Here is a 57196-nt window from a genome sequence, read left to right as displayed (position 1 = left end):
TCCTCTGCATTCAACCCTTTGCCCAGTGCAGCCTGCCTTACAGCCTGGTTATAAGAATCATTACTGAGTTTTTTTCGTTCTTCGAGGTTTTGCTTTTCTATGTTGTGTGCTGCTTCAAGGGCTTTTAGGCGTTCCTGTTCGCTTTTGGTTTGATCCTTAGCCACCTTCATTAGTTCGTCTATATCCTGCTTTGCCTTGGCGTTACGCTCTTCCTGTACGCTCATGGCAGCATTTAGTGCTTCCTCGCTTTGCTTCAGGGCTTCCTTGTCTTTAGCCAGTTGCTGTGCGGCTCGCCCGGCCTCGGTAGACGAACCAATAAAATCGGCAAAGGCTTCTATAACCGATGCTATACCCTCTATAAGTATTTGCAGCGGCATGGACACTATTTCTATAATGGGGCCCAAAGCTGCCATGGCTTTTTCTACCGCCTTTGTTATGGGCGGAAAGCTCATCAGCTTTTGTATGAGAGGCCCTAATATGGCAAGCAGCACACCAATGGGATTTGATGCTATTGCAGTACCCATGCCTTTAATGCCTGTAGTCATTCCTGAAAGCGAAGTAGAGAAAAGCTTACCCACGCCGCCGGCTTCCTGTGCGCGGCTTACAAAGCCGCTAATACCCCCGTTAAAAACATTAATAGCATCAAACGACTCCGTTACCTGGTCTTTGTAGTCGCTCATGGTAGTCATCAGCTTTGCATTGGCGCTGCCGTTTTCTTCCAGCCAGGTGTTGTTTTCGGCTATTTTAGCATTGATTTTACCAAGCCGTTTTTCGTAATCGTCGTCATCTATGCGCAGTTGTTTTTTTAGCTCAATAAGCTGTTTATTGTTTTGTATATAGGCATTTTCGCTGTTGTTTTGCTGGTCTACGGCTTGCTTTATGTTTTTCTTTATGTTTACCAGTTTTTCTTCCTCTGCTATTTGTGCAGATAATGCCGTTTGCTGGGTTTTATAACTTGCTTCAAGGCTTTTAAGGGCGGCGGCATTTGCCACAAATTGTTTCGAAGCTTCTTTCCCTTTTTCCTGTAGTTCGGCCTGCTTGTCTTTCAGGTCTTTAATTTTCTCGGCCGTTTTTTGGGCGTTGTCCAGCAGGTCTTTTACGTCTACATCCAGCTTTCCTATGTTTATTTTTTTTGCCATTACTCACTAAAATTTATACTTAAAATATTGCTGTACAGTGTTTGCCCGTTTGGTGCCGTAAAGGTGAGCTGTATGCTGCTGTTTGTGTTTTCGTCGTATTCGTCAAACGTCAGGCGATACTCGTACGGACTTACAACTTCTATGTTAGCACCCGGTGCGGTAAGTACAGGGTTGTAAAGTGCGGGGTGGTATAGGGTGTTTTGCCATACGGTTATGTATGGTAAACTATCGAATATGCTAAAATTTAAAACCGTAGTGCCAAACCCAAAATCTATTATGGGCGGCGTGTTTGTAAGGTTTGCTATCATGAGAACTCGATTAATATAAATCCTATAATCTCAACATTGCTCAAAACATTGTAAAACGCATCTACTATCCTGATTTCGCACACCAGTCCGTTAAATTCTGCAATCGGAAGGTAAAAGCTGAATGGAGAGGTAAATTGCGTGATTTGCTCTACCGGAAGAGTGTTCCATTCTTCGGTGTTTATTTCGCGCCATTGCAGGCCCAGTGCAGCAGGGTTATAGCTGGTGGTATATGTTAGGCTTACGTTGTAGCGGTGTGTAGTATTGTTAGTGGTACTGCTAACTTGGGTTATGCTTATTTCGCGGGTTAACTGCTGGGTTTCTCCAAAAATTACTTTAACCAGCTCGCAGGTGGTGGGCTTGCCCGGGGTGTAATTGTTTATTTTGTTCAGTAAATAGTAGCTGCCCAACTGCTCTATGTAATACAGCTTCAGGAAATCAAGCTGGGCTATGTCGCCTTCGTTCAACCATAACTCGGCGGTTATTATACAGGCCTTGTCCAGTATGCGGTTCAGGTCGCTGTAGTAGTCCTGAAGTATATCGGTAAAAGGCAGCTTCCAGTAGCTTTCTGCATACGAATATGCCGTAGGTATAGAGCCGCCTATGGTTAAGTCCCTAATGGTTACACTCTCAGTATACTGTTCTGCCCGGAGGAAATAATAGCGTTTGTCCAGCGCTTTGTACTTTACAGTACTTACGCCGTCACTGTCTTCGCTAACCTCTTTTTCCCAAAGTTTGTATACCCCCGATGTACGGTTAAGATACGGTGTGCGGTTAAGTTCAGGACTGTATATTTTGCTTTTTATGGCATCGCGGCTTTCGGCAAGGTTTACATTTTCTACAGGTATGCATGCATCGTTATGGCTGCTTTCCTTGTCGTTGTAGGCGTACCGGAACCAGTTTTGCTGGGCATAGCTGCCGTACACGTAGTTTTCCTGTTTTTTGCTGATGAATTTACTGCTCCAGTTTTCTACATCGGGGTTTTGCATTATCTCTGCAAGGTTATAAAAGGTGTAGCTATTACTGTACTTGTCCTTTTGCATGGTAAGCCCGAAACGGTGTACCACCTCACTAAGAAAGTCGCGTATGGAGAAATCAGTAAAGGCATTGCTAAAGTTTATTTCGCCTTGTTGCAGCTGGCGTACCGTAACTTCCAGGTTTTCCCATTTATCAGCAGTAGAAAAACCAAGTCCCTGGTTAACGCCGTTTACATGCCGGAAGATAACGCTGATGCTGTCGCCTGCCGAAAGCAATACCGATGACGAGGTGTAATCAAAATCGGTATCCTTTACCTGGTTGGTTTTAATGGTGGCAATGGGCGACAGGGCATTTAACGTAGTAGCCGAAGTGTTGCTTACGTTTTTTACCACATACATGCTAAAGTTTGATGTGCTTTTTACATTGCCGGCAATGCGCAGGTTGTAATAGCCGGTTTTCTTTACCTTAATGCGGTATTTGGCACTGCTAAGGTATTCTATGTATTCGGTGTTAACCGATTCCGATTCGTTAAACTTAAGTAGTAGCGTACTCCATGTACTGCCGCTGGTGGCGCTGTTTTCGTTTGTAATGGCACTGCTGCCAAAAACGTCGCCCGAGCTGCTTTCGCCGTCTATGCCTTTCGGGAAGGTCATCCACAGGTTTTTAAAATACTGGGTGTTAAATACCGAACCGCTGTATGAAAAACCATAATAGCTGAATACCTTATCCCAAAGCCACGCTACATTTACAGAGGGTACAAGGTAATCTATAGCTACCGATGTGCCGGCACTGTTGCTGCCGGTTTTACCGTTATAGTCGGCCAGTATGTAGCGGTAGGGCAGTTCAGGGTCGGTCCATGAATCGCGCACGGCCTGCATGGTCTTGGTATGGTTAAGGTCTGAAAGATCCAGCACCGAGAGGTTTTGGTTTTCTATGGCCTTGTACAGGTCGATGATACCGTCGTAAATAACCACATCAAAGCTGTCGCCGCCATCGGTTATCATGGCCCAGCCGTTGTACACAAAACATTCGCCCGAAGCGCTGTACAGGCTGCATTCGTTTTTTTGGTACGGCACGTTGCTGTTGTTACCCACCAGGCTAAGGTACTGCACTATACGCTGGTTAGCGGCGGTTTTCGGCAGGCTGAATTTATTGGTATAGCTGGCCTGGCGGTTGTCCAGGCTGTTCAGGTCGTTTACCTGCCGGGTCTGGGCTATGGTGGTGCCGGGATCCAGGTCGGCTACCTGCCCGTTTATGTAGAGTATAAGCGACAAGAGTCATTTTTTATGGGAAATATTTTTAGGGTTGCTGGTTGTTGGTTGTTGGTTGTTGGTTGATGGGAGCTTCACTCGGATATAAAATCAAATGAGATATCTCTACTCCGCTGCGCTTAGGCCGATATGGAAGGAACTGAAAACCGTTTTGGGTACTTATTCACATTCCGAAGGAATGCTTTGTGCACTTACTCAGTTAAAAAACTTTGAGAAACTTTGCGCTTCCTTTGCGAAACTTTGGGTAATAGTCCTCTCTCTGTGTATCTCTGCGCCCGCTCCGTGAAACTCTGTGTTATCGTCTCTCGCGAAGACGCCAAGGCGCTAAGCTGAGAACTGGGACGGTAAACTCTGTGCACTTCTCACATTCCGCAGGAATGCTCTGTGTGCTTCACGAAACAACAAAAGAACTTTGAGAAACTTTGGGTAATAGTCCTCTCGGTGTATCTCTGCGCTCACTCTGGGAGACTCTGTGTTACCAAAGCAGAACTAATTTTTTACAAGCGGAAGCTTCCATCAACCAACGACCGACAACCAACAACGATTTATAAACTCACCGTATACCGTACCGGAAGCTCGATATCAAAAGCAAAATTAGTAAGGCTTTCGCGCGGGTTTTTAATGCGTGCCGATGTGGTTTTTACCGAAACCTCTATCCAGCTGCGGTAATCACTACGGCTATAGGGCTTGCCTGTAAACAGGTATACCTTGGGGCTTTCCAGCAGGTTTTGCACTATATCGCGCTGGGGCGGGGTAAGCAGTTCGGCTACAATTTTCAGGGTATCCTGCACCTCGCGGCCCACCTGTGTGGTATTGCCAAAACTGTTTTCCGGGTTTTCGAAATCCCGGTTCAGTTCGCCCAATGATTTGGCATTGCGGTCTACGGCATAGGTGTTTTCAAACAGCCAGTAGCTGTAGCCGCCCTGGGCATTGCGCCATTTTAAGTACACCCCTTCGCAGGGGGCTGCTTTTTCCAGCTGTATGAATTTTGCATCCTCAGGGCTGTCGTTTTCGCGCAGCAGCTTTAGGGTGTTGTAGCCTTTAGCTAATGGCAGAAAATCTTCCAGGGTTTCATCGGTGCGCCCGTCCGATAAAAACACACGGTCGCCATAGCCTACAACATTAAGGCTTGCCGAAACAAGGTTAGTGGTATTGGTTACTTCCATCCCGGTTACGTTACTGAAAACAGAAAAGTCAAACGGGTAACCCTCCCAGTACTTCAGGTACCAGGTATTGGCGGCATCGGGCATGGCGGGGGAAAGTACCAGCAGGTTGTTTATATTATACTCGGTATAGCTGCCTATCTGTTGCGCGGCAGCCAGCCACGTAAGGGTATACGAAGCGGTATCAGTACCGGCATCGCCCATGTTTATGGCAAAGGTAACATTGCGTTGGGTAGCCACATTGTTCATGGCGCTGTACACAAAGCTGTCGGGGTCTTCTGCGGTAAGGTTGGTTTCGGTGGTATCTTCAAAGTTGGCCGTGTTGATAAACGTACTTATATACGGCCTGAAGTTAAAATAAAAACGCCCGTTCGGGTCGGGGTACAGGCGCACCGTTACCCCGGGGTATATGGTAACATCACTATAGGCAGGTGTACCGCCCAGGGTGCTGTAAAAACGTACCACATCATTGTTGTATGCCATGCGCAGGCGGTTTGGCACTAAGGGTTTTACAAACTGTATCATGCAAAGGTTTTATCAAAAAGCGCAGAAATATCTCGGGCAAAGTTTTCAGCATACACCGGGGCTACGGCATCCATTATTTGTTGTATGCGCTGTGGGGTGGCTACCTGTTCTACGATGTTTTCGTTCTCTTTTTTGGGTTGCCAACCTTTTTGCGCAATTTTACGGGCAATGAGGTACGCCAGGCTGCTCACCGATATTTCGCCCTTAATGCGTGCGGCAATGCCCTTTTGGGTAATCCATTTTTCTATAGCCTCACTGGGAGGCGCCTTGCCGGGGCTGCGTCCGTTCAGGTAATCATCGGCTACTAAGGTAAAGCCGTTTGGCAGTTCCTGTACCTGTACTGATTTTGCCCAGTTGCCGCTTGCTTTCATGCCGCTTTGTTCGTAGCGGGCTATTACTTCCTGCCGCAGTTTTTCAAACTCGGCCCAGAGCAACGCTCTTACATTAGCCTCCATAGTTTGCCGGTGTTTTTATTTTGTAACTGCACAAAATACCGTCCATATTGGCATCCAGTGCATCGGTAACATCGATGTTATCCCATTGTATTACCTGGTGACCCATGCAGGCGAGGCTGTTGCCCAATGTGGTAAAAACAGTTAGCAGGGGTTCTATGCCGGTGGCGTATTTACCTGTTTCGGTATCGCCGGCCTCGGCATAAAAATGCAGGTTGTAGTCGGCGTGCTTTACCAAAAAGAATTTGCCCTCATACTCGGTAGCTTCTATTTTGGTGCCGGTTTGGTTATAGCTGCTTTTGCGGTTTGTAAACTCATGCAGCAGGAACATCCTGTCGGGTTCGGGCGAACCGTCGAGCAGGTTCAGGGCGGCTTTCTTGCCGTAGTGGTATTCCAGCCCGTGCGCATCGGCAAGGGAGTGGAGGGTGCGTACTATGTCCATTTTTTGTGGATTTGGTTATTCGTGGATTTGTGTATTTGGTTGTCGGTTACTGGTTGCTGGTTGTCAGTTGTTGGTTGTTGGTTGTTTGTTTTTGGTTGTGTCAAATTAATAAGTGAGAAACCACCCCGCCCGCCCTGCGAACACCCCTCCGGAGGAGGGGAATTGTGGTATTCAAAGAGCAGAGTGGCATTCCCCTCCTCCGGAGGGGTGGCGGAACGCCGGGGTGGTTTATTCAGTCACAGTTTTCAGTCGCGATATGTAAGGTATGAGTAAGCATCTGAATACTGCGACTGCGACTTTAAACTAAAACTACTTCGCTAGTTTGCTGTACTCTGCTTCCACCTCATTCTGAGTTTTAATCTGTGCCAAGAGGCTAAAGATTTCGCCGTAGGGTTTTCGACCCAAATCGTACGGGTACTGCCCGAACATTTTGCCCAACTGTACCAGCGGCAGGGTATCGCCAAAGGGTTTCAGCCTGTCGGCTCCGGCCATGTGCCACAGGTGGCTGTCGGTGCTTAGGGTATGCAGCAGGCGGGTTTCGGTTTGTATAATGCGGGTGAACTCGTTAATCAAAAAGCGCCGTGCCCCAAAGTACTCAACAACGCGCACCTTCCAGAACTGTTTTTCGGTGCAGCCGTAGCAGGTTGTAAACAGTTTTACCACATCGGGCCAGGAGCTGGTTTTGCCCAACAGCCTTATGCAGTACTTTACATTGGCATAAGGCATCTGCTGAATGTCCATCTTTTTTCCGGCAAAGGTGTTGGCGGGGTTCAGGGCTTCGAGTATGCCGTCGTACAGGGTGGTGTCGGGCAGGCGGGCGTATTGCTGTATGGTGAGGTTTTTCATTTTGTTGTGGATGCGTGGATTTGATAATACAGGGATGCGTTAATTTGTTTATTCGTTTTAGAGCACGAGTGAAGCTGTTCCCCTCTGGGAGAGGGGTTAGGAGTGTGTTAACTTCATTGTAAATTAGTAACACAGAGCTTCACGGAGGAGGCACAGAGCTTCACGGAGTTTTTTGAGAAGCTATAACCCAAAGTTTCCCGAAGGTTTTTGTGTAATTCTTGTCGCTCACAGAGCATTCCTTCGGAATGAGAGAAGAAAGCAGAGCGGTACGTAGGAGTGAGCAACAATAAACCACAAAACCGCCCTGTCATGGTGAGCGGAGGAACGGAGCGTGACAAATAAAGGGCTGAAAAGTGTTAAAATAAATTGTCTTCTATGTCATTGTCATTTGAAGATAGAGCATTAAAGATTTTTAATTTTAGTTCTTCGGAGTAGTCGTCTTGATGTATAACGGAATCTATAATTTCAAATAATAATTCTTTAGAAACTTTATTGTCAGCTACATGAACTGCGATGTTTTCCATCTCTTTAATAAAATGATCTACTTTAAAACCCAAAGCATTGATTTCCATAAAATATGATGATAGTGCTATAGACGAGCGCTTGTTTCCATCATTGAAAGCATGATTTTTGTTTATAGAATAAAATAAATGGCAAACCTTATCCTCAATACTGGGATAGTAAAGATCATTTTTTATATGCTCTAATACACTTTCAATTAGTCCGATGTTAAGTATGCCTTTCCGCCCACCACTATTTTCAATTATAAAATCTTGAACTTGTATAGCATGTTTTATGTCAAAATATATAAAAGCCATTATCTATCCTTTAAGCGTTTGAAGACGTCCATGTTTTCATTAAGTCTATCCTCTAAGGATTTGCTTTGCTCACCTAAAAATCTGTCGAAGTCCTCGATGCTTACTGTACTAATGTATTCTTCCAGTTTTTCATGTAAAGAATCTCTAAAGGCCATATCTCTACTGGCCATTAATCCCCTAGCTTTTTCTCTTAAAGGTTCATACAGCTTGTCAGTCAACTTTTCAAAATCTCTGAATATTTCATGTGCTTCAGAAAGTGTAAATTTATTTCCGTTATTAGATTCAAATCGATTTTTCAGAAATGAAGCAAATCCATTTTCGTAGCTGCTTATTAAATCTAAAATCTCAGAATACATGGTTGAGCGAACATTTTCTTTAGAATTCAAATCCAGTACTTTACGATATTCTTTTGCATTTTCTTTGAAAATACTTTTGTAAATTTTATCGGTTAGCTGGCCGTATTTAAATTTGTTTTCTGTTATATAAAAGTCGATCGAGTTTGTAAATTCTTTTCTGTAATTGAACTCCCGTAATGCGGATGGCAAAAAATCCTCTTCACGTTGGTTGATGTATTTTGTTGAACCTCCAAGTTTTTTGTTTAGGACATCAATTACAATATTTAGTATAAAGCTCCTAACTTCTTTAGCTCTCTCCGAAGTTTGAAGTAACATACCTAGATTTAACAGTGCTTTAAATGTAAATACTGCTAAACTGGCAGCTCTTTTTCCAATTAACTCTGTATCATCGTCTTGCATCAACTGACCGACATTGATGTCGGTCAGTTGATTTACGGTTTCTTTAAATGACTTTAATTTTAAACCTTTAAAAATTTCAAAGCCAGATTGACTTAGCTCATCTGCATGTTCTACTAATAATCTCTCAATGGTTCTGTTATCAACGTCGTAGAATCTTACTATTTGATTTAATGTATATCTAAATTTGCCTTCAAAGAAAATACCTTCAAAACCTAATTGATTGTATATTTCCTTAATAGCAGAATTGTTATTGAGGACATTCGTTCTATCAATTTTTGAATTTGTAAGATCTTTTTGCATATTCATAAAGTATTAGAACAAAGTTAAATAAAATTATTATAATTGGGTTCAATATAAAAACTACCCCACCCGCACCCTTGCCGAATAATCTTTCCTGAGCGCGAACCAGTACCGCATCATTATACTATCCCATTCGTCTGGGGAGCGGCCGATGAGTTCCTTAACGCGGTCTTTGGGGATAATGCCCTGCTTGCCGTCGCGGTCGATGTCCTTTAGTTTTACCTGTTCCATTTCTTCGGTAACGGTTTGCACAAGCGTAGGGTCGTGGCACAGTTCGCCTGCCTGGCGGTTGGTTATCATCTCCGCCATTTTAATGCTGCACTGGCTTTTCAGGTTGTCGAAGTTGGGTTTTACGTAAGTATCGCCCTGGCGCATTTCCAGGGGTGCCGAGTTGTTTACAAAGCCCTTGCACCGCAAAAAATCGATCACCCCGCCGCCCACCCCGTCTTCGTCGGCTACAATGTTGCTCAGCGCCACCCCGTATTTGGATTGCAAAATCTTAGCCCTGCCCACCACTTCGTCCAATCCCGAACGGGCTATGGCATAGCGGGCAATGCACACCCAGCCGTGCCATACGCGAAACACGGTTTTATCCCTGCCCTTGCGCGCCACGTCTATGGTCATGTACTTAACGCCCTGAGGGGTAAGGTGGGCGGGGTTAAAATAATCGGTTATGGCATCGTGGTCCATAAGCGTGGCGGGGTCGTCGTCGTACTCCCAGTTGCCGTAATACAGGCGTTCCCTGCTGTTTTTATCGAGCCGTAAAAGCGACTGTAAGTAGCTGGGGTGCAGGTGCGGGTTATCTGCCGGGAGGCTTTGTATAAACCTGCGGTAGGCGGGGAGTGAGCCCTCGCGCCAGTGCTTGTAAAACTCCTTGTACGCCCAGTTTTTTACGGGGTTGCAACTGCCCAAAAGTTTTGGTATCAGACCAAATTCGGTGAGTTTGTAGCGTATGCGGCTCTTTACCATTTGCCATGCCTGGTAGGCCACCTGGCTGCATTCGTCTATAAAAGCACCGGTAATTTCGAGCGAACCCAGGCTGTCAAAATTTGGGTCGGATGGGTAGTGGAACAGGTCTTTCAGCAATATCTGGCTGCCGTTTTTCCAGTAAATAATGTTTTCGGTGGGTTTGTAATGAAATTGCGGACTCAGCTTGAGCATGGTAGCCAGCTCGAAGAAGGTGTTCAGTGTGGTTTCCTTCAGGGTTTTGAGCTTGCTGCGCCCCATAAGCCAGCGCGAACCGGGGTATTTTTGGCACATTTCCATAAGCCAAAGGCAGCCCAGGGCGCTTTTGCCGCCGCCTGCCGCCCCGCCGTACAGGAGTTCTTCGGTAACAGAATCTTTAAGGAACCAAATGGCGTGTTGTTGTTTAGGCAGTAGCTTCATCATCCTGCAACGGATTGTGGCCCTCGCCCAAATTTAGCGTTACCCCGCGTGGGGTGTCGTCTGTGTCGTCGCATTTTTCATTCCACTGCTTGGGGTTGCGGTTGCGCAGCCAAAACTGCTGGCTCCTAAAATCGGCCGGAATGTGTTTTTCTACCTCCACTATTTCCACGCGTTCTTTTTCTACGCGTTTGCCGTTTTCGTCGTAATACACCTCCTTGCATTTTATGGCCTGCTTTAGGGTAATAATCCTGTCGAGGGTAGACTGGTACAGCGCGTCTTCCACGGCCCAATCGGCTGCTGTTTTCGCCGGAACTAACGCATTTTTAAACTCGGGATAGCGTTTTTTCCACTTTGAAATGGTGCCGCGGCTTACGCCAAATGCCACCGCAAGGCTGCTGACTGTAGCGCCTTGTAGACTCAGTTCACGGGCCTGCTCGGCATATTGTGGTTTGTATAAGGATGTTGTTTTTTTGGGCGGGGCGGAAGCAGGTGGTACTGCTTTCATGGTGTGGTGGTTAGGGGAATATTATTTTGTTAATTTTTTAAAAATAAATATATTTGGTAGGTTAACCAACCTTCTTATTTATGAAAATTACCCGTATAAAAATTGAGAATTTTAGGTCTATTGAAAAAAGTGAGTTTTCTACAAAAGACTTCAATATTTTTGTAGGCCAAAATAATTGTGGAAAAACAAATTTCTTTGAAGCCGTACAATTCTTTTTTAATGGTGTAAGTAGAGGAGGAAGTCTTGATCAGCTAAGATTTAAACGCGATCCCCAGAAAGAAATATTAGTTGAATTGGAGTTTTCTGGAGCATTAAATGGAGCCGATAAAATGCGAAATGAAGCAAACAAAACTAAAATTTTAGCAGCATTAGATGGAAATGATATTGTGGTTGTTCAAAGATCAAGTACAAATGTTGCCAAAAGAAAAGTATTCGTTAACGGAAATCCAGTAAATCCGGGAACAGGTTTTGATGCTGCGTTCAATGATTTTCTTCCCAAGTTTGAGTATATTCACACGAAGCAATATTATGATTCGGTTTCAAAATGGTCTAAGACAACTCCTATAGGTATTATGTTATCTGGGGTATTAAATGCCATTTTGGAGGAAGACCCTAAATACAAAGAGTTTCAAGAAAAATTCAGAGAGCTCTTTGAGGATGAAAATTCTGAAATCAGGGCTAAGTTTGAGGCTATGGGGGATACTGTTAAGGTACACTTAGAAAAACAGTTTCCGGATACTTCAAAAGTAAAATTTGAGGTGACAGCACCTGCTTTCGATGATTTATTAAAAAGTTTCGAAACTTCTATTGATGACGGCGTTGAAACGTCCGCAGAGGAAAAGGGTGATGGTATGCAACGTGCATTAATGTTGGCAATCATACAAGCCTATGCTGATTTTAGAAAGAAGAATGACGACATAGGGAAATCATTTTTATTTTTTATTGACGAGGCAGAATTACATCTTCATCCTTCAGCACAAAGGAATTTAAAAGAAGTCCTTTATGAATTGTCTCAGGATACTGACCAGGTTTTTATAAATACACACTCATCTGTATTTGTTGCCGATGACTTTCCAAACCAAACAATATGTAAAGTTCAAAAATATGAAGGCGCAACCGAAATAATTGTTACAACCCCAATAGATAAACCCTACGTTGTATTTGAACTACTTGGTGGTAGTCCTGCTGATCTGCTTCTTCCGCGTAATTTTTTAATTGTTGAAGGCTTAAGCGAGTTTGAATTACTCACGCGTGTCATCAAGAGATTTTATTCTGAAAAACCTCAAATTCAGATTATTCAAGCAAATGGTGATTTAGATCAGGCTGAACGTACAATAAACGCCATTGAGAAATCATTTACTCCTTTAAATTCAAGTATATATAAGGATAGACTTATCTTATTGCTTGACCAGCCTCATCCCGATAAGCTTGGAGGGGTAAATGACTTTAGAAAGCGATTTAGATCTTTAGATGCGAATAGACAACTTTTTCTTTTAGGTTTACGCGACATTGAGCAACACTATCCAAATCAAGTATGTCAAACATATGGGAATTGGAAAAAGAGTCAAGATGATTGTGATGCTATGAACGGTAAGAAAAAAAGGCAATTAGCAAAGTACGTTGGTGATAATATTTCTAAAGAGCAATTTGAAGCTGACTTAGTACTATGTTACGAAGCATTGGAGAGGTGCTGGGAGTTAGCTTATCAAAATTAATTAATTATTTCAAATTCTCCTTCAAGACATCTGACAGGTATTTCTTGTTGTTCCGAATGAACCCAAATACAATTTTTGAATTGTGCTTTGTGTTCTTCGGGGCATTCGCAGCATTCATGTATCGAGTCTACTTTCAGTCCGAAAGTTGCTTCAAGGGTTTTACTAAGTATTTTGATTTTCATAAGTTGTATTATTATATTATTTATAGTAGTTGTTTTTCAGAGCTAATAATACCTCCTCCCCACTTTTAACCAAAAGCGGGGAGGAGCTACCATATTAAATTTTCCATTATGTCAAAGAACTACATCAGTCAAAAGTCGTAAAGTCGAAAGTTGAAGGTCAAAAAGCCAACAGCCAACAACCAGTTACACCCTTACCAGGTTATCTATAATTACGTTGTTATACGTGCCTTTGCTGCCGCTTATGTGGAATTCCAGCTCGGCTACATCGCCGGGTAGTAGTTCCTGCAGTAGGTCTATTTTGGTGCCCAGTGCGCTGGGGTAAAACATACGTCCGTTTTCCTGCTCAAAGTGCAGTTGTTGCACCGCAGTGCCCAGTTTGGTGGTTTTTACATCGCCTATGGCGGTTATAATGCCTTTTATTTTGTAATTCATTTTTTTAAAGGTTATTTGGTTATGTGGTAATTCGGTTATACGGTTATACGGTATGAGTAAGCCAACTTTAAACCTGAAACTAAAAAACTAAAACTTACACCGCCCTTACCGCAAAGGCAACGAGGTTGTTGTACTGTATGCCGCTATTCTTGCTTATTTTTCCTTCCAGCGACACGTCTACCGATATTTCGTCGTGTTCTTTGTAGGGTTCGAGTTCCTCCATGCGGCGGCCCCTAAACTCTACAAACGCACGCTGACGGTGGTCGGGTACCAGGGTTACTACTTTCTTTTCGTGGCCGGCGGTGTTGCGGTATTCTATGCTTTCTATGGTTCCTGTAATAGTCATTTTTTTACTGTTGATTTGTTAATATGTGTATTCGTGTATTTGGTTGTAGCAGATGGGGCGGGTTTGTTTTCTGAATTAACGAATAAACAAATCCACGCATCCACCTACTCAGTAATGGTAAACCGCCTGTCGGCGTTAAAGAGCATAATCGCTTCCATTTGTATGGCAGCCGCCCGTGCCTGGGCACTTTGGTTGGTGTTGGTGTTGCCGCTCTGTGGGTTGGTTTGCGGTGTGCTTTCGTTTTGCGTCATTATTTCATGGTATGCAAATCTTTACTGTTGGTGCAAATCTTGATTTTAATTGGTTTTGTGTGGTATATTACACTTTGTAGGCGAATGTTCAACACTTTATGGCGGGTTGGTTAAAGCTGTTGTTGTGGATAAATTCACTATTTAGCTAATTATATGTTGTTTATTTCGCTTTATGTTGTACCTTTGTTCCAACTACAATGCAAAATTAAGTGGAATATTCCACATTACAAAATAAATTAGATGAAAATTTTCTACAATTGATTTAAAATTTTCTTTCTAAATATATAAAGTGTTCATTATGGAAGGATTGGAAATAAAACAGCGCCGTGAGGCATTAGGAATCACCCAAAAAGAGTTGGGCGACCTTATTGGTGCCAGCCGCGAAACGATTATAAATTACGAAAAAGGAAAACCTATTCCTAAAAGTAAAAGTGAAATATTAAACAAAGTGCTTTCGGGTGATGCGGTGGCAGATAAGAGGGTAGTGGATGCCGAGGAAGTTCGGTTTGCCCATCCGTTTGAGAATAAAAACGGCAACCGCTTTATGACCTTAGGTAACGGCAAATTGTTTATGCTTATGCCGCTGCTGGAGTTTAACGTACAGGCAGGTTTTCTGGACAATTACCAGGACACGGATTTTCTTATGGACCTTAGTCAGCATGGCATTATGGTAGAAAAACAGGCCTACGGGCGTTATGTGGCCTTTAGGGTTAACGGCGACAGTATGGACGACGGCAGCAGCCACGCTATAAGCCGAAACAGCATAGTAAGCACCCGCGAGCTGCAACGCCAGCACTGGGTAAACAAGCTGCGTTACCGCGATTTTCCGTACTGGGTTATTTATACCACCCAGAGCAAGTTGCCCCTGCTTAAGGAAATTATAGAACATAATACCGAGGAGGGGTACATTACCTGCCATTCGCTTAACGACAGCCCGGAGTTTACTGATTTCAGATTGTATATGAACGATATACAGGCGCTCTTTTATGTAATAGATGTGAATAAGAGCGTGAGTAAAAAGGTGGTGTATTAGTTACAGTCGCAGTTTACGGTTTACAGTTTACAGCACCTTCGCGGCTTTGCGAGAAATTTGTAACACAGAGTTTCACGGGGCAGGCGCAGAGATACACAGAGCATCTATTACCCAAAGTATCTCAAAGGAAGCCCGAAGTTTCGCAAAGTTCTTTTGTTGTTGTGTAAAGCACACAGAGCATTCCTGCGGAATGTGAGGAGATAGCAGAGTTTTTAGTCGCAAGTTTTAGTTTACGCCTTTACGTGAAATTTAAATGGAAAGTAACTTTACTCCGCCTTAGCCAGGTTATCAGTGAGTTTTTCTGCTTTAAACCGGTTACCGCTAAAAATAATACGGGTGGTATCGACCCGGTCGGGTTGGTCGTGCTCATTATACAGTATACCTTCTACAATGCCCATTGTATTGGGTATACCCGCCGAATCTTCCGGGAAAAATTCCTTGTAATAGCGGGTAGCATAAAAATCGCCGCCCCAGCCGCCCCAACACTCTTTTAAGAAGCTCACGCTGTTATCGGGGTGTATTACATAGTAGCGCGAAAACTGGGTATAATCGCAGGCTTCGGTTCCATAATTCAGGGTAAAAACCAGCCTGTTTCCGTTAAGGTTATGAACGCCTTTTATGTTGATATAAGGTTCGTCATATCCCTCAAAACTGTTTTTATATAAAACTTTTCCGTCCTTTTTCACTTCAATATAACCGGGGTTTGAATGTCCGTATTTGTCCTCATTATATGCAGTGTACCCGTACCTAAAAGTATATCCTTCCAGATCCTCCTCATGCGGTATAAGAAAAGAGCTGTAATCAGCCGCATCATCTGCTGCGGTTTTCTTGGTCGGTTTTGGCTTATCTTTCGGTGGGTGCGGATGGAGGTATGCGTCTGAGGCAGGTTCTTTATGGCAACCAATACAAGCCAAAAGTAAAAGTATGATTAAGAGGCGTATTGTCATTTTAGATTAATTATTCTAAAGGTATTTCTATCCGCGTTTTTTTATTTTCCGGTAACCTGAAAGCTTTTTTAAAGAGATAAAAATCTTCTTCTATTTTCTCCTGCTCAGTATGTACATATATATCGAGGGTTGAATCATTGTTGTGCAGCCAATATGTGCAACCAGCATTTGAACCATTGTGTTCCGATATTTTTGCCTGCATTAAATTCATAAAGAAAGCCGAAACAACTTTTTTGTGCATACTGCCTAATACAAATGTCCTGGAATACTCTAAAGGTTTTTCATACAATTGGCGGTACTTCGCTATAGAATCGCAATTAAACCGGTAACGCCTGCATTCCATTAGGTATTGATTCTCCGAATCAACATAAATTTTGAAGTTATCTTTCGGGCCGCCCCATTCTCCGCAGTTGTCTATTTGTACATCAAGGTAAAGAGTATCAGTTTTTTTGTAGCTATGTTCGTATTCAGGAAAAAAAGCGTTTTTTGAATCACTAAAATCTGTTTGTGATTGCTCTAAACGATTAGCCTTTTCGCAAGATAATGTGAGAACCATTAAAATAAACATCATTAATGATTTCATGGGGTAAACAGTATTGGTTGGTTAAAAATATTACTCCGCCTTAGCCAAGTTGTCGGTGTTTTTTTCTACCCTAAAGGTATTGCCGCTAAAAATAATGCGGGTGGTATCGGCCTGGTCGGGTTTATCACCTTCGTGGAATACTAATGATTCTATCATTACCATGGTATTTGGTTCACCGGTAGTGTCGCCGGGCAGTATTTCCCTGAACGAACGCGTGCTGTAGCCATCGCCGCTGTTAGCCGACCAGCTTTCGGTTATAAACGATACGCTGCCATCGGCATTCACCACATAGTAGCGCGATATTTGCGCGTAGTCGCAGGCGGGAGTACCGTAGTTTAGCTTAAACACCAGCTTATTGCCACCCAACTCGTGGTAGCCCATAGAAGTAACAAAGGGTTCGCCCTCGCCTTTAAAGCTGTCTTTAAACAGCATCTTGCCGTCTTTTTTTACCTCCAGGAAACCCGGGTTTTCAAAACCGTATTTGTCCTCATCGTACTTAGTGTATCCGTAGCGAAATGTAAGTCCCTCCAGGGTTTTTTCGTGCGGAATAAGGCGCTGCTGGTTTTTCAGGGCTTCTTCGTCAAGTGGGGTTTCTTTTGCCGGTTTGGGTGCAGATTTTGGTTTTGGGCGGTACACCTGGGCTGTTTTACCGGAATTTTGTTGTGCGCCGTCTTCCTTCCTGTTGCCATTACAGGCTGCCAGGACAAAAAATAAGGAAAACAGGGTGTACACAATCCGCTTCATAGTACCTACGTGGTGTTTAAGGGTATAAACTTACGAAAAACCTTTTAACGTAAAAGCGGTTTGTGATATTATTGCTTCGGTGTTATTTTTAGTTTACAACAGCTTAGCGCCTTTGCGAGGGTTTGTAACACAGAGTTACACGCAAAGGCACAGAGATTCACAGAGCATCTATTACCCGAAGTTTCGCAAAGTTCTTTTGTTGTTGTATGAAGCTCTCAGGGCATTCCTGCGGAATGTAAGAGATAGGAGGGTTTTCAGTCGCGCTGTCCCAGTTCTCAGCTTAGCGCCTTAGCGTCTTTGCGAGAAATTTGTAACACAGAGATTAGCTGAGCAAGCACAGAGATACACAGAGGTTTTTTTCAGGTGTAAAGCACACAGAGCATTCCTACGGAATGTGGGAAGGACGCAGCATTTTTCAGGCTCTTCCATGTCGACCGAAGAGCAGCGTAGTGGAGACATCTCTAACTTCGCGCCTTTGCGAGAAATTTGTAACACAGAGTCCAGGGAGCAGGCGCAGAGATACACAGAGAAGGCTATTACCCAAAGTTTCGCAAAGGAAGCCCGAAGTTTCGCAAAGTTCTTTTGTTGTTGTGTGAAGCTCTCAGAGCATTCCTGCGGAATGTAAGAGATAGCAGAGTACTATGTATGAGTAAGCAACTGAAAACTGAAAAACTTTTCACCTCGTCCCAACCTTTTCCATAAAATGATGCTCTTTATAAAAAAAGACCTCATTTACATGAAAAAGATTTTAATGATATGCCTGCTGCTTGTAAGCGGCAGCCTTTTTGCCCAAAAGCCGGTGTTTGCTAATGCAAAAACTACTCAGGCTACCGTATACTTTAACGGTGCAGAACTAAGCCAGACTACCACTGTGGCACTGCCTGCCGGAACCAGCGAAATTGTAGTAAAAAACGTAGCCAACTATATTTACGAAAACACCGTGCAGGTGGGTACGCCCGCTGCCGTTACGGTGCTGTCGGTGCAATTTACCCAAAACTATATGAGCGAATACCCCGTGCCCGAAACGGGTTCGCCGGCACTGAAAAAGGTGCGCGACAGCATAGCGGTTATCCATACCGAGCTGGATAAGCTGGCCACCCAAAAAAGTAACGACCAGAAAACCCTGGAACTGATGGACAGGAACCAGCAGGTATCGGGGCAAAACAATGGCCTTAGCGTAGCCGAACTGATGAAGCTGGTAGACTACTACCGTGCTAAGCGCAACGAAATTACGGCCAACCAGCTTACCATTACAGCCCGCGAAAAAAAGCTGAACGAAAGGCTGGATGTGCTGAACAAAAAACTGAACGCCGACAACACCCCAAAAGATGATGAGGAGAGCAAAGGCAAGTTGGTATTACAGGTAATGTGCGATGCCGCCGGAAGCTACCCGTTGGATATTACTTACCTTACCCAGGGTGCCGCATGGGCGCCGTACTACGACTTGCGTGCCGATAACAGCAGCGGCCCCATAAGCATGATGTACAAGGCGCAGGTAACCCAAAACACGGGCATAGACTGGAAACAGGTAAAGCTAACCCTGAGCAGCGGCGTACCCAACCAAAGCAGCCAGATGCCTTTGCTTTCGGCATGGTTTTTAAGGTTTGGCAGTGTGGAATTCAAAACCATAAACGGCAGGCCAAATGCTAGTTTTGTAAACACCCTGCAAGGGCAGGTACCGGGAGTTCAGATACAAAGTGGTTATGGGCAGCCTACTGGTGATACTGATGTAGAAGTGATAGGTTACGGCACAAGAAAGAAGGACAAAAAAGACCTTGCAGACTACACCACCGTAAACGATAACCAGATGAATGTGTCGTTTAGCATAGATATTCCGTATGATATAGCCAGCAACGGCAAGGCACACAGCGTGCGCATGAAGGAAATAAAACTGCCTGCCACTTACCGCCACTACGCGGTGCCAAAGCTGGAGCAGGACGCCTTTCTTATGGCCGATGTTACCGATTACAGCAAGTACAACCTGCTGCCTGGTGAGGCAAATATTATATTTGACGGTATGTATATAGGCAAAACCACCATAAACCCTAACCAAACGTCAGACACGCTAAACCTGAGTATGGGCCGTGATAAGCGCATATCGGTAAAGCGCGAAAAGGTAGCCGATAAAAGTGGTACCAAGTTCCTAAGCGGGTACAAGGAGCAAACCTTTACCTACGAAACCACTATAAGAAATAATAAAAAAGAAGCGGTAACGCTGCTGCTGAAAGACCAGTACCCCGTAAGTACCGATAAGGAAATAGAGGTGACCCTGCTTAAAGACGACGGCGCTAAGGTAAATACCGAAAGCGGTGTGCTTACCTGGGAACTAAAACTAAGCCCCGGCGAAACCAAAAAGGTGCGTATAAGCTACAAGGTGCGGCACCCGAAAGACCAGGTGATAGCTAATTTATAGAAGCCAACCACTCAATATACTTAACTAACTCAAATGTGTGGCAGCCCTTACAGGTGGTAGTGTAAAGGGCTGCTTTTTTATGGTTTTTAGTGTGTAGTTACAGTTTTCAGTTTCAGTCACAGTTTTCAGGGCTTACTGATGTGTTAAGTAACACAGAGTTTCTCAGAGCAGGCGCGGAGCTACACAGAGAAATTATTACGCAAAGTACCTCAAAGGAAGCCCAAAGTTTCGCAAAGATTTACTTATAGTTTTGAAGAACACAAAGCATTCCTGCGGAATGTAAGAGATAGCAGAGTTCTCAGCCGCAGCTTTGCGCCTTGGCGGCTTTGCGAGAAATTTATAACACAGAGATTAGCGGAGAAGGCGCAGAGATACACAGAGAAGCTATTACCCAAAGTACCTCAAAGAAAGCCGAAGTTTCGCAAAGTTTTTTTGTTGTTGTGTAAAGCACACAGAGCATTCCTGCGGAATGTAAAGAGATAGCAGATTAATAAGCAGGAGTGAGCATTCCCCTCCCTCGGAGGGGTGCCCGCAGGGCGGGGTGGATTTTTCAATCGCAGCTTTGCGCCTTTGCGAGGAATTATAACACAGAGTTTCTCAGAGCAGGCACAGAGACACACAGAGAGGCTATTACCAAAGTACCTCAAAGAAAGCCCAGAGTTTTCAGTCGCAGTTCTCAGTTTAGCGCATTTGTGGCTTTGCGAGGAATTTGTAACACAGAGTCCAGGGAGCAGGCGCAGAGATACACAGAAATTTTTTCAAGGGTTAAGCACACAGAGCATTCCTGCGGAATGTGACGGTGTATGGGTATATGTTGTTGCATAACTTTATTTATCTTTACGGTAAGCCATTAGCCAAATAAATCATGATTGTAATTTGCATCCTCCTTATATTAATATTAGTGCGTTTTGTGATTTCGCCACCCGAAAAGAAACAGGTGAAATTTGCCAATAACAGCACAGAATCCGGTGAGTATATCCCGTTTTATATAGAAGATGATTACCTTCAGATAGAATTAGTGCCGAAGCAAAATACAGACTTCATCAAAAACCAAATGGATGAAATAAAAACGTTTAGCCAGAATCATTTTGACGGTGTAGGGTATACCGATATTCATGTGCGGGAAAATATACACGTGGAAACCAAATCACTGGAACTGCGTACCGATTATGTAACTGCTGTGCTGGAACGGCATGGTTTTAAAAGAGCTGTAAAGATAAATTATCAGGGCAGCATACATCCGGTAACAAGTTCACTGCCATTTGGGTTTCCTAATTTCACCATTTTTGTAGATACTTGCGACGATGAAGAACTTGTAAAAGTAATATGGCTGTGTGTATACGGCCTTATTATGCACGTATGGCAAAGGGAGGCCATTACAAATGCATTGTATGATTTAGGCACATCTACAGATTTAGTATTGGCCGACTGGAACAGCCTTGAGCTTTACGACCTGTCTGATAAAAAAGATATTGACCGCTTTTTGCAGGACTATTGGAAATAGCCTGAAAACTACTTCCTCCTAAACCCACTACCTACAACCACCAGCGCCAGTACGCACCATAGTATCAACTGCCAGGTAACAAGGCTCCAGCCACCAAGGTCCCAACACTGCAAACCCGTAAAACTGCCCAGTGCGCCACCTATAAAATAGCTGGTCATGTAGGCGGTGTTTATACGGCTGTGTGCCGTAGCATCGAGCGTGTATATGGTAGCCACGTTAGTAACCTGGGTGGCCTGTACGCCTACATCGAGTAGCAGTACCGCTACCACAAACGCCGGTACTGAGTGCGGAAACACCGCTATAAGCACCAGGCTCACCAGTACCGTAATACCCGAAATGAGTTGGCTCTTGGCAGGGTTGCCCTTATCGGCAAGTTTACCAAATACCGGGGCAAGCAGGGCTCCGGCTATGGCCAGGAACCCAAACAGCCCTATAACTTCGGGGCCGTAATTAAACGGTGCACCGCTAAGGTGAAAGGTAAGCGTAGTCCAAAACGAGCAGAACAACCCAAACATAAGCGCGCCCAGCAGTGCCGTACGCCTTAGCAGCGGGAAACGCTTTAGCTGCTCTACAGACGAGCCCAACAGCTTGCCGTAACTACCACTGAATCCGGCGGAAACATTGGGTAGGGTAAACTGTACCATGGCCATACACGCTATAACCATAACTGCCGAAATACCGTATACGTAGCGCCAGCCCAGCCACCCGGCTATGAGTCCGCTAAACACCCGTGCCGAGAGGATGCCTACCAGTATTCCGGTAAAAATAATGCCCACGGTACGCCCGCGGTTTATAGTGTCCATACTGGCAGCCATGGGCAGTATTACCTGCGCTGCCACGCTCATAAGCCCGGTAAGCAGGCTAAACACGCACAGCATGGTAAAGTTGTTTATAAAAGTGGTTCCGGCAAGCACCAGTACCAGTATACCCATAAGCGACAGGATGAGTTTTTTGCGGTCTATTTTATCGCCCAGTGGGGTAAGGAAAAACAAGCCCAGTCCGTACCCTGCCTGCGCCAATACCGATATAATGCCGGCCTTGCTCTCGGGTATGTCAAAATTGTGGGCTATGTCTTTCAGTATGGGTTGGTTATAATAGATATTGGCTACGCATACGCCTGCGGCTACGCTCATAACGCCAATCTGCGTTTTTGTGATGGTGTGTTGCATGGTGCAAATTTCGGGAAAAACGCGTGCCAAAAATTGTAAAAATCAAACAGAAGGTTGTATAAAAAGGGTACTTATTAAAATAAAAAGAAGGCGGTCTTATAAAGCATTAATTTCAGTGAGTATTCCATTTCGACGATAGGAGAAATCTCTTTTAGTTAATGTTCTGAGATTTCTCCTATCGTCGAAATGGAACTTTTGGAACTACCCTTATATTCTTAAAACCCCTCCCTACAAAGGATCAGCAAAAAACGCCAGCATCCTGTCTAAGGCATCCTCTTGTTGTATCATGGCCGAAAACTCCAGTGCCTCAATGGTAGTAGCCTTGCCGCGTACCAGTACGTCTTTTTCATAATGGATAAGGGCATCGTGCAGGGTGGCAAACTGTCCGTTTGTCAAAGCATCGGTAAGCACAAGGGCATCGAGCATGGCCTGGTTAACCCCCTCGCCCGACGGTGGCGTACGATGCGCAGCATCGCCCAGCAGGGTTACGTTGCTTTGGGTTTCCCAACTCTGGTCTTCCGGGAAATGGTACTGCGGACGCGGTATAAAACAGGTATCGTCGTGCTCAAAGATTTCCAGCCATTGGTCGCCCCAGCCTTCATAGCGGGACACGAACCACGCTTTCACCTGGTCTATATCATTAAAATCAATACCCGCTGTGGTTACCCAGTCCTCAGCTTCAGGAGTGGTAGTGTAGGCATTTAGCGTGCCATCGCCTTTGGCGCTCAGCCAAAGTGTTTTGCCATTGCCCAGCACAAACACCTTTCCGCCCTGGGTCAGTTTCCACAGTTTGGGTGCATTTTGTGCGGCATTGTACACATTACCCTCCACTATCGTGCAGCCTGAATAAACGGGTTGTATACTGGTTACGTATTTGCGCACTTTAGAGTTACCGCCGTCTGCCGCCACAACCAAATCAGCATACGCCGAGTTACCGTTTTCAAAGAACAGTTCCCAACCGTCTTCGCAGGGTTTCATTTCGGTGAACTTACAATCCCATATCACCGTGCCTTCGGTAAGCGAATCGATGAGCATATCGCGCAGGGGGCCACGGTCTATTTCGGGGCGCGAATACGGACTGTTAAAGTCGAGTATGGGTTTGTTGGTATGTTCGTGCTCGCTGTAAAACACCTCACCCTGCCCGTTTACAATACGAATACGGTCGGCTCCGGGGCGAAAGCTCTGCGTAAATTCCTCCTGCAGGTTTGCTGCCACCAGCGCTGCCAGGCCTGAATCATGGTGCAAATCGAGCGTTGCGCCCTGCTGGCGTATGTGCTTGTTTGCGTCGCGTTCGTATACGGTTACGGTTACGCCTTTTTGCTGTAGTAAACGTGCCAGGGTAAGTCCGCCGGGGCCACCGCCTACTATGGCTACCTTTTTATCTTTAAGTATGTTCATTTTGCGCTATGTTTAAATATTACAGGGCAAAATTCCGATACAGGGGGAGGATAAAATAGTAAAAAACGGTCGTTTTTCAGGAATCCAGGTTTTTCAGCGCGGTGATTATGGCAAAACGGTTGCCCGTGTTTTTGCTGAGTTCTTTGGGGGTTACGCCGGTGTATTTTTTAATCTCTTTTATAAAATGGTTCTGGTCGGTGTAGTCCAGCTCCGGAAACAGCCTACCTTCACTTATATGCTGAAACGAAGCACTCATGCGTACTATGTTGCAGTACGCCTTTAACGACAGCCCAAACCAGTCGTGAAAATAACGGTTAATCTGCCTGCTGCTCCACCCTGATTTATCGGATAGTTCCTGTACGGTCATGGTGCCGTTTGAGGCGTAAATGTTTTCAAAAAGCAGCCTTTTTCGCGGGTCTAATGGTTTTACCAGTGTTAGTAGTACCGATGATATTTTTTGGCAAAAGTGTTCCAAATCAGCAAGGTCATCTTCGATAATGCCCCACCAGCCGTGGGGTAGCATTTCACCGCTGTTTGCCAGGGGCGCCATGCTTTTCCCAAACAAATATTCTGAGGCGGGGAGCTTAAAGTTTACGGCAAAGTATTCGGCCTGCGCCGGTATGGTACCCTGCCCCGGTTCGGTATCCAGGCCGCGCAGTACGCACTGCACACCATTTTCGGTACGGAAACAAATCACGTCTACCCTGCCGTCGGGCACCACTATTGTATTGTAATCAGATTCGGAAACATTATGAAACTTCCAGTACCCCGATACAAAATCAGACAGTGCTGCGGGCGGGGCTTTCATTTCCCAGAGGAGTTTCATGGTGGTTATGCGGTGTTACGGTAGTACAAAGTAACGAATAAACAGGTTAACACTGCTACTCTTCTTCCTCGGCTGTGGCATACAGGGTATCGTCATTAATGTCTACAAGCTTTGCGCCGTTACCGTTAAATCCGGTATTTGTAAATTCTACTATCGACGGATTTTGGGTAACATCGGTACGTTTTTGTAAAAAGTATTTTTTTACAGAAGCGTAAGCATTGCTTATCTTATAGATTTCGGTTTTGTTGTTTTTCAGGTCGGTAAACGCGGTATAGCCAAAATTATCCTTGCCACGGTAGGTTACAGAATATGCGGCTATATTGCTCCATTGCAGCATTTCCGCTTTTTCTATATCATTAATCCCTGCATACAACGTTACCAAGCGCACGTTAGCAGCTTCAGGGTATTGTTTGTTAAGCCCCGCATGTTTAAGGAATGCTGCAAAAACATCAACAGAAGCTTCCAGTGTGGAACAAGCAGGCCATTTATCGTTGTGGTCTCGTACAAAATCCATTTTATACACGGTGTCGTTTACCTGTACAGTAGTGGTCTTGTTCGGGTATTTGCCACTTTTAATGCCGTCTTTATACAATCCGCATTTGGTGTTTACAGCGGTGTAATGATGCTCTTTTTTCTTTTGGCAGGCTATGGCAAGCACCGATATAATAAGGGTTAGTACAAGATTTTTCATTTTCCGGTGGTGGTTGTGGGTTGGGGTGCAGCCTGTAAGCTGTAAATGAGGGTTACAGTTTTTCGGCGCGTTGTATCATAAAATCCTTAGTGTATTCTCCTACAGGATTTAGTGAGTATGAGTTAAGGTATACCTTCTTTGCCTTGGCGTAGTCTCCGGTCATTTCATAGTAAAGCGCCTCGTAGTATTCGCCTATGGTGGTTTTAGGGTAACTTTTACGGGCTATTTTGGCCAGTTCTTTCAGCTCTTCGTAGGCGTTGTTTTTTAGTATGGCGGCCTCTATGGCTTTAAAATCGGTAAGGCGCACGGGCATATCGGTACCCAGGTCCTGCTTTATAATATCGTACTTATCAGTAAGGTATTTTACGTAGCCCGATGGCAGGGTAACTATTTTTTCCTGGTATTCTATAGGCGATATGGGCCTGTATGACGCAAATATGCCGTATAGTGCACCGGGTATGCCAAAAGGGATAAGCGAGTAGTGGCTGCCGTGGGTATACTCCTCGTATACGTACTTTACGTTAGGGCTGTTTATGGTTTTCAGGTTTTCGTCCAGTTCTTTTATTTTTCGTTTCAGGCGCGGTATGTCGCCATCGGCGCTGCACACATAATAAAAAATATTCTCCTTGGTATTCTTTAGCGTTTCTGCCAGCCGGTTTTCCATTTCCGGAGCCATTTCGGGGCTAAAGTTTATGTATCCCCTAAAAGGCGTGGGCTGTTTATACAGGAAAAAGTTGGCCGTACGGGCAGTAACATCGTGCCCGGCTATAATACGAAACGGTGAAACGCGATAGGTTTTGCTAAGATAAGGCAGCAGCTCATCGGCTATAAACTGAAAAAACTTATCTCCGGTACCTGTGGGCAGGCCGGTAGTTTCGTCTACTTCGGTATCGGCTGCGCGCTGTTTTGGGTCTATATTGTCTACCGCAACAATAATGGTTTCGGGTAGTTCGTCCCAGTAATAGGCGTAGGAAAGATTGCCCGAAAAAGGCTCAAGCATGTACTCGCCGTCCAGCAATAGCAGCAGCGGGTATTTTTTATTTTTGTCTGTCTCGTAATACGGTGGTGTTACCACTCGTATCGTTCGTGAGGTGCCCAGGGCTTTACTGGCCAACTCTTCTGTTTTTACCTGCGCAGATAGGGGAACCGACGCTAAAAACAGTAATAGTAGTGACACGTATTTCATGTTTCTACAGTTTTAAGGGGATAAAAATGCAGACCAAGATACGATTTATTTTTTACGATAGAATAGCGAAAGCCCTAAAAATGAGAAAGTTCCTAAAATAATTGTAAGTAAAGTCTGTGAACCCCATACAATCCACCCAAAAGCGGTGCCTGATTCAAAAGGTATGTTGTAGGCTGTCAGCACATTAGCTACCGCTAAAGGGAATGATCCTACACCGCCGTTTGTAAAGGTAATGGCAAGGCTGCCCACCACAAATGCCACAAGCACAGTACCAAAGCTTAAACCGGCAGTTTGCGGAATGGCAAAAATGGAAATGTAAAACATAAGTACGTAGGTGCACCATATGTATACCGAAAGAATAAGGAACGGCCATTTGTTCGGCATTTTAAAAACGCTTAGTGCGCCCTCTGTAATACCGCTTATTTTGCCCTTTATTTTTTGCAGCCATGTGGCTTTTCCATATATAAAATATAACAATCCGGCTATGCCTACAACCATAGCTATGCTGCCATACAGCAGCAGCTTTTCATACGGCACGGTTACCAGGTAGTCTTTCAGCTCGCCAAATTTAAGGGCTATGGTAAGGCCGGTGCATACTATAAGCAGTATAAGGTCTACCACGCGCTCGCTTATTATAGTACCCAGTGATTTATCAAAGGGCACATCGCTGTACCGGCTTATTATTCCGGCTCGGGCTACCTCGCCGCTGCGGGGTATAAGCATGTTCATTACATAAGTAATGCACACGGCAGTAAAGCGTATGTAAAAAGGAGCCGTGTAGCCCATGTGTTGCAGCGTGTATTTCCAGCGGTAGGCGCGTGCCCAGAAACCCGTAATACCTGCAAAAAGAGCCAGTGCCACATACCCGTAGTTTGCCGTACGGAAATCGTGCCCCACCCTTGTAAGTTGCGCAGGGGTAAGCTTGTTACAGGTGTATATAATTAAAAAAACTCCCACAGCCAGCGGGAGTATTATACTTAATATTTTTGTTATCTTTTGCCTCATTTCCCTTTAGGTGAGTGAGTTGTCTTTTTCGTTAGGGAATACTATGCTTGGCTTAAAGTTCTTGGCTTCCTCAAAATCGAGTATGCCGTAAGAGATGATTATAATAATGTCTCCGCGCTGCACTTTTCGTGCTGCCGGGCCATTAAGGGTAATGTCTCCGCTGTTGCGGTTTCCTTTTATAGCGTAAGTTTCAAGGCGCTCACCGTTATTGATGTTTACTATCGAAACTTTTTCACCTTCTATAATGTTAGCAGCTTCCATAAGTGCTTCGTCTATGGTAATACTGCCAATATAATTAAGATCGGCCCCAGTCACCGAAACACGGTGAATCTTGGATTTTACAACTTGAATTTGCATGGCGCAAAGGTAATCAATTTAATGAAATATTGTCTATTAACCTAACGTTGCCTAAAAAAACTGCAATGAAAGCCCTGTATTTCCTGTTTTCTTTTAACGTGGCAGGCAGCAGCGTGTCTTCGTCGGCTATTTCAAAATACTCCGGTTTAAACTCCGGGTGGCTCTCAAAGGCGTGCTGCACGTAGCTTTTTACCCCGTCTATGGTTTCGTGCTGAAAACGCTGGCGTGCTTCCTGCAGTATCTCATAAATCAGTGCGGCTCCGCTGCGTTCGTCTGTGCTAAGGCGCTCGTTACGAGAGCTCATGGCCAGTCCGCTGTCTTCACGGCTTATAGGACATCCCACAATGTTTATGCCCATGTGTTCTTTTTCTACCAGTTTTTTTACAATTTGCAGCTGCTGGAAATCTTTTTCGCCAAAATAAGCATTAGTGGGCTGCACCATTTCAAATAGTTTTTTTACTATGGTTCCCACACCGTCAAAATGGCCGGGGCGGTGTGCGCCTTCCATTTGGTTTTCCAGTCCGTCAAAGTTATAATGGCTGCTTACGGTATTGCCGTGGTACATTTCTTCTACGGTAGGCGCAAAAATGATAATACCGGGATTAAGCGCCTCTATTTTGGCGGCATCGGCCTCCAGGGTACGCGGGTATTTTTCCAGGTCCTCGGGGTTGTTAAACTGGGTAGGATTTACAAAAATACTAACCACAGTAATACTGTTTGCAGCAAGCGATTGCTGCATAAGGCTAAGGTGTCCGCTGTGCAGGGCACCCATGGTAGGTACAAAACCAACGGTTTTTGCAGAGTGCCAGTAAGGCGCTAAATGTGCCTGTAGCTGGTCTTTTTTACTGAAAATGAGCATTGATACGCTATTTAAAACCCTGCAAAATTAATATATAGTTATAAACTGCGCAAAAATGTTTAATTTTGCATGGTTTTTTTACCTGAACTAATTCAAAAAACTACGATGGAGGATAAGAGGATATTATATGTATCGTCTGAGGTGGTGCCTTACCTGGCTGAAAATGAGGTTTCGTTAATGTCTTTTGACGTGCCGAAAATGATAAACGACCAAGGAGGGCAGATACGTATATTTATGCCACGCTATGGCAATATTAACGAACGCAGGCACCAGTTGCATGAGGTAATTCGCCTTAGCGGTATGAACCTTGTGGTAAACGATATGGATATGCCGCTTATTATTAAAGTAGCCAGTATACCAAAAGAGCGTATACAGGTGTACTTTATAGATAACGACGAATATTTTAAGCGTAAGGCTACTTTTACCGACGAAGATGGTACCTTGTACCCTGATAACGACGAACGTGCCATTTTCTTTGCAAAAGGCGTGGTAGAAACCGTAAAGAAACTAAACTGGGTGCCGGATATTATTCACGTGCACGGCTGGCTGGCAAGCCTGCTGCCGGTGTACATGAAGCACTACTACAAAAACGAGGCGCTTTTTGCCGACACTAAAATAGTTACATCAATATACGGGCCGGGCTTTGAAGGTACGCTGGATGAAAACATGCTGGGCAAAGTACTGTTTGACCAGGTTCCGGAGGAATCTGTAAGCATGCTGGCTACTCCAAATTACGAAGCCATAATGAAGGCTGCCATAAGCCACAGCGATGCTACAATTATAGCTTCGCCAAACGTGCCGGAGAGCCTTATAGCCTACACCGAAGCTAACGGTAAACCTTTCCTTCCGTATGTAGGTAAAGATAATTTTGCGGCTGCGTATACTAATTTCTATAAAAATGAGGTTTTATAGCAAAACCGTATAAAAAATTGTAAATGAAAAAATTTTCGTTCCTGAAAAATCTGCTTTTTGCTTTTGCAGCCGTAGCGGCAGTTGTAGCGTGTGATGACGAGTACAGCGAGCTGGGCAGCGATATGGTAAACGGCGATATACATAATACCCTAAACCGAACGTATGCACAGGTAGTGGCTTACGACCGCCCTCTTGGAGCAGTACAGGTAAGCGGGCTTAGTGTTAACTACCTGGGCGTGCTGGATAATGATATTTTTGGTAAAACCACAGCAAGCTACATAACACAGGCACAACTGGCCAGTGTAAACCCTGCCTTTACCAGCAGTATAGAGGTAGACTCGGCATGGGTATATGTGCCTTATACCAGTACACTAACCGGAACGGAAACATATAACGATACCCTAAGGAATACTTATACACTTAGCGATGTATACGGCAGTACCGACTCTACGCTTACCTATAAGCTGGATATACGCCGAAACAACTACTACCTGCGCAGCAACGATGCCTCTACAGGTGGTAGTGATACACAATACTACTATTCAGACGATGATACTGCCCTGCTAAGCAACCAGGGGCCAAGTATTATAGCCGGTGGTGCACCGGTAGATGCTGTAATTACTTCTATACCTATTCAGCGTCGTGCCAACTTTACCAATGACGACGATGTGGTACAACACAACAAAGTGGTAGAAACCCTGGCACCGGGTATTTTCCAGTACCTGGATACTACTTTCTTCCAGACGCTTTTAAATACCGGTAAAGAAAACGGCTCATTAGTAAACAACAACGTATTTAAGGACTATTTTCGTGGTGTGTCATTCCTGGCGCAGCAGGTGGGCAGCAACAGCCGTATTATAGCGCCTAATTTTACCAGCGGTTATATAAAAGTAACCTATAACCAAAACGACCTGGATAGTGATGGTAACATACAGTATGAAGATGATGCCCACACTATTATTAAAAAGGAACACCTTACCCTTACCATAAACCTTACAGGTACGCACGTAAACATACTGCAAAACGAAAACATGGACGGTTTCCTGCAAAAGGTAAACAATTCGGACGATGTTAACGGCGACGACAGACTGTACCTAAGGGGCGGCGTGGGCAGTATGGCAGTAGTAAAATTAAACCAGGCCGAAATAGAGGCACTGGGAGATACCGCCATGGTAAACCAGGCAAGCCTTAAGTTTTATGTAGACCAGGGCAATTTAGCGCTGTCGGATTTACCGGCACGTGTGTACCTGTACGATATAGACAATAAAAGGCCGGTATACGACTACTACCTGGACCAGACAACTTCAGTAAATACAAAGGCAAGCAAATATGTATATGGCGGTATACTAAGAGATTCTTCGGGGCCATTTTACCGTATTAGCCTTACGCATCATATTAATAATCTTATCCGCAGGGACTCTACAAACATCAGGTTGGGCCTTGTGGTAACAAATGATATTACGGTGTCTTCAAACGCCATGATACGTACACCGTTTACACTTCCGGCCATATTAGGAGTTACGCCTCCGCTTCCGGAAGTTACGGTAAAAACAACACCTATGGCCAATATAAACAGCCCACAGGGTGTAGTGCTGTATGGTAGCAACATTCCGGCAGGCGACCCGGATTACGACAAGCGCCTGCGCCTGGAGATTTTTTACACTAAAAAAGACTAATTATGTGTGGAATTGTAGGATACATAGGCCACAGAGAGGCCTACCCTGTAATTATAAAAGGACTTAAAAGACTGGAATACCGCGGGTACGACAGCGCCGGTGTAGTATTGTACAACAATAACGAACTACGCCTGTGCAAAACCAAAGGTAAAGTAAGCGATCTTGAGGCTAAGGCCGACAAGGAACTGAATAAAACGGCTAACATAGGTATAGGCCACACCCGCTGGGCTACCCACGGTGTACCAAATGATGTTAACAGCCACCCGCACCTTAGCAACTCGGGTAACCTGGTTATAGTGCACAATGGTATCATAGAAAACTATGAGCCTATAAAAAAAGAACTTATAAAGCGTGGCTATGTTTTTCATAGCGATACCGATACCGAAGTGCTTGTAAACCTTATAGAAGAGGTGCAAAAACAGGAAGGTATTAAACTGGGTAAGGCAGTACAAATAGCCCTTAACCAGGTAGTGGGTGCGTATGCCATTGCCGTATTTGACAAAAACAACCCCGATGAGCTTATTGCTGCCCGCCTGGGTAGCCCGCTGGCCATTGGTGTAGGCGAGGGCGAACTTTTTATAGCATCAGACGCTTCTCCGTTTATAGAATATACACCAAACGCGGTGTACCTGGAAGACGGTGAGCTGGCCATCATTAGCCTGCATAAAGACCTTAAGGTACGCAAAATAAAAGACGACTCGCTTGTAAAACCATACATACAGGAACTACAAATGAGCCTTGAGCAGATAGAAAAAGGCGGTTTTGACCACTTTATGCTTAAGGAAATCTACGAACAGCCAAACGCCATTAAAGATACGTTTCGTGGCAGGATAAGGGTAGATGAAGGTATTGTAAAAATAAGCGGTGTAGAAGATAACCTGCACAAGTTTATAAACGCTAACCGTATTCTTATCATAGCCTGTGGTACCTCATGGCACGCCGGCCTTGTAGCCGAATATATTTTTGAAGAATTTGCCCGTATACCGGTAGAGGTAGAATACGCCAGCGAATTCCGTTACCGTAACCCGGTTATCCGCCCGGACGATGTGGTTATCGCCATTTCGCAGTCAGGTGAAACTGCTGATACGCTTGCAGCTATTAAGCTTGCCAAAGAGCATGGCGCATTTGTATTTGGTGTATGTAACGTGGTGGGTTCGTCTATATCGCGCGAAACACACAGTGGTGCTTACACGCACGCGGGTCCCGAAATTGGTGTGGCTTCTACAAAAGCATTTACCACACAAATTACCGTGCTTACCCTTATGGCACTGCGCATAGCACGTGCAAAAGGTACTATGGCACGCGCGGATTATTTCCGTTACCTGCAGGAACTGGAGCGCATACCGGAACTGGTAGAGCAAACCCTGCAGACCAACCTTGAGATACAAACCATTTCGTCTATATACAAAGATGCGCCAAACTGCCTGTACCTGGGTCGTGGTTACAACTTCCCCGTAGCGCTGGAAGGTGCACTTAAGCTAAAAGAGATTAGCTACATACACGCAGAGGGTTACCCTGCTGCCGAAATGAAGCACGGCCCTATAGCCCTTATAGACGATAAAATGCCGGTGGTTATCATTGCCCCTAAACAGGAGCACTACGATAAAATTGTGAGCAACATACAGGAGATTAAAGCCCGTAGCGGTAAAATTATAGCCGTGGTTACTAAAGGTGATACCCAGGTAAAAAGCCTTGCCGACCACGTTATAGAAATCCCTGAAACCAGCGATGCACTGAGTCCGCTTGTGGCTACCATTCCGCTACAGCTGCTTAGCTACCACATTGCGGTAATGCGTGGCTGTAACGTAGACCAGCCGCGTAACCTTGCAAAATCGGTAACGGTAGAGTAACTTTCTATTTGATATTGATTATTTTATATACAAGCCATCGGGAAACCGGTGGCTTTTTTTGTTATTTTAGCGTAAACCAATCAGACTTTTTACGTGAAAAAAATATTCCGGTTTACAGGTATTATTTTGTGTGCCCTATTATTCTCGTCCTGTAACAAGGAAGAACATTCAGGATTGCTAAGTTTTGACGTTCACCCATTGGGTAATCAAATAGTGTATACATATAAAAACGATACCGTTATAAAATTGTTTTTAAGCGATTTGAAACACGAAAACAAGCGGTTGATTCATGAAAAAGGGTATACCTTTTATAATCCCAGGTTTTCATCAAATGGTGAAAAAATTACGTTTATTGGACGAAATAATAAAACCTCTGAAAGTTCAATATGGGTTACAAATGACAATGGCAAATCAAAACATAAGCTTTATGAAGTTGAAGGTATTATTGCTGAGGCTGTATCCTCGTTAGACAATAGAAGTATATATTTTACAAAGGCTTTAGATTATAAGGCGTATTCACCTTTGGCACCTAAGGCAGCTCATAATTTTGACATTTATCAATTGTCCTTAGAAACCAATGAGGTTACCAAGATAACCGAATTAGAAGCTTACAGCCTGTATACTATTACCGATGCTGATAAAGAGCGATTGCTATTTAGCATTAAAAACCATACTTCAGGGATTTTCTTTTACAACAAAAAATTAAAAGAACTCGAGCAAATTACCGCAGTAAATGATACACTAAACAACTCAACATCGTACACCGATCCTGTGCTTTTGAATGAAAAAAGCATTGTGTGCTCTTCGTATTACCGATTGGTTAAAATTGATTTAATCAATAAAAAAGAACAGACTATTTTAGCTTCAAACGGGCACCAGTTTTCCGAAGTGCATTACTGCAAAGGGCTGCACCGAATTTATTTTAGGAGAGACAACGACATTACCAAGGTATGTTCTGTCAATGAAAATGGCAAAGACTTTGCAGAGTATTTAGTTATAGAAGATACCCCCTAACGGCACTAATTTTTAATCCATAACTTCTTTACAAAAAAGCATGACCAATTTTCATCATATTTCTATTAACGGGAGATACATATACTGCTTTTTGTGTTTGAAATCTATAATAAAAAATAAACAACTGGAGCCCTTACCCAAAAGCCTTGAAGAGATCTTAAAAACATTTTCTAACTCATCCGAGTTAGATGTATGGCAAGGTATGATAGACGAAGTGGTTCCACGCTTAATTGAAAGAACAGTGCATACAGAGTTTTTTTCCACATCTGAAATAATTGAAATTAAAAATTACTATGCCCGTCAACCGGAATATGTTATTGAAGCTATTCAAACGCTTTGTAATTTAGGAATATCAAATTTGTATGGAGGTTTTAAGTCCGAAATAACAATGGAATATTTGGATAACACACTACGTATCCTGAACCTACTAAATGTACCCCTACCTCCTTTTAAGTTGGTTGAGCAATTTTCTATTAAAATTGTCGGAGAATGGGGATCATTAATTGACATAGATAGTTTTAATTATGGCGATTTGATATAAAGCTATATCCCACCCCGCCCTGCGGAGGAGAGGAATGCTCACTCCTGCTTACCATTCTGTGCACTTCTCCCATTCCGCAGGAATGCTCTGTGCACTTCACACAACAACAAAAGAAATTTGCGAAACTTTGGGCTTCCTTTGAGATACTTTGGGTAATAGATGCTCTGTGCAGCTCCGTGAAATCTCTGTGTTATAAATTTCTCGCAAAGCCGCCAAGGCGCTAAGCTGCGGCTAAAAACTCTGCTATCTCCTCACATTCCGCAGGAATGCTTTGTGTTCTTCAAAACTATAAGTAAATCTTTGCGAAACTTCGGGCTTCCTTTGAGATACTTTGGGTAATAACTTCTCTGTGTAGCTCTGCGCCCGCTCCGTGAAACTCTGTGTTATAAATTTCTCGCAAAGCCGCCAAGGCGCTAAGCTGAGAACTGTGACTGCGACTGAAAAAACTCAGGCTTTTTAAGTATAGTCGTTAAGCGGTATACCCAGAGCGTTGGCTATACCTTCTGCTATGTGACGGGCATCAGTGTCAGACTTGTATATAAAGATGTTTTTGGTCTTTGTTTCGTATTTGGCGTTTATATGGTATTCTGTATAAACAGAAGAACTATTCGGAGCATAATCGCTATACCTACGCCTACTAAATCGGTGCTTTGTAAGAGATATAGACTCAGGCTCCCATATAGCTATTTCCTCGCCCGGAAATTCAACTCCGCAAACTACCCAGCATTTGTACACCAAGCGGGGTTTTACCACAACCTGCACAGTAATGAAGAGGTAAAACACTATTATTAATTCAAAAACCGATCCGAATATAGCCAAGGCAGGGTTGAAAAACCAAAATTCACTCCACTTGTCAAACAAAAAAAAGTTGCACAATATAAACAAATGCAATACGAGGAATGAAAGCGCAATTAGCCCTATGGCAAGCCATATTCCATGGGGTTTATATTCGGTCAGGGTGGTTTTCATAAGGTAAATATACACATAGTCCTGTATCAAAAAAACAATTATCTTTACCGTAAATCCCATCAACCATGAAATATCTTGCTGCTCTGGTGTTTGTTATGCTTGGCGTTGTAACCTCGGTTGCGCAGGTACAGCTTACCGTAACAAACAAAACACCTTACCCGCTACAAAACGTAACAGTAGGCACTATAACCACCGCGCTTATACGCCCGGGGCAACATGTTACCCTGAGCCTGCCTTCGGTACAGCTGTTAGATAATTCGCCGTGCCTGGAAGCCACCGCCACCGCCTTTGATACATCGTTGCATACCATTCCGGTAAAAACATCGGGGGTTGTTAACCTTCAAACGGTTTTTACAGGAAACTTCACTTATGAATTACGCTTGGGGCAAGATGCTTAAGGTAACGAGGTTTTGTTGCTACTGCACACTAACAAGCCGGGGTATTGCGGCACTGTGGGTACACGCAAGGTTGTTACCAATTAATTTACCGGCTGCGCAATTCTTTTAAATACTGCTGGCAAGGAGCGGTTTATTTTAATCAGAAAAACTTTAGCAAATTTTTAACACGGTTTTCACATCGTAAGGGGCTGTTATGGCGTTTTTATGGCATAGTTTTCGCTCAAAAATTTTAAGTATTAATCAAAAACCACAATTGCCATGAATCCACTTGAAAATGAAACCAGGATTGTGCGCCCTAACTACACGTTACCGGCAGTGGTAATGGCAGTATTGGGCTACTACATTGCCTTTCACATTGCAGAACAGCCGCACATGGCCAATGCCCTTGTTATAAAAGCCCTTGGGCTTGTTAATATGGTGGCGTTTGGTATTGTAGCCGTTGCAGGCATTAAAAAAGCGCTGAGCAAGTAACACGCCTTGCGCTATTGTTTTAACCACCATTGTATTTAAAAGACATCTTACTATTTAAATATTTTCTCTTAGCAGCCGTATGATTAACAGCAGAATCATACGGCTGTTTTTGTTTTAGGGGCTTAAGCCACGAATTTCACGAATTGACACAAATTCTTAAACTGTTCGATTAATGAAATATTAATAGTAATCAATATCTTATTTGTACATTAGTATAATCAACCAAACAGTTCAAAATTCATGAAAGACAAGAAGCTACAAGTATTTGTATCATCAACGTATATCGACTTAAAAGAAGAACGCCAGGCAGCTGTAGAGGCAATTCTATCCGCCGGACATATACCGGCAGGTATGGAGCTTTTTTCGGCTGGAGATGAATCTCAGATGACCGTTATAAAACGCTGGATAGACGAATCGGATGTTTACCTTCTTATTCTTGGTGGTCGTTATGGAAGCGTTGAACCTACATCAGGTAAGAGTTATACCCATTTGGAATATGAATATGCCATAGAGCAAGGCAAACCTTTGTTTGCGGTTGTGATAAATCAGCCTGCCTTAGATCAAAAGGTAAAAGCTAACGGAATGACTGTAATAGAACAGGATTCGCCACATCTACTAAAAGAATTTAAAAGCCAGGTTTTAAGTAATCTTGTTAAGTTCTTTGATGATAAAAAAGATATTAAGTTGGCAGTTCATGAAACGCTTTCAGAATTTAATTATAGAAAAGAACTAACAGGTTGGGTACGCGGAGATAATGCTGTAAACACAGGTTTGCTTGCTGAAGAAATAGCGAGGTTGACTAAAGAAAATTCTGATTTAAGAATAGAATTATCAAAAAGCAGAGGTGCTTCTGAGGCATTGTATAGTGGATTGACATATGAAGAACTAAAGAGTATTTTATCAAAAAAGAAGTTCATTTATGATGGGAACACAATAACTTTTTTTACTTACATAGTTGAATTTGGTAGTCATTTTATGCTTTACACAACGAGTAATAACCCTGAAGCTATCCGGGAATTGTTAAAACTTGGACTAATTGTAAGAATGAATACAGGATATCTTTGTTTTACTGAAGTTGGACGTAGTTTTTACCTTCGAACCACCATTCAAGAAAACAAATAGCAAAATAAAAACCCCTTTTCGTGAGAAAAGGGGTTTTTAGCTGTATAAGATGAATTTAATCAACCAATATGATGATCCTGTTGTCTTTAAGCTCCAGTGTGCCGCTTTCTACAGGTAGTAGCAGCTTCTGGTCTTTGTCGTCCTTAATAAAACGGGTACCATAGTCGGACGTTTTATAGTCAGGCACCGCTATCTTGATGCTTCCCTTAGCCAGTATAGAAACTATATTGGCGTGGTTATTAAGCATCTGGAATTCGCCATTTACTCCCGGTACGGTTACAGCTGTAACGTTACCTTTAAATAAATGCCCTTCCGGTGATACTATTTCTAATGATAACATATTTTTTTAGTTATAAGCTAACAGTTTACAGTTTACAGTTTACAGCAGCGTGGCAACTGTGAACCGTGAACTGTAAACCGTAAACTGGTTTATGCTTCAGCTAACATTTTCTGGCCTGCCTCAAGCACGTCTTCTATGCCACCTTTAAGGTTAAAGGCTGCTTCAGGAAGGTGGTCAAGTTCGCCATCAATAATCATGTTAAAGCCTTTGATGGTATCTTTAATATCTACAAGTACACCAGGTATACCTGTAAACTGCTCAGCTACGTGGAACGGCTGAGAAAGGAAACGCTGTACGCGGCGTGCACGGCTTACAACAAGTTTATCTTCCTCGCTAAGTTCTTCCATACCAAGGATGGCAATGATGTCTTGTAGCTGCTTGTATTTTTGTAGTATCTCTTTTACCCTTTGTGCGGTGTTGTAATGATCATCACCAAGGATTTGCGGGGTAAGGATACGCGATGTAGAGTCTAGTGGGTCTACCGCAGGGTAGATACCAAGCTCGGCAATTTTACGGCTAAGTACCGTAGTAGCGTCAAGGTGGGCAAATGTTGTAGCAGGAGCCGGGTCAGTTAAGTCATCCGCAGGTACGTATACCGCCTGAACCGAAGTAATAGATCCGTTTTTAGTAGAAGTAATACGCTCTTGCATAGCACCCATCTCTGTAGCAAGTGTAGGCTGGTAACCTACCGCCGATGGCATACGGCCAAGTAGTGCCGATACCTCTGAACCTGCTTGTGTAAAACGGAAGATGTTGTCTACGAAGAAAAGTACGTCTTTACCTTGTCCTTCTCCGGCACCGTCACGGAAGTACTCTGCAATAGTAAGACCCGAAAGGGCTACACGTGCACGTGCTCCTGGTGGCTCGTTCATCTGTCCGAATACAAATGTAGCTTTACTTTCCCTCATACCGGCTTTGTCTACCTTAGAAAGGTCCCATCCGCCGTTTTCCATAGAGTGCATAAAGTCTTCACCGTATTTTATAATGCCTGATTCAAGCATCTCACGCATAAGGTCGTTACCTTCGCGGGTACGTTCGCCCACACCGGCAAAAACCGAAAGACCACCGTGGCCTTTTGCAATATTATTAATAAGCTCCTGGATAAGTACAGTTTTACCTACACCGGCACCACCAAAAAGACCAATTTTACCACCTTTTGCATAAGGCTCAATAAGGTCGATTACTTTGATACCTGTAAAAAGTACTTCAGAAGATGTAGAAAGTTCGTCGAAACGAGGAGCAGCACGGTGAATAGGAAGACCGTTTGCACCTTCTTTAGGAAGGTTACCCAGACCGTCTATGGCATCACCTACCACATTAAACAAACGTCCGTAGATATCGCTGCCCACAGGCACCTGTATAGGTGCACCGGTTGCCACTACTTCCTGACCACGGCTAAGACCGTCTGTAGAGTCCATAGATATAGTACGTACTGTGTCTTGTCCTACGTGAGACTGTACTTCAAGTACCAGCTTTGTACCATCGTTTTTAATGATTTCTAATGAATCGTAGATCTTTGGCAGGGCCGCAGCTTGTGAGTTAAACACCACGTCTACTACCGGGCCGATAATCTGTGCAACTTTTCCTGTTACTTTAGACATTGCTTATGTATTTATTAAACAGCTATTTATAGAATAAGGAAAAACCCTTTTTTTCCGAGTGCAAAGATAGTTTTTTATTACTGAAATATGCAATATGTATTTTGCTTATTTTTCAATAAAGTAAACGTTTTGGGGTAATTTGTTTATTTGGTAATGCGGTTATTGGGTTATTGTTAGCAGATGTGGAGAATTATTGACTGAGGTTTTAGTAATAGTTTACAGTTTGCAGTTTACAGTTTACAGCGGCTTTTCGAGAAATTGTAACACAGAGAAGTTATTATCCAAAGCACCTCAAAGAAAGCCTGAAGTTTCCCGAAGGTTTCTAAAGTTCGAGTGAAGCTGTTCCCCTCTTGAGAGGGGTTAGGGGTGTGTTAACTTTGTTGCGAATTTGTAACACAGAGTTTCACGGAGCAGGCGCAGAGATACACAGAGATTTTATTAACGCTTCTTAATGCGCATAAAGCATTCCCCTCACTCGGCGGGCGGGGTGGGTTTATGTTCAGGGGTTTATACTTTCGCAAGATATTTTTGCGTTCTTGTATAAACCTAACCCAACTGTTTATGAAGAGAATCGTATTATTGTTTAGTGTGCTTTTGGCGGCTTGTGCTACCAAAACCGGTATTGCAACTCCGGTAAAAGAATTCAATCTGAATTTTTATAAAGACAAATGTATCTTTTTTGGCGGACCGGTTGAATTAGGGGATAAGCTGGTAAAGGCATCGCGGATAAAGAAATTTCCAAAAGGGGTGTTTATATGGATAGATACCAGCCAGAGGAGCACCAATTTTATCTCGCGCGTGGAAGTATTTGAAAGAAAAGACCAGAAAAAGGCAGTCAGAGAGGACTTAAAGCACTACGCAGATACAGTACATGCAGAAAATCAGGGGAAGCAATTAGGGTATTTGATAAATAACAGTGGTAAAAAGATGGAATTTCTTACGCTTTACTATTCCGCATTGAGCGCAATAGAGGCGAAACTTCCGGATGGCACCTGGAAACAAATAAATACATTTGCTTTTTGTGGTAATGGATTCGGATATCAGTACAGTATCCCCTCTAAAAAGGCTGCGGTATTTGTAGTGGATGTTCCTAAGGGAGCCTATAAGGTAAAGTACCGGATTAATATTGAGGATTATTACTCTAATGAGTTTGACGGAACTATAGATTGTCCTGAGTTTGCCCCAAACGGAGGGTAGATTTTTGGCTTACTTACGTGTTTCACAATAAAAACACTAACTTACCCGTATGAAAATCCCGGTTGTATGTTTACTGCTTTTTATGATGCTTGCCGCGTGCTCGTCGGGGCAGTATGTAACGGCCACGCCCCGGCGGCTGCATAAGGCTATGGGCAAAGGCTACACAACGGTAGTGAATAACGATACCCTTGCCTCAGACACGCTTTTTTTAGACAAAGACGAATACCGCAACGTGCGCATAGACAAAAGCCGCAAAACCGTTTATATAACCACCCACAATACACTAATAAGCATTGCTGAACTGAAAGAGCGCTATAAACGCGATAGTGTAGCCCTGGGTTGTGTGGTGTTTAAAGGGCTGGCTTTTTTAAACGGTAAGAAAGTATACATACAGCAGTCGTTAATAAAAGATACGTTGCTTTTAAGACGGGAAAAAATAGCCGAAACAACCTTGTTTTGTAGCCCGCCCCGTGGCGATGTGCTTATTATCAATTAAGAGGACTGGGGTTGGTTTTATTTTGGACAGGTTACGCGTTTTAACTTTTATTCTTTGGCAAAGGCTGCGTAAGTTTTGCGTATTTTTGCTGCCTGAAAAATTACTGACCCATGAGCAACGCAGCACTGATTCACCACACTATAAACTTTGTAAAACAACAACTGGAAGGCGCCGAAGGGGGGCACGACTGGTTTCATATACAGCGTGTGTACAACAATGCGCTGCACATAGCCGAAGGCGAAGAATGTAATCTTGTGGTGGTACAGCTGGGTGCGCTGCTGCACGATGTGGCCGATAGTAAGTTTTATAACGGCGACGAAACCGTGGGGCCGCGTGTGGCACGTGAGTTCCTGGAAAGCCAGGGTGTAGGTGAAGAAACCATACTGCACGTGGTAGCCATTATAGAAAACATTTCGTTTAAAGGTGGTAATTTCGAAAAGAAATTCAGTAGTATAGAGTTGGATATAGTACAGGACGCCGACAGGCTCGATGCCATAGGCGCTATAGGCATTGCCCGCACATTTAACTACGGCGGATACAAAAACCGCCCCATGTACGACCCTGCCATAGCTCCGGCAACAGGCATGACCAAAGAAGAATATAAAGCCAGTACGGCACCTACCATAAACCACTTTTATGAAAAACTGCTGCTGCTGAAAAACCGCATGAATACCGAAACCGGTCGCACCATAGCCGAAGGCCGTCACCGTTTTATGGAAAACTTCCTGTCGCAGTTTTATGCCGAGTGGGAAGGGGAGTTGTAGTTTTTCAGCTTTCAGTCTCAGTCTCAGTTTTCAGTTGCTCACTCATACATAGTACTCTGCTATCTCTCCACATTCCGCAGAAATGCTCTGTGTGCTTTAAGCATTAATAAAAACTCTGTATATCTCTGCGCCCGCTCCGTGAAACTCTGTGTTATAATTTCTCGCAAAGCCGCGAAGGCGCAAAGCTGAGAACTGTGACTGCGACTGAAAACTCCGTGCACTTCTCACATTCCTCAGGAATGCTCTGAGAGCTTCACCCTTAAAAAAGTCTCCGTGTATCTCTGCGCCTGCTCCGTGAAACTCTGTGTTACAAATTCACAAAAAAGATAACACACCCCTAACCCCTCTCAAGAGGGGAACAGCTTCACTCGAATTTTAGAAACCTCGGTAAACTTTGGGATTCCTTCGAGAGACTTTGGGCAATAGCCTTCTCTGTGTATCTCTGCGCCTGCTCTGAGAAACTCTGTGTTACAAATTTCTCGCGAAGACGCCAAGGCGCAAAGCTGAGAACTGTGACTGCGACTGAAAACTCCGTGCACTTCTTACATTCCGCAGGAATGCTCTGTGCGCTTCACACAACCACAAAAGAACTTTGCGAAACTTCAGGCTTCCTTTGAGATACTTTGGGTAATAGCTCCTCTGTGTTGTCTCCGGGAGAATGAAGTTTCTAACAACCAATAACTGACAACCAGCAGCCAAATTAACACATCCACGCATCCACAAAAAACCTACCTTTGTACTTATGTATGCACTGGTAGACTGCAATAACTTTTACGCCTCTTGCGAGCGCGTTTTCCTGCCAAAACTGGTGGGCAAACCCATTGTGGTGCTGTCTAATAACGACGGTTGCATCATCTCCCGCAGCGAAGAAGCCAAGACACTGGGCATACCCATGGGCGCACCGGAGTTTCAGGTACGCGGCCAGCTGAAACAACAGGGTGTACACGTGTTTAGCAGTAACTACTCGCTCTACGGCGACATGAGCGAACGGGTAATGAAAATAATGGAAGACTTTACCCCAAACGTGGAAAAGTACAGCATAGACGAAGCCTTTTTAGATTTTAGCGGAGTAACCATTGCCGATTTTTACGACTACGGCCAGCAAATACGCAGGCGTACTGCATCGTGGCTCAGCATACCGGTTTGTGTAGGGATAGCGCCTACCAAAACATTGGCGAAAGCCGCAAACCGTATTGCCAAGAAATTCCCGGAGCGGACTGATGGCGTATATGTAATGGATACCGATGAAAAACGCATAAAAGCCCTAAAGTGGCTAAAGGTAGAAGACGTATGGGGCATAGGCTACCGCACCGCCCGAAAGCTGCAAAAGCTAAACATAAAAACAGCATTTGATTTTATACAGCCGCATTTTGAAAGCTGGATAAAAAGCAATATGGGTGTAGTAGGCATGCGCATAAAAATGGAGCTACAAGGTACCCCCACCATAGGCGACGGCGAAGTACCCGAAAAGAAAAAAAGCATAGCCACCACACGCAGCTTCCCGAAACAAATAAGCGATTATGACCAAATACGCGAACGCGTAAGCACCTTTGCTGCCGTTACCGCCGAAAAGCTGCGCAAGCAGGGCTCGGCGTGCCACATGGTTATTATTATGCTCGTAGCCGATAAGCATAAGGTGCAAAACGGCCGTTACTACTACAGCAGGGCCATTACGCTGCCGTATGCCAGTAACTCGGCCATAACCATAAACGCCGCCGCCCTTAAAGGCTTTAAGGAAATTATGGAGCAGGCACAGGGCACCGTGTTTAAAAAAACCGGTATAGTGGTTACAGAGTTGGTACCCGAAAACGCCCGCCAGCTGGACATGTTTAATAACGAAGATCCGCGTCACCTTGCGCTGATGAAAGCCATGGACAAGATGAACGCCAAAAACGGCAGCCGCATAGTGCGCCTGGGGACTATGGATGCCAAAACCTGGAACATGAAGCAGAACATGCTTTCGCCACGCTATACAACCGATTTTAAAGACATACTGGTAGTACAATGCCGATAGGTAACCACAAAAATAAGCTCACGTTTTATAAGCCCGACTTTGAGGCGGGTACTGCGCTGCCTTTTATTCCCGATGGGGTAAAGGCGGGTTTTCCATCGCCGGCGCTCGATTTTATGGAGTATACCATAGACCTTAACAAGCACCTGGCACGCAATCCTGTGGCTACGTTTTACATTCGCGTAGATGGCGACAGCATGAACGGTGCCGGAATTTTTCATGGCGATATGCTGGTAGTAGACCGCAGCCTGGAACCTGTTGATGGTAAAATAGCCATTTGCCTGGTAGACGGCGAGTTTACCGTAAAACGCCTTAAACTGGAAAAAGACTGCCTGTACCTTATGCCCGAAAACCCTGATTTCCCACCAATAAAAGTTACCGAAGACAACCAGCTTAGTGTGTGGGGAATGGTTACCTATGTGGTGCGGGAAGTGTAGTTTTTAATTGCAGTTTTCAGTTGCTTACTTCTACGCGCCACTCCGCTATCTCACCACATTCCGCAGGAATGCTTTGTGTGCTTTAAAGAGTGATTTTGCTTAGTGTTACTTTCTAGAAAGGCTTGGTGTGCTTTTGGTAATAACTTCTCTGTGTATCTCTGTGACTCCTCCGTGAAACTCTGTGTTACAAATTCACAGCTAAGTGGGGAAACTGAAATCGAGGACTCAGACTACACACTATACAAACCTATTTTTGTACCTTTACTGGTATAAGCCACCAGCCATGAAAGAACTAAAAATCCCTGAATTTAAGGACCCTATAGAAGCTGTAAGGTGGATAATGCTTATCACTATGTCGCCATTTATACTGTATATGTTTCTTACTGATAAACCCGGGAAACAGGTTACAGCTAAAGAGTTTTATATGGAGAAATACAACGATAGTTATTTTGGGAAAATCTCTGAGAAAGAACATGACGGTAACCATTCACACAAATTCAGGCTTAATAACGGAAGGGCAGTGCATGTAAGTTGGAGTGCCTATGATGTTGCCGAAGTAGGCGACTCTGTTTGGAAGCAAGCACAGCGCGACACGCTTTACATAAAAATGCCCGACGGGGTTGTGCTGGGTTTTGATGAGGTATCGGATGCGAGGGCGGAGTATCGAGACGAGTTAAAAAAGAAGCGGTGATTTTATGATTTTGTCGATGTCATATATTATGTGTTATTGGCTATTTTGAATTATTAATTTCATTAATTTAGACACAAAATAATATTATGAAAATAATATCTGAACTTCCTCTTATACTTTCAGTTTTAAGTTTTTGTATTTCATCGGTCACATTTTTTTTCAATATGAGAAATATGGATAGGTATGGTTTGAAAAAAGTGATTTTTGACAAAAAACTACAGATAATGCTTGAGTTTTATGAACGGATTGAAAAGTTTAACTTTCTTCTTTTTATAAATGAAAATGGGGAAGGATATGTTTCAATCGATAACATTCGTGGACATATTAAAAGCTTGAAAAATAATAACACTCCTAATTCTGAGCTTTATATAGAATTAGAAACATATAACTTTCTACATCAGAATATATTCAATTTTTCATTAAATCCTTTTGTTGAAAAAAATGTATACCAGGCAGCATTATTTTTGTCAACTGAATATATAATGAAAATAGATATAGAAAGAGCAGATTTTACACGTATCGAATTGAATGGCTCTCCTGGAAAAAAAACATATATCCATTCAGAAGATTTTTCGACAGTTGATGAATTTTTACGAAAGATGACGTTGATTCAAATTTTGATTGAAAAATGGATTCAACAAAATTCAGGAGTTAGAAAAGTTCTTCGAAAATAGTACCCAGTGGTCGGATTAGGTCGCCCCGCTGCGGGAGAGGAATGCTCACTCCTGCTTACCACTCTCCTATCTCTCACCATTCCGCAGGAATGCTCTGTGTGCTTTACACAACAACAAAAGAACTTTGCGAAACTTCGGGCTTCCTTTGAGAGACTCTGTGTTATAATTCCTTACAAAGGCGCTATGCGCTGAAATCCAAGCCTTGCATAAAACGCCTGTAATTGTACACACTCAGTTTTACAGACAGGAAACCAAAAAGTAAAATCATAGCGTTAATGGAAAAACTAAATTCTGCAATATTATACAGAACACCTGTAAAAAGAAGGCAGGAAAGAATTGGTAATACCACGGCTAAAACCCCAATAATGCGCGACAGCCATTTATACTGAAAAGGTATGTGCCAATGAAACACTAACGCAGCTGCGTTTAAATGGAAAATAGTATATGTAATACATTGACCCATGTAATTTGGTTTGCCACCCCAAGCTCCTCCGTACAATGTCGCAGAAACAAAGGTTAGAAACAGAAGAAATGACAAGTACAATGTAAGGTAAATACGGTAACCTTTAGAGAAATTTTTGCTGCGTTGTGCTTCGAGTCCTAAAATATTGCACAGTAAAACAAACAGGTAAACACCCCAGAACAACAGGCCGAAAAGTAGTATAAACAGGATTATTTTCATGGTTTAATTCCTTTTGTGTGCCTTCTCCGCTAATCTCTGTGTTACAAATTTCTCGCAAAGACGCCAAGGCGCAAAGCTGCGACTGAGAACTGTGACTGTGACTGAAAACTCAGCTACCTCCCCACATTCCGCAGGAATGCTCTGTGTGCTTTAAGCAATAATAAAAACTCGGTGTATCTCTGCGCCCGCTCCGTGAAACTCTGTGTTACAAATTCCTCGCAAAGACGCGAAGCTGTGATTGAAAACCAAATAACCCACCCCGGCGTACCGCCACCCCTCCGAAGGAGGGGAATGCTCACTCTATCTGTGGGACACTACAATTCCCCTCCTTCGGAGGGGTGCCCGCAGGGCGGGGTGGTTTTGAAAGCTATCCCAAGAGAAAATGAGAGCCACACATAACAACAAAAGAACTTGGGGAAACTTTGGGATTACTTTGAGGTACTTTGGGTAATAGCTCCACTGTATATCTCTGTGCCTTCTCCGCTAATCTCTGTGTTACAAAATCATAAAAAAGATAACACACCCCTAACCCCTCTCCCAGAGGGGAACAGCTTCACTCGTGCTCTAAGACAAATACACGAATAAACAAATTAACGCATCCACGTATTATCAAATCAACGGATAACCCAACCCAACTACTCCTCCACGTACAGCACCAGCCCTTTAAGGTACGAACCCTCGGGGTGGAAAATATTTACCGGGTGGTCCGGACCCTGCGACAGCTTGTGCAACACGCGTACCTTACGGCCTGCCTCTATGGCTGCTGCCGAAACGGTGTTGTAAAACAGTACATCGTCTATAACCTGCGAGCAGCTAAAAGTAAACAGGAAGCCACCTTGTGTTATGGTTTTTAGCCCCGCTATGTTCAGGCGCTTGTAGGCCTGTGTGGCGGTATGCTTGCTTTTTATGTTCTTGGCAAAAGCAGGCGGATCCAGTACAATAACGTCGTACAGGTTCTTATTTTCTTTCAGATAGTCAAACACATCCGAAGCTACGGCCTGGTGGTTGCTGCACGGAAAGTTTAGTTGCATATTTTCATCAGCAAGCTTTACCGCTTTCTCCGAAATATCTACCGAAGTAACCAGTTCGGCACCCGCGCTCATGGCGTAAATAGAGAAACCGCCGGTATAGCAAAACGTGTTCAGCACCTTTTTGCCTGCCGAATATTTTTTTAGCAGGTTACGGTTATCGCGCTGGTCCAGGAAGAAGCCCGTTTTTTGGCCTTCCACCCAGTTTACGTGAAACTGTATGTTGTTTTCTTTGGCTACGGTGTTACTTGCCGTACCGTATACATGGAAATCAGTACCGGTTTTAGGCAGTGTTTGTGCACTTTTGCAGTACACCGTTTGGCAATACTCCGGGAAGGTTGCTTTAAGCGCATCGGCTATTTCCTGCATTTTAAAGTAAATACCGGTAGAGTGCGCCTGCACCACAAAATGCCCGTTGTAGTAGTCGATGATAAGCCCCGGTATACCGTCGCCCTCACCGTGTATCAGGCGGAAAGCATTGGTTTCCTCAATAGAAAAAAGCTTCATGCGTAACTCCCACGCCGCCTTAAAGCGCTTTGCCCAAAAAGTATCGTCAAAAGTTTCATTGGCAAAGGTAAGCACTCGCACGGCTATGCTGCCCTTGTCGCTGTAAAAACCTGTAGCCAGTAGGCTGCCCTGGTAGTCAGTAACGTGCACCATCTGGCCATCGGTCAGCTCCTCGCTTACGCCGTATACCGCCCCGCTAAAAATCCAGGGGTGGTTTCGCTGTACTGATTTTTCTTTTCCTTTATTGAGTATAACTTTTGCAAATTCCATTTTTCTTCTTTTAATAATGAGGGGAACACTGATGACACAGATTTTAGCAGGTGTTCACTGATTTTCACTTGAACCTGTGCATATTTTGCACACGTTGATTTTCGTTAAGTTTTAGGTACGCATTGATGAGATGTCTCCGCTTGCTCCGCCAGTTCGGGCAAAGCCCTCGTGTCGCTGCGCTTCGGTCGACATGGAAGAAGCCAAGGACATCAAAACGACGAGATGGCCGCGCTCCGTTCCTCCGCTCGCCATGATGGAGCCTGAAAACTGTGACTGCGACTGTAGACTACAAATAACCCTAATATGCCAGTTTGCCCAGGTTTTCAAAGAACTCATCTACGTTTATAGAGTCGTTGGCAAAAATGTGTTCACGGCTTAGCGGCAGTCGGTTACGGGCGCGTCCTATAACATTGATGTTGCCGTTTTGTGCTATGGTATCCTCAGTACTTATCAGCCCACGGCGCAGCATTATGTTTTTAATGTAGTTATCGTGTTTCAGCGCGTAGCCTTTCAGGTTTCCTTCGCTGTCAAAGCGGTACATAAACTTTTTAGGGCTTGGGATGATGCTTGCCAGGTATACGCATTCATCGAGCGTAAGTTCGCTCGGGTGCTTGTCAAAATAATAGCGCGATGCCTCGCCTATACCGTACACATCGGGTCCCCATTCTATAATGTTGAAGTACACCTCCAGCATACGCTCCTTGCCTGCTACACGCTGGTTTTCCAGTATGTAAACCAGTAATATTTCTTCCAGCTTGCGCGACAGGGTTTTCTCGCGGGTAAGGAATACGTTCTTTACCAGCTGCATGCTTATGGTACTGCCCCCACGGGTAAATTTCCTGGTTTTTATATTGGCAATAAGGCTCTGGCGGAACGCCTCGGTAATAAAGCCCCTGTGGCTAAAGAACGAAGGGTCTTCGCTGGTAAGCACCGCCTTGCGCAAAAACGGAGAAATATCGCCTATTTGTGTATAGTTAGGGTTTGATGTGCCTACTACCACGGCGCGCTGCGCACGCCCGTCTTCTATGGCGCGGTAGGTAAAGGCAGTGTTCAGCTTGGCAAGGTCAGCAGCACCATATTTGGTAATCTTCAGCTCGTCCTTATCCATTGTACTGTCAAACACCAGGGCGTTTGGCTTATTTTTGTTAAACAAAAAGTCGAGCCTGTAGCTAAAGCTTCCTTGAGCCTCCATACCTTCAAAATGGGTGAACAAACCGGTAGGCAACGAGGTTATGAAGTCTTGCGCCTGCATTTTAGGTATGTTTGCCTTAAACTGATATATGGTATCTTCCTCTACGCTGTAGCGCGCAAAGGGGTGCAGTTTTACATTATTCAGCTGTACGGTACTGGTACTGTCCATTTCTATGTAGCGGTCGCCAAAACGCAGGTGGTAGTCAAACCGGGCGTTATTTATCACCACATCTTTACTGGCTATGCGGCGGTTGTTTACCATAAAGTTTTTAATGGATGCGTAGCCGTCTACGTGCAGCTCGCCGCCGTCCATACCTATTTTATCTACCTTAAGGTTAATAGCATCAAACCCACTTTTCAGGTGGAACCGTCTTGCCACATACGGAATCACGACGCGGCCCGTATCGGCATTGAAGAATTTCAGGTCGCACTGGTGCCCGCGAGGGTCGGCCATGCCGCTTACCTTCCAGGTTTGCACTATGGTATCTTCTGCTACACGCAGGGTACTTTCCAGTTGGTTGTCGGCAAGGCGGGTATTGTCCAGCTTCAGGTTTACCTTATGCCCGTTGTCGTCTACGCGCAGCTCCAGGTTGTGCAGCTCCATATCGGTAGGAACCAGGTTCAGCACGCGGTTTAGCAGTCCGTAAGCACGGTCGGCATAATCGGTATTGGTATCGGCTTCTTCCTTTACATCATTTTTAGAACGCAACAGGCTACGGAAATTCCATCCCAGGCTATCGCGTACCATTTGTACATAACCGTTTTTCATGTGCAGGGTACCCAGCTGTACATCGCCCACCAGCAGGTGCCCCAGGCTTACACTGGTTTTTATCTCCTCCACGCTCATAAAGGTGGGTTTACCATTTGGGGTAATGCTCACGCCTTTAAGGCTTACGCCGGCAATACCGTCAAAGTTGGCTTCACGTACCTCAAAGGTAGCATTGCGCTCTGCGGCTTTGTTTTTTACGCGGGCTATTACCTGTTTCAGCGCCATATTCCTAAAGGCAAAGAACAGTATGGTAAACAGTGCCAGCAGTATTGCAAGGGTGATAAGCAGCCTGCGGACTATTTTTTTATAGTTGAGTTTCCTTCTCATTGGTTATCCAAAGAGGTAGCCTGCCACATCTTCAATACGCGCTACCTGTTTTATGTCAATCAAAGTGTTTTTTAACGAAATCTTACTGTATTTCGATACAAAAATAGTAGAAAAACCTAATTTCTCAGCTTCCAGTATGCGTTGTTCTACACGGTTTACCGGACGTACCTCGCCACTAAGGCCTATTTCGCCTGCAAAACAGTAGCCTTTGCCCACCGGAATATCTTCGTTGCTGCTTAGTATGGCGGCTACTACAGCCAGGTCTATGGCAGGGTCGTCTACGTTAATACCCCCCGTAATATTCAGGAAAACGTCCTTAGCTCCCAGCCTGAAACCGGCACGTTTTTCCAGTACGGCCAGCAGCATGTTCAGCCTTTTGGCGTTGTAGCCCGTGGTGCTCCGCTGCGGCGTACCGTATACTGCGGTGCTTACCAGTGCCTGTATTTCTACCATAAGCGGACGCATGCCCTCCATAGTAGTGGCTATGGCGGTGCCGCTCAGTTCTTCTTCCTTATGCGAAATAAGTATCTCACTTGGGTTGGCCACCTCGCGCAGACCGTTGCCCAGCATTTCATATATGCCCAGTTCGGCGGTAGAGCCAAAACGGTTTTTAAGGGCTCGGAGTATGCGGTACACGTGATTGCGGTCGCCCTCAAACTGAAGTACGGTATCTACCATGTGTTCCAAAATCTTCGGCCCGGCTATGGCTCCGTCTTTGGTAATGTGGCCTATGAGTATTACGGGTACGTTGCTTTCCTTGGCAAATTTTATCAGTTCGGCAGTGGTTTCGCGTATCTGGCTTATGCTGCCCGCGCTCGATTCGATATAATCACTGTGCAGCGTTTGTATCGAGTCGATAATCACCACTTCGGGGTCTATGGCCTCTATTTGCTTAAAGATGTTCTGCGTTTTGGTTTCGGTAAGTATATAGCAGTTGTCTGCCTGTGCGGTAATACGCTCGGCACGCATTTTTATCTGTTTCTGGCTTTCCTCACCGCTTACATACAGCGTACGGAAGGGCAGCTTTAGCGATATTTGCAGCAGCAGGGTACTTTTACCTATACCCGGCTCACCGCCCAGCAGCGTTAACGACCCCGGAACCAACCCGCCGCCCAACACACGGTTCAGTTCGCCGTCGCCGGTATCCATCCGTATTTCGGTAGCGCTGTCTATTTCGGTAATGCGCAGGGGCTTGGGGGCTTTTTTAACCTCACCTGTGGGGGCTTTCCAGCCCGGTTTGTCTTCCTTTACTATAAGTTCCTCTACTATGGTGTTCCACTCGCGGCAGGCATTGCACTGCCCCTGCCATTTGGCATACTGGGTACCACAGTTTTGGCAATAAAAAGCGGTTTTTACTTTGGCCATTTTTATAAACGGGAATAAGTGGTAAAGGTAGGATTTTTTGGGTTATGCGGTTATTTGATAATACGTGGATGCGATAATTTGTTTATTCGTGTATTTGTTTTAAAGTTTAAGTGAAGCTGTTCCTCTCTGGGAGAGTTCTCAGCCGCAGTCGCAGTTTCCAGCTTAGCGCCTTCGCGGCTTTGCGAGAAATTGTAACACAGAGTTTCTCAGAGCAGGCGCAGAGATTCACAGAGAAGCTATTACTCAAAGTCTCGCAAAGAAAACACAGAGTTTTCAGTCACAGTCCCAGTTCTCAGTGTCAGCTTAGCGCCTTGGCGTCTTTGCGAGAATTTTATAACACAGAGCCACACGGAGAAGGCGCAGAGTTTCACTGAGGTTTTTTCAAGGGTTAAGCTCTCAGAGCATTCCTGCGGAATGGGAGAAGCACGCGAAGACTTTTGCGGCTTTGCGTGAAATTGAAAAAAATTACAGGTGAGGATGGTCTCCGGGCTTTTTAACTTTCGCCTTTAAGGCTAATCCGGAATAAACTCCATAATATCGCCGGGCTGGCAGTCCAGCTCGCGGCATATAGCCTCAAGGGTACTGAACCGAATGGCTTTTGCCTTTCCGGTTTTCAGTATAGAGAGGTTGGCTGTAGTTATGCCCACCTTATCGGCCAGTTCGTTGCTGCGCATTTTGCGTTTGGCCAGCATTACGTCGAGGTTTATAATTATAGGCATGGGCTATACGGTAAGGTCGTTTTCTTCTTTAAGTTTGCGGGCCATCTCAAACACATCACCCAGTACCAGGAACAACAGGCCAAGCCCGCCGAGCAACAGTGCAGGGCCATAAGAAAAATCTCCCGATGTGCCGGGTTCGGCAGGGGCAAAGCATACCGATGCTATTTCTGATAAAAGGGTTAATACAGCAGCGCCCACAAACGCTTTGCCTGATTTTTGCAATTGGGTTATTACGCGGTTGTCAAAAAAAATGCGCTTTTCAAAAAGGGTAAGGCTATCTTTAAAGGTGCGCAGTGCCAGTGCTACAAAAACAGTGCTTCCCAGTGTTAACAGCAGGTACAGTACGGCGCCGGTACCCCTTAGGTGGTTAGCCGATATATTGCTTATGCTTTGCGGAATCCTGTCTTGGGCTACTGCCAGTATAAGGGTAAACGGTATGCCAAAAAAAACGGTAATAACGCTGATTATAAAAGCTATGGTAACAATTGTTTTTAGTGCTGAAATGCGGTTCATAAATATGAAGTTTGTTTAAATTAATTCGGCGTTTTCCTGTTCAATACTTTCGCCTTGTTTCATAAAATCTACTACAACCAGCAGCCCGATGCCGATAAGCAGTACGGGTACAAGTGATGATAATTCTCCGGGGAATTGCTCCCACTTCGAGTAGCCGGGGATGTAGCACAAAGCCAGGTCTAATATCAGGGTAATTATGGTATTAACAGCCAGGATGTAACCGGAAATTTTAAGGAACCTGCGGCTTTTGGTATTAAAATACCCATGCTTTAAAAAATAATGGAACGATAGCCATAAGCTGATTAGTGCCGGTAATAAAATTATTGCCGATATGCCGTGTACTATGATTATGCGTTTCATCATTTCATATCCGGGGGAATAGGTAAAACTGTTAAACATGGTATAAACCCAAAACATTATTAGCAACTGAAATGGGATGTAAACACTCAGCAGCAAACGGATGATAGTTATTTTAGCCATGATGAAAAATATTAAATGGTTAGTTGGTTTTCGTCTTTCAGGTATTTGCCACGCAGTATAAAATCGGCCAGTACCATTAGCCCTATACCTGCGCACAACGGAAGCATAGTGCTCCATCCCAGTATTATCATCCCAAAAGTTTCATTAAAAACGCCTACAATAAAGTACGTGTATGTAAGATTTATTATAGCCTGTGCCAAGATAAGCCAACCTGCCCACCTAATGCCTTTGGCACTACCCGTATTAAAGTACCCGTGTTTTATAAAACGATTTAGGGATAAAACTATAAGTATAAGCGCGGGAAAATTCAGTATATGTCTTGCAACTACTGCAAACAGCCGTATTCTGGCTATTTCAAATTCATTTGCCGAAGTTCCCCAAAGTAAAGCGTAAGCGGCAAGGTTGTACCCCACATATATGATATACCATACTATGGCTGCTATAATAATAGCCCGGAATATTTTTAGCTTCTTCATGGTTGAAAGGGTTTTGTTTTCGACAAAGGTAAATAAATTATCGAAAAACAATAAAAAATAACCGAAAAAAAATACTTTAACCTAAATTTGTTAAAATTGGCAACATTGCTTATATTTGAAATAATGGAGTCATTCCCAAAATCCCTTACTGAAAAGCTACAGCAGTGCGAAGCGGAAAACGCACTGCGTACCCCGGGCAGCCCCGGGCAGCTTATAGATTTTTCTTCAAACGATTATCTGGGCCTTGCAGGTTCGGAGGAGCTTTTTATTACTGCACATGAGCTGTTGCTGGGCATGGGGGTACGGCAAAACGGCGCCACAGGATCGCGCCTTATTAGCGGTAACCACGCCTTGTATGACGATGCCGAAAAAGCCATAGCCGAATACCACGAAGCCGAAAGTGCGCTGGTGTTTAATTCGGGTTACGATGCTAATGTGGGCTTTTTTAGCTGCGTGCCGCAAAAAGGTGATATAGTGTTGTATGACGAAGCCATACATGCCAGCGTGCGCGACGGGCTAAAGCTTAGTGGCGCAGCATCGTTTAAGTTTGCCCATAACGATAAGGAAGCGCTGTACCGCCTGGTAGAACGCCACCGCAGTAAGGCACAGGAGTTGTATATAGTAACCGAATCTGTTTTTAGCATGGATGGCGATACGCCAAACCTGGAGGCTTTTGCCGATATAGCCCAGCGCTACAAGTGCCGCCTTGTGGTAGACGAGGCGCATGCCATAGGGGTTTTTGGCAGGAGAGGACAGGGGCTTTTACAGGATTACGGATTGCAGCAGCGGGTTTTTGCTACGGTTATTACCTTTGGTAAGGCATTGGGTTGCCACGGGGCTGCCATACTGGGCAGTAAGGAGCTTACCACGTACCTGGCTAACTTTGCGCGTAGTTTTGTGTTTACCACAGCACTGCCGCCACACTCGCTGGCCGCCATAATAAGCAGTTATAACCTTATGCGTATGCACCCCGAAAACATAGCTGCGCTACAGCAGGTTATAGCCCAGTTTAAAAACGAGGTAGAACGTTGCCGCCTGCCGTTTATAATAAGCTTTAGCGCTATACAATGTATTGTGGTTCCGGGTAATGAACGCGCCCGAAGGATAGCAGCGTTACTGCAACGGGCGGGCTTTAGCGTAAAAGCCATATTATCGCCTACGGTACCGGCAGGGCAGGAGCGCCTGCGCATATGCCTGCACAACTTTAATACTACCCGACAAATCTCTGCACTTATGGATACGCTTACTAATGCGCTTCGTTATTCATAACAGCCTTTACTTCTTTATCGGTTTGTACTTCTGCCTGCGCTTCGGCCGGGGTTGTTTGCCTGTTGCGCCGCTTAAACCAGTTGCTGTCTTCTTCGCCAAACAGGTAAGCGTAGGGGCGGGTATCAGGGCTTAACTCAAACAGCTTTTTCATTATGGCTATGGTAGGTATAATAAGTATCATGCCCATAATGCCCCATATAGCACCACCTACAAGCAGCCCTATAAACGTTACAAGGGCATTAAGGTTTACATTACTCCCGGTAATTTTTGGCGTTAAAAACGAGCCCTCCAGTATTTGTATTATGGTAAACGATACCGCCACCGCTATGGGGTAAAATACGCTGTCTTTTGTTACCAATGCAAAGAAAAACGGCAGTACGGCACCCAGTGTAGGCCCCACGTACGGAATGATGTTAAGCATACCTGCCAGCACCCCAAAAAAGATGGCGTGTTCTATACCCAGGGCAAACAGCACAGCGGTGTTTACTATGGCCAGTATGCACATTACCTTACCGGCACCCAGTATGTATGCATGTACTATTTTGCGTATGGAGGTAAGCTTTCGCAATAAAAAATCATTGTCCTGCCTGCGGAAAACCTTGGTTACAAACACGGCAAGGTGGTCGCGGTAAATGAGTAAAAAGAAGATAAATACGGGTAGCAGTATAATATCGCTTACCGTATTTAGGGTGTCCAGTATCATTTGCGTAGGCTTTGTGTTTTCGGTACCTACCATTTCCACGGCTTTTTCTATTTCAAAACCATTGGGCATCCCCAGGTCAAACCCAAATGTTTTTTTGCTCCATGTGTTGGCTTCTATTACAAAGGTGTTTATTTTGGCCATAAGGCCGTCGCCCAGGTCGTTTGTAAAACCGCGTACCTGCATGCATATAAAAATAATAATACCGGTAAGCAGCGCTACAAATACCAGCAGGCACAGGAATGCCGCCAGCGACCTAGGAATTTTAAACCGTTCCAGGCGGTTACAGGTACTGGTAAGCAGCATGGCTATGTACCCCGATATTAGCAGCGGCACTATGAGCCCTTTGCCTACAATCATAAAAAATACAATCATGGTTATTAGCAGCATTATAGCCAGTGTGCGTAAGTATGGGGGCAACCGTAGTTCCATGATAAAAGTGTTAATTTGCAATTGAATAATCAAAATTAGAACGAATTAACGTGTGATTTTGGTAAAGGATTATTAAAGTATTGATAATAGAGGGGGGTTGGTTTTAACAGTATTGGGCCTTTGTCGGGTAAAAGAGATTGTTATGTAACTTTGTATTATGCAACCACAATTTATAAAAATAGCCTCTTTCCAATACTCGGCAGAGGCGCTTATCCTTAAGGGCAGGCTTGAAGCTGATGGGGTAGAGGTGTTTATGAAGAACAATAACACGATAGATGCAGATCCGCTTATGAGCAATGCTATGGGAGGTGTACAGCTTTTTGTACGTGCTGAAGACGCTGTAAAAGCTAAGCAGGTGCTGGAAGATATATCGCGCTATGCGGTAGATAACAGCGGTAACCCTATGAACTGCCCTAACTGCGATGCTGCCGAAGTTGAGGTAATGAGTACGGTGCGCAATGGTAAGGGACTTCTTGGTTTCCTGTTTGGTACTTTGTTGCTGGGCACGCTTCCACCGTTTATAAAATATAAATACCACTGCAACAACTGCGGACACGAATTTGAGATGAAATAAGCAACTTCTTAAAAGCTTGACGTCCTATAAAAAGTAAGCCCCGCCAATATGGCGGGGCTTCTTTTTTGGGTATGTTATTTTAATAGCAACCGTTAGTAAACGATGCGTTTGCTTACTTTACCGTTTACGGTATCTACCTCTATAATAAGTACCTGCTGCTCTGCAGTAAGGTTGCTTATTTTTAGTGAGGTGTTGTTAACACCA

At 44.2% G+C, this 57196-nt stretch carries 58 protein-coding genes (1 of these 58 cut by a window edge); 21 read left to right on the top strand and 37 right to left on the bottom strand.

Annotated features, from left to right (window positions below; translation table 11 throughout):
- From ACLI1A_RS13365 to ACLI1A_RS13315, 11 genes are all read right to left on the bottom strand, one after another.
- Positions 1-1139, bottom strand: partial view of a hypothetical protein gene (locus tag ACLI1A_RS13365; RefSeq protein WP_411409175.1) — the 5' portion only. Its footprint begins 1645 nt before the window's first position; only the first 1139 of its 2784 coding nucleotides appear in the window; the start codon lies at positions 1137-1139; the stop codon falls past the left edge of the window.
- The gene (locus ACLI1A_RS13360) at positions 1139-1447 is read right to left on the bottom strand and encodes a hypothetical protein (protein ID WP_411409174.1); all 309 of its coding nucleotides are present in this window, start codon (positions 1445-1447) and stop codon (positions 1139-1141) included. The genes ACLI1A_RS13365 and ACLI1A_RS13360 overlap by 1 nt, the downstream gene beginning before the upstream one ends.
- Positions 1444-3696, bottom strand: a complete 2253-nt coding sequence (locus ACLI1A_RS13355; RefSeq protein ID WP_411409173.1) for a hypothetical protein — start codon at positions 3694-3696, stop codon at positions 1444-1446. Before ACLI1A_RS13355 ends, ACLI1A_RS13360 begins: the two co-directional genes overlap by 4 nt.
- A 542-nt stretch (positions 3697-4238) precedes the next feature.
- The gene (locus ACLI1A_RS13350; protein WP_411409172.1) at positions 4239-5381 is read right to left on the bottom strand and encodes a hypothetical protein; all 1143 of its coding nucleotides are present in this window, start codon (positions 5379-5381) and stop codon (positions 4239-4241) included.
- A complete protein-coding gene (locus ACLI1A_RS13345; protein ID WP_411409171.1) occupies positions 5378-5836 on the bottom strand; it encodes a hypothetical protein in 459 nt (152 codons plus the stop codon). Before ACLI1A_RS13345 ends, ACLI1A_RS13350 begins: the two co-directional genes overlap by 4 nt.
- Positions 5826-6275 (bottom strand): hypothetical protein, encoded by a 450-nt coding sequence (locus tag ACLI1A_RS13340; protein WP_411409170.1) that lies wholly within the window; start codon positions 6273-6275, stop codon positions 5826-5828. The genes ACLI1A_RS13345 and ACLI1A_RS13340 overlap by 11 nt, the downstream gene beginning before the upstream one ends.
- 309 nt (positions 6276-6584) lie before the next feature.
- Positions 6585-7121 (bottom strand): hypothetical protein, encoded by a 537-nt coding sequence (locus ACLI1A_RS13335; RefSeq protein ID WP_411409169.1) that lies wholly within the window; start codon positions 7119-7121, stop codon positions 6585-6587.
- Positions 7122-7477: 356 nt separating this feature from the next.
- Positions 7478-7939, bottom strand: a complete 462-nt coding sequence (locus ACLI1A_RS13330) for a type II toxin-antitoxin system death-on-curing family toxin (RefSeq protein ID WP_411409168.1) — start codon at positions 7937-7939, stop codon at positions 7478-7480.
- On the bottom strand, positions 7939-8994 hold the full coding sequence (locus ACLI1A_RS13325; protein WP_411409167.1) for a DNA-binding protein: 1056 nt from the start codon (positions 8992-8994) through the stop codon (positions 7939-7941). The genes ACLI1A_RS13330 and ACLI1A_RS13325 overlap by 1 nt, the downstream gene beginning before the upstream one ends.
- Positions 8995-9054: 60 nt before the next feature.
- Positions 9055-10383, bottom strand: coding sequence for a phage terminase large subunit (locus ACLI1A_RS13320; RefSeq protein WP_411409166.1), 1329 nt, complete (start codon positions 10381-10383; stop codon positions 9055-9057).
- Complete coding sequence (locus ACLI1A_RS13315) at positions 10364-10885, bottom strand: helix-turn-helix domain-containing protein (protein WP_411409165.1); 522 nt, start codon at positions 10883-10885, stop codon at positions 10364-10366. The genes ACLI1A_RS13320 and ACLI1A_RS13315 overlap by 20 nt, the downstream gene beginning before the upstream one ends.
- Before the next feature lie 80 nt (positions 10886-10965).
- On the opposite strand from ACLI1A_RS13315, the gene ACLI1A_RS13310 reads away from it, so the two are divergent.
- Complete coding sequence (locus ACLI1A_RS13310) at positions 10966-12600, top strand: ATP-dependent nuclease (protein ID WP_411409164.1); 1635 nt, start codon at positions 10966-10968, stop codon at positions 12598-12600.
- Between the two features lie 365 nt (positions 12601-12965).
- Here the strand turns inward: ACLI1A_RS13310 and ACLI1A_RS13305 are convergent, their stop codons facing one another.
- The 3 genes from ACLI1A_RS13305 to ACLI1A_RS13295 all read right to left on the bottom strand — a co-directional run bounded on the left by ACLI1A_RS13305 (position 12966) and on the right by ACLI1A_RS13295 (position 13811).
- Positions 12966-13214: a hypothetical protein gene (locus tag ACLI1A_RS13305; RefSeq protein ID WP_411409163.1), complete on the bottom strand. Its 249-nt coding sequence runs from the start codon at positions 13212-13214 to the stop codon at positions 12966-12968.
- A gap of 94 nt (positions 13215-13308) precedes the next feature.
- On the bottom strand, positions 13309-13560 hold the full coding sequence (locus ACLI1A_RS13300) for a hypothetical protein (RefSeq protein WP_411409162.1): 252 nt from the start codon (positions 13558-13560) through the stop codon (positions 13309-13311).
- Between the two features lie 104 nt (positions 13561-13664).
- Positions 13665-13811: a hypothetical protein gene (locus tag ACLI1A_RS13295; RefSeq protein WP_411409161.1), complete on the bottom strand. Its 147-nt coding sequence runs from the start codon at positions 13809-13811 to the stop codon at positions 13665-13667.
- A gap of 298 nt (positions 13812-14109) precedes the next feature.
- Between ACLI1A_RS13295 and ACLI1A_RS13290 the strand changes: the two genes are divergently transcribed.
- A complete protein-coding gene (locus ACLI1A_RS13290) occupies positions 14110-14844 on the top strand; it encodes a helix-turn-helix domain-containing protein (protein WP_411409160.1) in 735 nt (244 codons plus the stop codon).
- A 266-nt stretch (positions 14845-15110) separates the two neighbouring features.
- Here ACLI1A_RS13290 and ACLI1A_RS13285 read toward each other — a convergent pair whose 3' ends face one another.
- Genes ACLI1A_RS13285 through ACLI1A_RS13275 form a run of 3 tightly spaced genes read right to left on the bottom strand, consistent with a single transcriptional unit; the run spans position 15111 to position 17118 of the window.
- Positions 15111-15791, bottom strand: a complete 681-nt coding sequence (locus ACLI1A_RS13285; RefSeq protein WP_411409159.1) for a hypothetical protein — start codon at positions 15789-15791, stop codon at positions 15111-15113.
- 10 nt (positions 15792-15801) lie between these two features.
- A complete protein-coding gene (locus ACLI1A_RS13280) occupies positions 15802-16374 on the bottom strand; it encodes a hypothetical protein (protein WP_411409158.1) in 573 nt (190 codons plus the stop codon).
- Positions 16375-16404: 30 nt separating this feature from the next.
- Entirely contained in the window at positions 16405-17118 is a 714-nt protein-coding gene (locus ACLI1A_RS13275; RefSeq protein ID WP_411409157.1) for a hypothetical protein, read from the bottom strand.
- Positions 17119-17854: 736 nt separating this feature from the next.
- On the opposite strand from ACLI1A_RS13275, the gene ACLI1A_RS13270 reads away from it, so the two are divergent.
- Both ACLI1A_RS13270 and ACLI1A_RS13265 read left to right on the top strand, forming a co-directional pair.
- A complete protein-coding gene (locus tag ACLI1A_RS13270; protein WP_411409156.1) occupies positions 17855-19531 on the top strand; it encodes a DUF4139 domain-containing protein in 1677 nt (558 codons plus the stop codon).
- Positions 19532-20396: 865 nt separating this feature from the next.
- On the top strand, positions 20397-21035 hold the full coding sequence (locus tag ACLI1A_RS13265) for a hypothetical protein (RefSeq protein ID WP_411409155.1): 639 nt from the start codon (positions 20397-20399) through the stop codon (positions 21033-21035).
- 8 nt (positions 21036-21043) lie between these two features.
- Here the strand turns inward: ACLI1A_RS13265 and ACLI1A_RS13260 are convergent, their stop codons facing one another.
- The 8 genes from ACLI1A_RS13260 to panC form a co-directional block, all read right to left on the bottom strand.
- A complete protein-coding gene (locus ACLI1A_RS13260; protein WP_411409154.1) occupies positions 21044-22204 on the bottom strand; it encodes an MFS transporter in 1161 nt (386 codons plus the stop codon).
- Positions 22205-22432: 228 nt separating this feature from the next.
- Complete coding sequence (locus tag ACLI1A_RS13255) at positions 22433-23602, bottom strand: FAD-dependent oxidoreductase (protein ID WP_411409153.1); 1170 nt, start codon at positions 23600-23602, stop codon at positions 22433-22435.
- 76 nt (positions 23603-23678) lie between these two features.
- Entirely contained in the window at positions 23679-24428 is a 750-nt protein-coding gene (locus ACLI1A_RS13250) for a helix-turn-helix domain-containing protein (protein ID WP_411409152.1), read from the bottom strand.
- A 55-nt stretch (positions 24429-24483) separates the two neighbouring features.
- Complete coding sequence (locus ACLI1A_RS13245; RefSeq protein ID WP_411409151.1) at positions 24484-25119, bottom strand: hypothetical protein; 636 nt, start codon at positions 25117-25119, stop codon at positions 24484-24486.
- Between the two features lie 52 nt (positions 25120-25171).
- Entirely contained in the window at positions 25172-26305 is a 1134-nt protein-coding gene (locus ACLI1A_RS13240) for an alpha/beta hydrolase (RefSeq protein ID WP_411409150.1), read from the bottom strand.
- Positions 26306-26350: 45 nt separating this feature from the next.
- Entirely contained in the window at positions 26351-27310 is a 960-nt protein-coding gene (locus ACLI1A_RS13235; protein ID WP_411409149.1) for a lysylphosphatidylglycerol synthase transmembrane domain-containing protein, read from the bottom strand.
- Positions 27311-27316: 6 nt separating this feature from the next.
- The gene (gene panD, locus ACLI1A_RS13230) at positions 27317-27667 is read right to left on the bottom strand and encodes an aspartate 1-decarboxylase (RefSeq protein WP_411409148.1); all 351 of its coding nucleotides are present in this window, start codon (positions 27665-27667) and stop codon (positions 27317-27319) included.
- 13 nt (positions 27668-27680) lie between these two features.
- Positions 27681-28526 (bottom strand): pantoate--beta-alanine ligase, encoded by an 846-nt coding sequence (panC, locus tag ACLI1A_RS13225; RefSeq protein ID WP_411409147.1) that lies wholly within the window; start codon positions 28524-28526, stop codon positions 27681-27683.
- A gap of 105 nt (positions 28527-28631) precedes the next feature.
- Between panC and ACLI1A_RS13220 the strand changes: the two genes are divergently transcribed.
- The 5 genes from ACLI1A_RS13220 (at position 28632) to ACLI1A_RS13200 (ending at position 34519) form a co-directional block, all read left to right on the top strand.
- Complete coding sequence (locus tag ACLI1A_RS13220) at positions 28632-29438, top strand: glycogen/starch synthase (RefSeq protein ID WP_411409146.1); 807 nt, start codon at positions 28632-28634, stop codon at positions 29436-29438.
- 23 nt (positions 29439-29461) lie between these two features.
- Positions 29462-31114 carry a DUF4270 domain-containing protein gene (locus tag ACLI1A_RS13215; RefSeq protein WP_411409145.1) on the top strand — a complete coding sequence of 551 codons (1653 nt, stop codon included), beginning with the start codon at positions 29462-29464 and terminating at the stop codon, positions 31112-31114.
- Positions 31115-31116: 2 nt separating this feature from the next.
- Positions 31117-32964: a glutamine--fructose-6-phosphate transaminase (isomerizing) gene (glmS, locus tag ACLI1A_RS13210; protein ID WP_411409144.1), complete on the top strand. Its 1848-nt coding sequence runs from the start codon at positions 31117-31119 to the stop codon at positions 32962-32964.
- 261 nt (positions 32965-33225) lie between these two features.
- Positions 33226-33978, top strand: coding sequence for a hypothetical protein (locus tag ACLI1A_RS13205; RefSeq protein WP_411409143.1), 753 nt, complete (start codon positions 33226-33228; stop codon positions 33976-33978).
- Positions 33979-34075: 97 nt separating this feature from the next.
- Complete coding sequence (locus ACLI1A_RS13200; protein ID WP_411409142.1) at positions 34076-34519, top strand: hypothetical protein; 444 nt, start codon at positions 34076-34078, stop codon at positions 34517-34519.
- Positions 34520-34975: 456 nt separating this feature from the next.
- On the opposite strand, the gene ACLI1A_RS13195 is transcribed toward ACLI1A_RS13200, so the two are convergent.
- Positions 34976-35488 carry a hypothetical protein gene (locus ACLI1A_RS13195; protein ID WP_411409141.1) on the bottom strand — a complete coding sequence of 171 codons (513 nt, stop codon included), beginning with the start codon at positions 35486-35488 and terminating at the stop codon, positions 34976-34978.
- Between the two features lie 65 nt (positions 35489-35553).
- Between ACLI1A_RS13195 and ACLI1A_RS13190 the strand changes: the two genes are divergently transcribed.
- From ACLI1A_RS13190 to ACLI1A_RS13180, 3 genes are all read left to right on the top strand, one after another.
- Entirely contained in the window at positions 35554-35886 is a 333-nt protein-coding gene (locus ACLI1A_RS13190; RefSeq protein ID WP_411409140.1) for a hypothetical protein, read from the top strand.
- A gap of 258 nt (positions 35887-36144) precedes the next feature.
- Positions 36145-36357, top strand: a complete 213-nt coding sequence (locus ACLI1A_RS13185) for a hypothetical protein (RefSeq protein WP_411409139.1) — start codon at positions 36145-36147, stop codon at positions 36355-36357.
- A 240-nt stretch (positions 36358-36597) separates the two neighbouring features.
- Complete coding sequence (locus ACLI1A_RS13180) at positions 36598-37479, top strand: DUF4062 domain-containing protein (RefSeq protein WP_411409138.1); 882 nt, start codon at positions 36598-36600, stop codon at positions 37477-37479.
- Between the two features lie 55 nt (positions 37480-37534).
- Here ACLI1A_RS13180 and ACLI1A_RS13175 read toward each other — a convergent pair whose 3' ends face one another.
- The gene (locus tag ACLI1A_RS13175) at positions 37535-37819 is read right to left on the bottom strand and encodes a F0F1 ATP synthase subunit epsilon (protein ID WP_411409137.1); all 285 of its coding nucleotides are present in this window, start codon (positions 37817-37819) and stop codon (positions 37535-37537) included.
- Positions 37820-37908: 89 nt separating this feature from the next.
- The gene (gene atpD / locus ACLI1A_RS13170; protein WP_411409136.1) at positions 37909-39420 is read right to left on the bottom strand and encodes a F0F1 ATP synthase subunit beta; all 1512 of its coding nucleotides are present in this window, start codon (positions 39418-39420) and stop codon (positions 37909-37911) included.
- A gap of 561 nt (positions 39421-39981) precedes the next feature.
- Between atpD and ACLI1A_RS13165 the strand changes: the two genes are divergently transcribed.
- The 7 genes from ACLI1A_RS13165 to ACLI1A_RS13135 all read left to right on the top strand — a co-directional run bounded on the left by ACLI1A_RS13165 (position 39982) and on the right by ACLI1A_RS13135 (position 45690).
- Positions 39982-40617 carry a hypothetical protein gene (locus ACLI1A_RS13165; protein ID WP_411409135.1) on the top strand — a complete coding sequence of 212 codons (636 nt, stop codon included), beginning with the start codon at positions 39982-39984 and terminating at the stop codon, positions 40615-40617.
- Positions 40618-40666: 49 nt separating this feature from the next.
- Positions 40667-41113 carry a hypothetical protein gene (locus ACLI1A_RS13160; RefSeq protein ID WP_411409134.1) on the top strand — a complete coding sequence of 149 codons (447 nt, stop codon included), beginning with the start codon at positions 40667-40669 and terminating at the stop codon, positions 41111-41113.
- A gap of 110 nt (positions 41114-41223) precedes the next feature.
- Positions 41224-41877, top strand: coding sequence for an HD domain-containing protein (locus tag ACLI1A_RS13155; RefSeq protein ID WP_411409133.1), 654 nt, complete (start codon positions 41224-41226; stop codon positions 41875-41877).
- A 742-nt stretch (positions 41878-42619) separates the two neighbouring features.
- A complete protein-coding gene (locus ACLI1A_RS13150) occupies positions 42620-43891 on the top strand; it encodes a Y-family DNA polymerase (protein WP_411409132.1) in 1272 nt (423 codons plus the stop codon).
- A complete protein-coding gene (locus ACLI1A_RS13145) occupies positions 43882-44325 on the top strand; it encodes a LexA family protein (RefSeq protein WP_411409131.1) in 444 nt (147 codons plus the stop codon). The genes ACLI1A_RS13150 and ACLI1A_RS13145 overlap by 10 nt, the downstream gene beginning before the upstream one ends.
- Positions 44326-44608: 283 nt before the next feature.
- Positions 44609-45016, top strand: coding sequence for a hypothetical protein (locus ACLI1A_RS13140; protein WP_411409130.1), 408 nt, complete (start codon positions 44609-44611; stop codon positions 45014-45016).
- An 86-nt stretch (positions 45017-45102) separates the two neighbouring features.
- Positions 45103-45690, top strand: a complete 588-nt coding sequence (locus tag ACLI1A_RS13135; protein WP_411409129.1) for a hypothetical protein — start codon at positions 45103-45105, stop codon at positions 45688-45690.
- Positions 45691-45871: 181 nt separating this feature from the next.
- On the opposite strand, the gene ACLI1A_RS13130 is transcribed toward ACLI1A_RS13135, so the two are convergent.
- The 8 genes from ACLI1A_RS13130 to ACLI1A_RS13095 form a co-directional block, all read right to left on the bottom strand.
- Positions 45872-46372: a hypothetical protein gene (locus ACLI1A_RS13130; RefSeq protein ID WP_411409128.1), complete on the bottom strand. Its 501-nt coding sequence runs from the start codon at positions 46370-46372 to the stop codon at positions 45872-45874.
- 635 nt (positions 46373-47007) lie between these two features.
- Positions 47008-48177: a class I SAM-dependent rRNA methyltransferase gene (locus ACLI1A_RS13125; RefSeq protein ID WP_411409127.1), complete on the bottom strand. Its 1170-nt coding sequence runs from the start codon at positions 48175-48177 to the stop codon at positions 47008-47010.
- Between the two features lie 298 nt (positions 48178-48475).
- Positions 48476-50464 carry a transglycosylase domain-containing protein gene (locus ACLI1A_RS13120; RefSeq protein WP_411409126.1) on the bottom strand — a complete coding sequence of 663 codons (1989 nt, stop codon included), beginning with the start codon at positions 50462-50464 and terminating at the stop codon, positions 48476-48478.
- Positions 50465-50467: 3 nt separating this feature from the next.
- A complete protein-coding gene (gene radA / locus ACLI1A_RS13115) occupies positions 50468-51829 on the bottom strand; it encodes a DNA repair protein RadA (protein ID WP_411409125.1) in 1362 nt (453 codons plus the stop codon).
- A gap of 512 nt (positions 51830-52341) precedes the next feature.
- A complete protein-coding gene (locus ACLI1A_RS13110; RefSeq protein ID WP_322625047.1) occupies positions 52342-52548 on the bottom strand; it encodes a helix-turn-helix transcriptional regulator in 207 nt (68 codons plus the stop codon).
- A 3-nt stretch (positions 52549-52551) separates the two neighbouring features.
- Positions 52552-53061 (bottom strand): DUF2975 domain-containing protein, encoded by a 510-nt coding sequence (locus tag ACLI1A_RS13105; RefSeq protein ID WP_411409124.1) that lies wholly within the window; start codon positions 53059-53061, stop codon positions 52552-52554.
- A gap of 15 nt (positions 53062-53076) precedes the next feature.
- Entirely contained in the window at positions 53077-53541 is a 465-nt protein-coding gene (locus ACLI1A_RS13100; protein WP_411409123.1) for a hypothetical protein, read from the bottom strand.
- Positions 53542-53552: 11 nt separating this feature from the next.
- The gene (locus ACLI1A_RS13095; RefSeq protein ID WP_411409122.1) at positions 53553-54017 is read right to left on the bottom strand and encodes a DUF2975 domain-containing protein; all 465 of its coding nucleotides are present in this window, start codon (positions 54015-54017) and stop codon (positions 53553-53555) included.
- 123 nt (positions 54018-54140) lie between these two features.
- On the opposite strand from ACLI1A_RS13095, the gene ACLI1A_RS13090 reads away from it, so the two are divergent.
- Positions 54141-55286: an aminotransferase class I/II-fold pyridoxal phosphate-dependent enzyme gene (locus ACLI1A_RS13090; RefSeq protein WP_411409121.1), complete on the top strand. Its 1146-nt coding sequence runs from the start codon at positions 54141-54143 to the stop codon at positions 55284-55286.
- Here ACLI1A_RS13090 and ACLI1A_RS13085 read toward each other — a convergent pair.
- A complete protein-coding gene (locus ACLI1A_RS13085) occupies positions 55264-56418 on the bottom strand; it encodes an AI-2E family transporter (RefSeq protein WP_411409120.1) in 1155 nt (384 codons plus the stop codon). The two genes, ACLI1A_RS13090 and ACLI1A_RS13085, sit on opposite strands and share 23 nt — an antisense overlap.
- A gap of 157 nt (positions 56419-56575) precedes the next feature.
- On the opposite strand from ACLI1A_RS13085, the gene ACLI1A_RS13080 reads away from it, so the two are divergent.
- On the top strand, positions 56576-56992 hold the full coding sequence (locus ACLI1A_RS13080; protein ID WP_411409119.1) for a DUF2007 domain-containing protein: 417 nt from the start codon (positions 56576-56578) through the stop codon (positions 56990-56992).
- The last annotated feature ends 204 nt before the right edge of the window (positions 56993-57196 follow it).

Origin of the sequence: Flavobacterium sp. RHBU_3 (assembly GCF_046613565.1) — a bacterium.
Lineage (GTDB): Bacteria > Bacteroidota > Bacteroidia > Flavobacteriales > Flavobacteriaceae > Flavobacterium.
This window is presented reverse-complemented; position numbering and strand designations above follow the sequence as displayed.

Bases quoted from the DNA above. Each gene is read 5' to 3' on its own strand.
- ACLI1A_RS13360 (WP_411409174.1), bottom strand. From the start codon at position 1,447: ATGATAGCAAACCTTACAAACACGCCGCCCATAATAGATTTTGGGTTT.
- ACLI1A_RS13350 (WP_411409172.1), bottom strand. From the start codon at position 5,381: ATGATACAGTTTGTAAAACCCTTAGTGCCAAACCGCCTGCGCATGGCA.
- ACLI1A_RS13345 (WP_411409171.1), bottom strand. From the start codon at position 5,836: ATGGAGGCTAATGTAAGAGCGTTGCTCTGGGCCGAGTTTGAAAAACTG.
- ACLI1A_RS13340 (WP_411409170.1), bottom strand. From the start codon at position 6,275: ATGGACATAGTACGCACCCTCCACTCCCTTGCCGATGCGCACGGGCTG.
- ACLI1A_RS13335 (WP_411409169.1), bottom strand. From the start codon at position 7,121: ATGAAAAACCTCACCATACAGCAATACGCCCGCCTGCCCGACACCACC.
- ACLI1A_RS13330 (WP_411409168.1), bottom strand. From the start codon at position 7,939: ATGGCTTTTATATATTTTGACATAAAACATGCTATACAAGTTCAAGAT.
- ACLI1A_RS13325 (WP_411409167.1), bottom strand. From the start codon at position 8,994: ATGCAAAAAGATCTTACAAATTCAAAAATTGATAGAACGAATGTCCTC.
- ACLI1A_RS13320 (WP_411409166.1), bottom strand. From the start codon at position 10,383: ATGATGAAGCTACTGCCTAAACAACAACACGCCATTTGGTTCCTTAAA.
- ACLI1A_RS13315 (WP_411409165.1), bottom strand. From the start codon at position 10,885: ATGAAAGCAGTACCACCTGCTTCCGCCCCGCCCAAAAAAACAACATCC.
- ACLI1A_RS13310 (WP_411409164.1), top strand. From the start codon at position 10,966: ATGAAAATTACCCGTATAAAAATTGAGAATTTTAGGTCTATTGAAAAA.
- ACLI1A_RS13305 (WP_411409163.1), bottom strand. From the start codon at position 13,214: ATGAATTACAAAATAAAAGGCATTATAACCGCCATAGGCGATGTAAAA.
- ACLI1A_RS13300 (WP_411409162.1), bottom strand. From the start codon at position 13,560: ATGACTATTACAGGAACCATAGAAAGCATAGAATACCGCAACACCGCC.
- ACLI1A_RS13295 (WP_411409161.1), bottom strand. From the start codon at position 13,811: ATGACGCAAAACGAAAGCACACCGCAAACCAACCCACAGAGCGGCAAC.
- ACLI1A_RS13290 (WP_411409160.1), top strand. From the start codon at position 14,110: ATGGAAGGATTGGAAATAAAACAGCGCCGTGAGGCATTAGGAATCACC.
- ACLI1A_RS13285 (WP_411409159.1), bottom strand. From the start codon at position 15,791: ATGACAATACGCCTCTTAATCATACTTTTACTTTTGGCTTGTATTGGT.
- ACLI1A_RS13280 (WP_411409158.1), bottom strand. From the start codon at position 16,374: ATGAAATCATTAATGATGTTTATTTTAATGGTTCTCACATTATCTTGC.
- ACLI1A_RS13275 (WP_411409157.1), bottom strand. From the start codon at position 17,118: ATGAAGCGGATTGTGTACACCCTGTTTTCCTTATTTTTTGTCCTGGCA.
- ACLI1A_RS13270 (WP_411409156.1), top strand. From the start codon at position 17,855: ATGAAAAAGATTTTAATGATATGCCTGCTGCTTGTAAGCGGCAGCCTT.
- ACLI1A_RS13265 (WP_411409155.1), top strand. From the start codon at position 20,397: ATGATTGTAATTTGCATCCTCCTTATATTAATATTAGTGCGTTTTGTG.
- ACLI1A_RS13260 (WP_411409154.1), bottom strand. From the start codon at position 22,204: ATGCAACACACCATCACAAAAACGCAGATTGGCGTTATGAGCGTAGCC.
- ACLI1A_RS13255 (WP_411409153.1), bottom strand. From the start codon at position 23,602: ATGAACATACTTAAAGATAAAAAGGTAGCCATAGTAGGCGGTGGCCCC.
- ACLI1A_RS13250 (WP_411409152.1), bottom strand. From the start codon at position 24,428: ATGAAACTCCTCTGGGAAATGAAAGCCCCGCCCGCAGCACTGTCTGAT.
- ACLI1A_RS13245 (WP_411409151.1), bottom strand. From the start codon at position 25,119: ATGAAAAATCTTGTACTAACCCTTATTATATCGGTGCTTGCCATAGCC.
- ACLI1A_RS13240 (WP_411409150.1), bottom strand. From the start codon at position 26,305: ATGAAATACGTGTCACTACTATTACTGTTTTTAGCGTCGGTTCCCCTA.
- ACLI1A_RS13235 (WP_411409149.1), bottom strand. From the start codon at position 27,310: ATGAGGCAAAAGATAACAAAAATATTAAGTATAATACTCCCGCTGGCT.
- panD (WP_411409148.1), bottom strand. From the start codon at position 27,667: ATGCAAATTCAAGTTGTAAAATCCAAGATTCACCGTGTTTCGGTGACT.
- panC (WP_411409147.1), bottom strand. From the start codon at position 28,526: ATGCTCATTTTCAGTAAAAAAGACCAGCTACAGGCACATTTAGCGCCT.
- ACLI1A_RS13220 (WP_411409146.1), top strand. From the start codon at position 28,632: ATGGAGGATAAGAGGATATTATATGTATCGTCTGAGGTGGTGCCTTAC.
- ACLI1A_RS13215 (WP_411409145.1), top strand. From the start codon at position 29,462: ATGAAAAAATTTTCGTTCCTGAAAAATCTGCTTTTTGCTTTTGCAGCC.
- glmS (WP_411409144.1), top strand. From the start codon at position 31,117: ATGTGTGGAATTGTAGGATACATAGGCCACAGAGAGGCCTACCCTGTA.
- ACLI1A_RS13195 (WP_411409141.1), bottom strand. From the start codon at position 35,488: ATGAAAACCACCCTGACCGAATATAAACCCCATGGAATATGGCTTGCC.
- ACLI1A_RS13190 (WP_411409140.1), top strand. From the start codon at position 35,554: ATGAAATATCTTGCTGCTCTGGTGTTTGTTATGCTTGGCGTTGTAACC.
- ACLI1A_RS13185 (WP_411409139.1), top strand. From the start codon at position 36,145: ATGAATCCACTTGAAAATGAAACCAGGATTGTGCGCCCTAACTACACG.
- ACLI1A_RS13180 (WP_411409138.1), top strand. From the start codon at position 36,598: ATGAAAGACAAGAAGCTACAAGTATTTGTATCATCAACGTATATCGAC.
- ACLI1A_RS13175 (WP_411409137.1), bottom strand. From the start codon at position 37,819: ATGTTATCATTAGAAATAGTATCACCGGAAGGGCATTTATTTAAAGGT.
- atpD (WP_411409136.1), bottom strand. From the start codon at position 39,420: ATGTCTAAAGTAACAGGAAAAGTTGCACAGATTATCGGCCCGGTAGTA.
- ACLI1A_RS13165 (WP_411409135.1), top strand. From the start codon at position 39,982: ATGAAGAGAATCGTATTATTGTTTAGTGTGCTTTTGGCGGCTTGTGCT.
- ACLI1A_RS13160 (WP_411409134.1), top strand. From the start codon at position 40,667: ATGAAAATCCCGGTTGTATGTTTACTGCTTTTTATGATGCTTGCCGCG.
- ACLI1A_RS13155 (WP_411409133.1), top strand. From the start codon at position 41,224: ATGAGCAACGCAGCACTGATTCACCACACTATAAACTTTGTAAAACAA.
- ACLI1A_RS13150 (WP_411409132.1), top strand. From the start codon at position 42,620: ATGTATGCACTGGTAGACTGCAATAACTTTTACGCCTCTTGCGAGCGC.
- ACLI1A_RS13145 (WP_411409131.1), top strand. From the start codon at position 43,882: ATGCCGATAGGTAACCACAAAAATAAGCTCACGTTTTATAAGCCCGAC.
- ACLI1A_RS13140 (WP_411409130.1), top strand. From the start codon at position 44,609: ATGAAAGAACTAAAAATCCCTGAATTTAAGGACCCTATAGAAGCTGTA.
- ACLI1A_RS13135 (WP_411409129.1), top strand. From the start codon at position 45,103: ATGAAAATAATATCTGAACTTCCTCTTATACTTTCAGTTTTAAGTTTT.
- ACLI1A_RS13130 (WP_411409128.1), bottom strand. From the start codon at position 46,372: ATGAAAATAATCCTGTTTATACTACTTTTCGGCCTGTTGTTCTGGGGT.
- ACLI1A_RS13125 (WP_411409127.1), bottom strand. From the start codon at position 48,177: ATGGAATTTGCAAAAGTTATACTCAATAAAGGAAAAGAAAAATCAGTA.
- ACLI1A_RS13120 (WP_411409126.1), bottom strand. From the start codon at position 50,464: ATGAGAAGGAAACTCAACTATAAAAAAATAGTCCGCAGGCTGCTTATC.
- radA (WP_411409125.1), bottom strand. From the start codon at position 51,829: ATGGCCAAAGTAAAAACCGCTTTTTATTGCCAAAACTGTGGTACCCAG.
- ACLI1A_RS13110 (WP_322625047.1), bottom strand. From the start codon at position 52,548: ATGCCTATAATTATAAACCTCGACGTAATGCTGGCCAAACGCAAAATG.
- ACLI1A_RS13105 (WP_411409124.1), bottom strand. From the start codon at position 53,061: ATGAACCGCATTTCAGCACTAAAAACAATTGTTACCATAGCTTTTATA.
- ACLI1A_RS13100 (WP_411409123.1), bottom strand. From the start codon at position 53,541: ATGGCTAAAATAACTATCATCCGTTTGCTGCTGAGTGTTTACATCCCA.
- ACLI1A_RS13095 (WP_411409122.1), bottom strand. From the start codon at position 54,017: ATGAAGAAGCTAAAAATATTCCGGGCTATTATTATAGCAGCCATAGTA.
- ACLI1A_RS13090 (WP_411409121.1), top strand. From the start codon at position 54,141: ATGGAGTCATTCCCAAAATCCCTTACTGAAAAGCTACAGCAGTGCGAA.
- ACLI1A_RS13085 (WP_411409120.1), bottom strand. From the start codon at position 56,418: ATGGAACTACGGTTGCCCCCATACTTACGCACACTGGCTATAATGCTG.
- ACLI1A_RS13080 (WP_411409119.1), top strand. From the start codon at position 56,576: ATGCAACCACAATTTATAAAAATAGCCTCTTTCCAATACTCGGCAGAG.